The sequence below is a fragment of the Jeotgalibacillus sp. 10bf12 genome, from assembly GCF_055597105.1.
Map to the genome: position 1 here is coordinate 1,840,343 of NZ_CP200276.1, position 57,671 is coordinate 1,898,013.

Genomic DNA, 57,671 nt, shown 5'->3' on the forward strand with positions numbered 1-57,671 from the left:
GCACATGGAGATATTTTTCCTGTGATGGAAGAAGCCCGTGACAGGTTATTAAGTATGGGGATCGCACAGGAAAACTCGGATTTCATCGGTTTATCCTATCAGGACATGCCGGGGGGCTTTACGTATTATTTCGGCACAGAAGCATTTAGAAACACAGCATTTCCTTCTGATATGTACAGAATTATTGTGCCATCCCATGACTATGCTGTTACAGAGCATAAAGGACAGCATGCCTGGAAGAGCTACGAAAAATTAATGAAGTGGGCTGTTGAACAGGGGCTTCAGGTGCAGCAAAACGGGCTGGACCATATTGAAGTATACGGTGCAGATGATGTGCCTTATAAAATGTCACCCACTTTGAAAATCGGCATCCCTGTTAAAAAACGCTGACCTTGCTTTTGATAGAAGCAGTCAGTAAAATAATCATACAGGTTAAAAGCATCTGGGATGATGCTTTTTCTGCGTGTTTAAAAATAACGATGTTCAGAAAATGATCTGAACTTTTTATATGGAGGGAATACACATGTCAGGACGTAATGAGAAAGAGCTTGAAGGCGTAAATCTTCTAGGCGAAATGAATGTACCTTATTCATTCGATTATGCCCCGGAGGTACTTGAAGCGTTTGATAATAAGCATGTAAACAGAGATTACTTTGTAAAGTTTAATTGCCCGGAATTCACATCACTCTGTCCAAAAACGAATCAGCCGGATTTTGCTACAATTTACATCAGCTACATCCCTGATCAGAAAATGGTAGAGAGTAAATCATTGAAATTATATCTTTTCAGCTTTAGAAATCATGGTGACTTCCATGAAGACTGCATGAATATCATCATGAATGACCTGATTGAACTGATGGATCCGCGTTATATTGAAGTATGGGGTAAATTCACACCGCGCGGCGGGATTTCAATTGATCCATATACAAACTACGGTAAGCCTGGAACGAAATATGAAGAGATGGCTTATCACCGATTGATGAATCATGATATGTATCCTGAGAAAATTGATAATCGATAACATGTAAAACCGGCTGACACAGCCGGTTTTTTGTATGTCTGAAATCAGATTTGGAGAAGATAGTGCAAAAAGGATGTGAGCTGAGTGAAAAATCAAATCGTACAGCTTGAGCAGAAGCTTTCCGAGATACAAAAATGGATTGAAGATAAAGATAAAACGCTTGAGTATGCTGATATCTATGAAGAGATTTCAAGAATGGAAAAAGAGTTGAATGACTTAATGGAGAGAGATTCATGAGTGATTGGCTATTAGTGATTATCAGAGGTCTGCTGATGGTTCTTGTCCTTTTTGTCTGCACAAAGCTGCTTGGGAAAAAACAGATCTCACAGCTGTCTTTTTTTGAATATGTAACAGGGATTACGGTTGGCAGTATTGGTGCTGAGGTCATCACCGGCCTTGACCGTCAGTTTCTGCATGGCGTGCTCGGCATCGTATCATTTATCTCAATCCCGCTGTTAGTAGACTACTTATCATTAAAAAGTAAAAAGGTAAGAGATCTTGTTGAAGGTGAGGGGACCGTATTTATTCAACAGGGAAAAATAATAGAAAAAAATCTGAAAAAAGAAAGATATACAACCGATGAATTAATGGAACTGTTACGGAAAAAAGATGTATTTGCTTTGTCAGACGTTAATTTTGCCATACTTGAACCGTCAGGTGAGTTAAATGTCATGCTCAAAAAATCAAAAACACCTGTCGTTCAGGAGGATCTTAAAAAGAATATTCAGGATGGAAAGCCTCCAGAAGCCCTTATCATGGATGGAAAACCTGTTGAAAAGGCGCTTCAATCAATCGGTCGGGACGTTGACTGGCTTCGGGGAGAGATTGAAAAGAAAAATGTGAGTATTTCAGATATTTTTTTAGCGCAGATTCATGATGATGGAAGAATCTTTATGGACCTCTATGACAGGACAGAGGAAGAGCAGGAATTGATCTCTCTCATCAGACAATGCAAAAGAGATTTCCTGAAAATCGGTAAAAAAGCGGAAGATCGTGACAGTCTGATTTTTTATAAAAATGCTGAAATTCTAGAAGAATGTATGAGAATGGTGCGTCAGGGTGTATGAATATACAACGGGAAGAATCATTAAAAATATCTGAAAAAGTCAACGATTCTGTATGGAATTTTCCTTCTTTACATGCCGTCAGAGAGGGCGTATAATGCGTTTTTGTGAATGAAAAACGCTGATTTGGCGCATTAAAAAGGGGGAGACGTTTCGTATGACTAAAAAGCTTATCACATTTTTACTCATGAACCTGGGAGCATTTTTTGTTGCAGTAAATGTTCATTTTTTCTTATCACCGAATAGCCTTGCAACGGGTGGCGTCAGCGGAATGTCGATTGTGCTGAATTCATTATTCCCTGGCATTTCAATCGGACTATTTATGATTTTTGTTAATATCGTGTTATTTATATTAGGTGTTATTTTTCTGGGCTTTCAATTTGGTGCTAAGACGATCTATACGAGCTTCGCACTGTCTGGCTACGTATGGCTGCTTGAGCTTGTTGCACCGATTACAGCCCCGCTCAGCGATGATATTTTAATCCAGCTGATTATCGGTCAGTGTATTGCTGCAATCGGTATGGGAATTGTCTTTCATCAGCGGGCATCAACGGGCGGAACAGATATCATTGCGATGATTTTAAATAAGTATATTAAAGTTGAAATTGGCAGAGCTGTTCTGTTCTCTGACCTTGCAGTGGCACTTTCTTCCTCGCTGCTATTCGGCCCGCAGGCTGGTATGTATGCATTCTTTGGCGTGATCTTAAACGGCTTAATGATTGATTACACGCTTCAGCAGTTCAATGCCAATAAAGAAGTCGTGATTATCAGTCAAAAGAGTGCGCTGATCCGCGCGTTTATCGTTGGAGAGCTTGGCAGAGGCGCAACGATCCATACAGCTAAAGGTGCTTTCAATTACGAGCAGAAAGAAGTTATTACGACGATTTTAGGACGCAAGGATTTATCAAGACTGAAAAATTATGTGGGTAAACAGGATGAAAAAGCATTTATTACCGTGCACAATATGAATGAAATACTCGGTCAGAATTTTAAGAGACTCGCTTAATGAAGACAGCTTTCGGGCTGTCTTTTCTTATTGGAAAATCTATTGTGAGGGCGGGGGAATGAAGATTATATGAATCAGCGGACGGATTTATTGGCTTTGTAACCAGGATAATTGATTCATCAGCAAGACTTAATTGAACAGATCATCGTCACACAGTACAACTCCATAAAGTTCAATAAATAGTGCATATCCACACCACCTCAATAGGATTATTCTGTGATAAGATGAGCCATATATGACTACGGGGTTGTGAAAAATGATGGTTGAACATCCTATTTATCAAAAAGCAGAGGCATTTATCAGGCAATTTTATAGAGAACATAACTTAAATAGCTTGGACTGTGAAGCAAGATTAAGAGAGGTTTCACAGTCTATCAGCGAATATGGGACTTACAAGCATACAAGTGATGAGCTCGACTTTGGAGCCAGACTTGCCTGGCGAAACAGTAATCGCTGTATCGGCAGACTGTTTTGGAATAGTCTTAACGTGTTTGATAGGAGAGATGCGACCACAGAGGAAGAAATAAAAGAAGCATTGCTTCAGCATATTGCTTATGCCACAAACGGCGGAAAAATCCGTTCGACTGTGACAATTTTCAAACCTTCTGAACGCTCTTTTGATCCGGTTAGAATCTATAACCATCAGCTGATCAGATACGCTGGCTACAAACAGCAGGATGGGAGTATCATTGGTGATCCTCACTCTGTTGAGATGACTGACTTTTGCATGAATCTTGGATGGCAGGGGAAAGGGACCCCATTTGATATTTTACCAATCGTCATTCAGGCAGGTGACAATGATCCATACTTATTTGAAATACCGGACAGTTATATCCAGGAAGTTGAGATTACACATCCGGAAAATCAGTCATTTAATGAACTTGGCCTCAGATGGTATGCTGTACCGATTATTTCTGAAATGAAGCTGGAGATCGGGGGCCTTGAATATCCGGCCTCACCTTTCAATGGGTGGTATATGGAGACAGAGATTGCTGCGCGGAACTTCACGGATGAGAACCGGTATAATATGCTGCGTGCTACTGCAGAAGCTTTCAGCCTGGACACTAAACTGCAGGCTACAATGTGGAAGGACAGAGCTGTGATAGAACTGTGCACCGCAGTGATGCATTCATTTAAAAAAGCTGGAGTAAGTATTGTCGATCATCATACAGCGAGTCAGCAGTTTGAATTATTTGAGCAGCGCGAAATAGAGGAGAACAGAAATGTAACAGGTGACTGGACCTGGCTGATTCCTCCCGTATCTCCTGCATCCTCATATATATTTCATAAGCAGTTTGATAACACATGGAAATCACCAAACTTTTTTTACCAGCCATCTTTACTTCAGAAGAAGGATGTTAAGCAGATTAAGTCTTGTCCTTTTATGAACTGATTATCTATATAAAGAGGTGACCTGGTGGGATCAACAGAGCTGTTATTCGCAGGCATAATTGTGCTTGGTATGTTTTTATTTGGATGGATGTCACTCAGGGTCAAAATACCCGATGTCATTCCATTTATTTTATTCGGCCTGGCATTGAGCAGCCTTCTGGCAGATAATCATTTGCTGGAATTTGCAGGAGAAGTAGGGATTGTTTTATTATTTTTCGTTTTAGGAATGGAATTTCCTATTTCTGAACTGCTGAAAATCGCTCGCCGGATTTATAAAGCAGGCATACTGGATATTATTCTGAGTTTTGGTGTTTCAGCTGGTCTTGCTTTGCTGTTCCAATATGACTGGATTACAGCAATTCTTGTAGGGGGAATTACATATGCGACAAGTTCCTCTATCACAACCAAGCTGATGCAGAGCAATAAAAGAATGGACGCTGAAGAATCTAACTTTATTCTTGGGCTGTTGATTTTTGAAGATCTTGCTGCGCCTGTGTTAATTGCTATTTTAATCAGTGTGACATCAGGGGAAGACGTAACATTGGGGACAGTAGGAAGCAGTTTATTGCTGGTCGTAATGTTTACAGCGGCTGCTTTATTTATCAGTATATTTGTATTCAGAAGGCTCAAGCGTTTTATCTCGGGTTATGCGAATGAAGATTTTTTCTCGTATTTTATGCTTGGTCTGTCGCTGACGCTGGCAGGTCTGGCATTATATCTGAATTTATCAGAAGTGCTTGGTGCATTTCTCGCCGGTATCATGATTGCAGAGTCTGGAAAAGTAAAAAAAGTGGATGGTCTGATGATTCAGTACCGAAGCTTATTTTTGCCATTCTTTTTCTTTTATTTTGGAACGACAATTACGTTTGAGGACGGTTTTCCTGCGCCGGCTCTGATGATTACGTTATTAGTATGGTCTATCGCAGCCAAAATCCTTGTTGGATGGGCTGGCGGTATCATGTATGGAATTGATAAAGAAGCTGCGCTCAGAGCAGGGTTTTCTTTAACTCAAAGAGGAGAGTTCTCTATTATTATTGCGGCATTGACTACGGGACCTATCAAAACGTTCAGCAGTATTTTTATTCTGATATCAGCAACAATCGGTTTTATATTGTTTCAAAAAGCCCCAAAGATCAGTCGTACGATTTATCAGCATATAAAAAAAGAGTGAGGGAGCCCTCACTCTTTTTGTTATTTACCTGCTTTTTGAAGCTTATCAATGACTGCTAATGATTTGCCTGTTCCAATCGCTACAGACTCAAGCGGGTTCGGTGCGATATGAACCGGAACGACAATTTCTTCACTCAGCCACTGTTGGAGGCCGTTCAATAACGCACCGCCTCCAGTTAAGATGACACCGCGGTCAACGATATCGCCGCTCAATTCGGGAGGACAATTCTCAAGTGTTGAGCGGATCGCTTCAAGGACACTTAGAAGTGACTCCTGAATCGCAGACTGAACTTCAGTTGACTGAAGTGTAATGGTTTTTGGCAGACCAGTCACAAGGTCACGCCCGCGGATTTCCATTTCTCTTGTTTCATGCTCGATTGGTGCGTGTCCAACTTCCATTTTAATCTGTTCAGCTGTACGCTCTCCGATTAACAGGTTATAAGCTTTTCTGACGTGCTGGATAATATCTTCATCCATCTTATCACCGGCTACGCGGATCGTATTACATGACACAACGCCACCATATGAGATAATTGCCACTTCTGTTGTACCGCCTCCGATATCAACTACTACGTTCGCAACAGGCTCGCCAACCGGCAGATCTGCACCAATCGCAGCCGCAACAGGCTCTTCGATTAAGTGAACGTGCTTAGCGCCACTGAACTTAACAGCATCCTGAATCGCCCTTCTCTCAACTGATGTAGCGCCTGATGGTGTACATACCACTACGCTTGGCTTACGCAGTGAAAAGCCCATTTTTTTTCCGATTGAAGCCATAATATGCTTCAGCATTTCAGTCGTCACATCAAAGTCAGCAATCACGCCGTCTTTCAATGGACGGACAGCTACAATGTTACCTGGTGTTTTACCGATCATGCTTTTTGCGTCTGTTCCGACAGCTAACACTTTTTTCGTATTCACATCGATTGCAACAACCGATGGCTCATTCATGATAATTCCTTTACTTTTACTATACACAAGTATATTAGCAGTACCTAAGTCGATACCGATTTCTGCATTTGAAAGCATTATACATTCCTCCGTTATCATCATCATCGTCCGAATTTAACAGTGTTCTCCGAGTAGTATAGACTAATTTAGGGGAGGCGTAGAGGGACAAAGGTAGGTAGGCGCTAATGTTACATCAAAACAGGTTTGAAAAGAAGGTGTCAATGATACGCCACTCCCTTTATAACAGGGGTCATAAACATCAGCAAATCAGTAACAGCAGAGTTTGTAATAAAAGAATAATAAATTTGTAACGAAAAAACCCCTTTCATATACATATATGAAGGGGGTTTTCAATTACTTTTCTAACTTTCATCCCCGTTTGTGGGTAATTTGAATCTGCTCATCTGGTGCTCCATCGTGTGACTCATTTCCTGCAAGTGGAGAATAGATTCCCTCACTTTCCCAAATGAAATCTGTTGTTCTTCAGCAGATGCTGAGATTTCTTCAGTTCCTGCAGCGGTTTCTTCTGTAACAGCAGAAACATTTTCCATAGCCGCAGTGACTTCAGAAGTGTAGGCAGAGGATTGTTTCATGCTACCTGTAAGTGAATGTAGTTCATGGTCGATTTCCTGAACTTTTACTGCAATTTCTTCAAATGCAAGTTCAGTCAGGTTCATTGATTTCAGCTGTTCAGCAGATACCCGTTGTCCCGTTGAAGCAGCAGCTGTAATACCGGACATGCCATTTTGAATATTTCTTACCATAGCTGTAATTTTCTCAGTTGCTTCAGCTGATTGACCTGCAAGCTTCTTTACTTCATCTGCGACGACTGCAAAGCCTTTGCCTTGCTCACCGGCTCTAGCTGCTTCGATCGCAGCATTAAGTGCCAGGAGGTTTGTCTGATCTGCGATTTCTTTTACAAATGTGGCAGCATCCTGAATTTCTGTTGTAAATGCAGCAAACGATTCAAGCTCCTGTGAAATAAGAAAGGCTGCTTCGGTATTTTCAACTGTAAAAGCCTGTTGTCTTTCGAGTGAATCACGACCTGTTGTAACAGCAGATAAAGCCTGGCGACCTTTTTCTGCAGAGCGGACTGCCAGTGCTTCACTTTCAGTAAATGTCTGATTCAGTTCAATCATTTTTTCTGAGGTAGACTGTATATCCTCTGATATTGCCTGGCTTCCTCTGGCAAGATCATCTGTTGAAGCGGCGATCTGCTGGCCACTTTCCTCGAGCTCACTGATCTTACCGGATACATCCTTTGAGAAGTCTGCCACGCGTGAGCTGGTCTTTTCAACTGACATAACGGTATCCCTCAAACTGAGAATCATTTCCCTGAATGAGTGAGATAAAAGATCAATTTCAAATCTTGAATTGACTGACTGCTCAGGAATTTCAACAGTCAAATCTCCTTCTGCAACCATTGAGGCCTGCGTCAGCATGTGATGAAGAGGTTTTGTGATTCTTTTTGAAATCATTGTGGCAGCAGTCATTGAGATCACAATAATGACTGCGATGGCACTCAGTGAGATCACCACAATGATAGAGATCTGACGCGCTGTTTCAGCAAGCTTGTTTCCATACCAGTCATCTGCAAGAATCTGGAGGTAATAAATATCATTTGTAATCCCGCCTGTCCGCGCTGCCTGACGGCTTGCTTCTGCAATGTCACGCTGATCGAGTGCATCGTTTGCTTCTGACTCCAGCTGTTCATATTTATTTTGAATCGTCATTAACTGATTTTCCATAGCAGATTGGGGCATTTCGCTGCCTAGCTCTGTTATCAGTAATGCTGTTTGTTCTAATTGGTTTTGAGTAGTCAACCGATTATTTTCAGTTGGACTGAGGCTGAAATTTGATAAAGACTGCTGAATAATCAAAAGTTCACTATTTAATTTTTCAAGGTCTGTCAGAATTTCGACGTCTTCTTCGCCTGATGCATTCAGGCTGACCATCTGCGAAACAATGAGTAATATAATGGCAGAAGAGAGGACTAATGGAATTAATGATAATAAAAATAGTCTTTTACGCAGTGTCATAAATACTCCTTTATTGAACAGATTCAGGGACTTCAATCTCACCTGAAACAATTTTCTTTTGAGTTTCCAATATTAGATCCTGTGCTGATTGGTCCAGCTGTAAAAGTCTGATTTCAGCGAGCCCAACACCGTTTTCAGCAAGCCCAAGTTCATACTGCTCGGATGACAGTTGTTCTTCTGTTAATTGTTGTACAAGGTCAAATACAGTTGTATCAATATTTTTAACCATTGAAGTCACGACAGACTTTTCAGCAGTATAAAATTGATCTGTATCAACACCCGCAGTATAAATGCCCTGATCCTGTGCTTCAAGAATCGCTCCTGTTCCAGTAAAACCGGCAGCAGGGTAAATAAAGTCAGCACCCTGTTTGATTTGATTGTCTGCAATGGTCCGTCCAAGTTCAGCGTCTCCAAAATTCCCTGCATAATCACTAAGAATCTGAATGTCAGGGTCAACCATTTCAGCACCTGCCCTGAAGCCTGCTTCAAAACGGTTAATCACCGGTGCGTCAACGCCTCCGATAAAACCAATGACACCGGATTCTGAGGAAATTGCAGCAATGGTTCCAATTAGATAACTTCCTTCATGGTCTTTAAAAGTCATAGAGATGATATTCTCTGCTTCTGACACGCCATCAATCAATACATACTGCTGATCAGGGTAGTCAGCAGCCACATCTTCAAGTGCTTCCTGAACTGAAAATCCAAGTCCAATGATTAAGTCATAATCCTGTTCAGAAAGATCTTTCAGATGCTCTAGATAATTACCTTCAGGTGCTTCTCTGTAATCAAACAATATATTCAGTTCATCACGGGCACGGGTGAGCCCTTCAAATGCGCCGTCATTGAAAGAGCCGTCTCCTAAACCGGTATCAGATAGCATAATGCCAACTTTAGCTGAAAAAGCTGTCTGAGAATTTTGTTCTGCTGTGCATCCCGGGAGTATCAATGCCACTGCCAGGAAAATAAAACCTGTTATTCTTTTCATCCTAATATATCCTCCAATAACTATGCTGGCCGATCAATCTGATTGAATCAGCTGTAAAAAGTGAGCTGGATAGTGAAATCAGCTATTCACACACTTTAATACTATCGGCAAAAAAACCTCTCCTTTTAATGAAAAGGAGAGGTTTTTAATATGTCTAACAATTAAGTTTATTCATGTGGCTTTGGCGTGAAAAATGCAGCGAGCTCCTGGCTGTGAAGCTTTCTTGCTTTTCTGTGCCCGGCGCGGTTTTCAGCTGTTTCATTCAGCCATTTTTCTTCTTCAGTTTCAGGCACGACATCCGGTACCGGGATTGGCTTCCCTTCATTATCAATTGCTACAAAGGTTAAGAAGGAAATGGCTGCCACTGATTGATCACCGGAAAGCAGGTTTTCAGTGGTGACTCTGACAAATACCTCCATTGAACTTTTACCAGTATAGGAAACAAAAGATTCAAGTGTTACAGCATCTCCTACACGGATCGGCTTTAAGAAGTCGACAGAATCAGTTGAGGCTGTGACGACAAGTGAACGCGAATGTTTGGTTGCTGCAATCGAAGCAACGTTATCAATATAGGCCATCAGCTGACCGCCAAAAAGGGTGCCGTGATGATTTGTATCCGGTGGCAGTACGTGACTCGTCTGAATTGTTCTGCTTTCTTTCATTGTTTTCCCCATGTTGTCAGCTCCTCTAAAAAACCAGATCCCCCTGCTGCAGGGCGCAGCAAAAAGATCTGGCGATTTTTAATATTCGTTGTGTTCAGGTCTTGGGTCAATTTTTTCTGCATCCTTGGTGTTTAAAGGTATACGCAAGAAATACATTAGCGCACCGCCAACCAGTCCAAGTAATGCCATAAATCCAAGCAGGATTGAAGTCATATAAATCATAACAAGGAACCTCCTTTCACCGCACAAATAATTAGTATCAAACTCATTATATAGGATTACAGGTGATTAGGAAACGGTTTTTAAGATAACTTAAAATGCCCAGTCGCCATTTCTGAATACCGGTTCTGATGATCCGTCCTCTGAAATGCCGTCTATATCCATCTTGTCTGATCCGATCATGAAGTCAACGTGCGTGATACTTGAATTCAAACCCTTGTCAGCAAGCTCTTCCTGTGAAGCCGTTTTTCCGCCTTCCACACAAAATGCATAAGCACTTCCAATCGCAAGATGGTTTGAAGCATTTTCATCAAATAATGTATTAAAGAAAAGTACATTTGACTGAGAGATAGGGGACTGATGCGGTACAAGCGCCACTTCACCAAGACGGTGTGATCCTTCATCTGTCTCAATCAGCTTCTTCAGGATATCTTCGCCTTCCTCAGCCTGGACATCTGTAATACGGCCATTCTCAAAAGTGATCTTGAAGCCGTCGATGATATTGCCGCCATAGCTCAATGGCTTTGTATTTGTTACATACCCTGATACACCGTCTTTATGCGGTACGGTAAAGACTTCTTCAGTTGGCATATTTGCCATGAAAGTATGTCCTTTCTCATTCACACTTCCAGCTCCTGCCCAGATATGGCCTTCAGGAAGTTCAATTGTAAGATCAGTGCCTGGTGCAGTGTAATGCAGCTTTTTATAACTCTTATGATTCAGGTAGTCAGCTTTCTCATGCAGCGTTTCGTCATGTTTTTTCCATGCATCTACAGGATCTGCCTGATCGACTCTTACTGCTTTAAAAATGGCGTTCCAAAGCTTTTCGATTGCTTCGTTCTCATCAGCATCCGGGAATACTTTCTTTGCCCATCCTGCTGAAGGTGCAGCAATAACCGTCCAGCTTACTTTATCAGACTGGATATACTGGCGGTACTTTTCAAGTGCCTGTCCTGCAGCGCGCTGGAAGTCAGAAATGCGCTGAGGGTCAACGCCCTTCATCAGATCAGGGCTTGCTGAAACGATATTCATAAAAGCAGCACCTTTTTCTGCAAGTACTTCACGCTCAAGCTTTTTCCACTCAGGAAACTCACTGAATGAATCAGAAGGTGCCATTTCATAACGCATTTTTGATACTTCATCATCTGACCAGTCAACGAAGACCTGGCGCGCTCCAGCTTCATAAGCCTTCTTTGTCACAAGTCTGACAAATGGTGCATTATCAATTGATGCACCTATGTAAAGCAGCTGATCTTTTTGGATATTGACACCGACTCTGACAGCCAGGTCCGCATATTTTTCAAACATTTCTGTATGACTCATTTTGATTACCCCTTTTCGTGTGTTTAGTTCCACTAAACATTTTAACAGCCGATCGATAAAAATCAAAAAATAATGAACATTTCATATTCACAAAATGAAATGTGTGAGTAAAAAGGTCTAAAGTCATCAGTTTTTTAACCGATATATGAGATGTAGAGATAGAAATTTATTGATTGTGGGTGAATGTTTTGGATAAATCCTCGCTTATTGGAGTTATTTTAGGACTGATTGCTGTTGGAGTCGGTATGGTCCTGAAGGGGGTTTCAGCTACAGCTTTATTAAACGGTCCTGCATTTTTAATTATTATTGTAGGTACAATTGCAGCTGTTATGATTGCTTTCCCGATGTCTGAATTAAAAAGAGTCCCAAAATTGTTCGGTATTGTCTTTAAAGAAGCACAAGGAACGGAAGTTCGGGATGTCATTCGCATGTTTGGTGAATGGGCAGAACTTGCAAGAAAAGAAGGTTTACTTGCATTGGAATCAAAGACATCCGAAATTGAAGATTCCTTTTTAAGGAATGGGTTAGGTCTTGCGATTGATGGTCAGAATGCAGATTATATCAGAGATGTATTAACAGAAGAAATAGACGCAATGGAGGATCGGCATCTCTCAGGTGCTGCCATCTTTTCTCAGGCAGGTACATATGCCCCTACACTCGGTGTGCTTGGAGCTGTAGTAGGTCTGATTGCGGCTTTAGGTTATATGGATGATACACAAAAATTGGGCGAAGCCATCGCAGCAGCTTTTATTGCCACGCTGCTAGGAATTTTTACCGGTTATGTGCTGTGGCATCCATTTGCCAATAAATTAAAGCGTAAGTCAACGAAAGAAGTAATGGTTAAATATATGATGATTGAAGGGATTTTATCTGTTCTTGAAGGTGAGGCGCCACGTGTAATTGAACAAAAGCTTGCCTCTTATCTGCCTGCCAAAGAGCGTGAGCAGCTGATGGCTGAAGGCGGTGTTAAAACAGATGAAGAAGCGTAAAAGAAAAAAACATGATGAGCATATGGATGAGAGCTGGCTGATCCCATATGCGGATATTCTGACTTTACTGCTGGCGTTATTTATAGTCATGTTTGCGAGCAGTACAGTGGATCAAGCAAAGTTTAGTCAGATGTCACAGGTGTTTAATGAAATATTTGCCGGTGGGGAAAATGTGCTGGATTATGCAAGTCTTGTTGAAACAGATGACACAGAAGATGACATAGACAATGCTGAAGGTGCTGAAGCGGAAGAGATGACTGAAGAAGAGCAGCAAATGCAGGATCTGCTTGCAGAACAGACGGAGCGTGAAAGCGCAGCTGCAGCAGATCTTGAAGAACTTCAGGTGATCCAGGAGCAGATCAACGAATATATTGCTTCAAACAGCCTGGGGGAACTATTTGAAACTGAGCTGACTGATGAAGGGTTATTGTTGACAATCAGAGATAATGTTTTGTTTGCTTCAGGATCAGCAGATGTCAGATCAGAGTACCAGAGTATTGCGCAGGATGTAGCAAGCCTGCTGGAATTCGATCCACCAAGAAACGTGATTATTACAGGACATACAGATAATGTGCCAATCAGCACTGCAGCTTTCTCGTCGAACTGGGAGCTGAGTGTGATGCGTGCTGTGAATTTTATGAAGCTGGTAATTGAAAACCCAAATCTTGATCCGCGCTGGTTCAGCGCAAAAGGCTTCGGTGAATTTCAGCCGATCGCTTCAAATGACACAGAAGAAGGACGGGCGAAAAACCGTCGTGTAGAAGTATTGATTCTACCACGCGTTACGAGTAATGGAACAGTCACAAACACACCTTAACTGTCGCAGATCTGCGGCAGTTTTTTTGTGCATGTCGGGGAAGGAGGTGAGATTGAGATGTCGATGTAAGGGCCCGATCACCTCCGTCCCCAACAGTCACAAAAACCGCGGGGGAGTATAGTATTAATTTTAGCCAGTGCAGTTTATTTCATAAACCGTAGGGAAAAAGAGTAGCAGTTTCCGAAATATTCTATTTTTAGGAGGAGATCCTATTGGAGGGATTTATTGATGCGATCACAGTTTTTTCTGAATGGCTGTGGGGGGTTCCATTAATAGCCGTGTTATTATTTTCCGGACTTTTTATGACTTTTAAACTCGGCTTTTTTCAATTCAGACATCCGCTATACATATTTAAGCAGACTTTTGGGAGTGTCACGAAAAAACCAAAAGGGAAAGGAACGGTTACTCCTTTTCAGGCATTAACGTCAGCACTGTCTTCTACAATTGGTGCTGCTAATATCGTCGGTGTGCCGGCAGCGATCATGTTCGGTGGACCTGGCGCAGTTTTCTGGATGTGGGTCATTGCGCTTGTCGGCATGTCACTGAAGTTTTCAGAAAGTGCACTGGCTGTTCACTACCGCGAAAAAAATGAAAAAGGTGAATACGTCGGAGGCCCGATGTATTACATGACAAAGGGTCTCGGCATGAAGTGGCTTGGTATCTGGTTTTCATTTGCGCTAATGCTCGAGTTGATTCCAAGTGTGATGGTGCAGGGAAATTCAGTTGCGAACACTGTAAATGAATCATTTGGCGTTCCTGTACTCTGGACGGGACTTGCGATTGCCGGCCTGATTGCAATTATCGTTTTCGGTGGTATTAAGAGAATCGGTCAGGTAACGCAGGTTGTTGTACCATTTATGGCATTGATCTATATTGGTGGCGCGCTTGTTATTTTATTTATGAATCTGGGTGCACTGCCTGAATTTTTCAATTTAATCTTTTCTAATGCATTCTCACCTGCACCTGTGATCGGTGGTTTTGCGGGTGCTGCTCTAGTTGATGTCATCCGCTGGGGTTTTGCAAGAGGCCTTTATTCAAATGAGGCGGGACTTGGTACCGCACCAATGGCACACGCTGCTGCAACAACGGATCACCCTGTCAGACAGGCGTTCTGGGCTGTGTCAGGGATTGTTGTTGATACACTGATCATTTGTACTGCAACTGCGTTCGTTGTCCTATCTTCAGGTGTATGGACGGATGAAGGGGCAATGGATAACAGCAGTGCGCTGACAACAATTGCTTTTGCAGAATACTTTGGTGATTTCGGAAGCATCCTAGTAACTGTTTCACTCGTATTCTTTGTTTTCTCAACGATCCTTGTTGTTATTTTCTATGGCGCAAAGCAGGCTGAATTCTTATTTGGACTGAAGGCCTCTTATGCAATTCAGGTTGTGTATATTATTGCTATTGTATTTGGTGCAGTAGGCGCAGCAGAAATGATCTGGAACTTCCTTGATATTATGCTTGCCATGATCCTGCTCCCTAACATCTTTGCGATACTGATGCTGAGTAATAAAGTGAAAGAGCTTAAGAATGAATTTTTCACCTCGGATAAATACTACTTAAAAGATATCGGTAAAAACAAAAAATAACGATGAGTTTGTTTATCCAATCTATAAAATTTACTTGCGTTTTGTGCGGATGTTAGAGAATCGGGATTAAGTATCAAAAAAATTAAGTGCCGGATCATTCCGAAGTGAAAGACCCAGGCAGGCAGTGGTTTTCTGCCTGGCCTGAGCGTTCATCCGCGGAAAGTAAAGGAATGATCCGGCACGTTTTATAAGATTCACCACCCTTACACATTCGCAATTTATCTGTGAATGTGCATTTTTTTGTCAAACTGAGTTTCTAAATGATGAATTAAGGATACACATTAGAGTAAGACTCAATTTGACTTAATGAAATACTGAATATGTAACCGGTAGAGTGAAGAGGAGGGGTTCAGATGATCAAAGACTTAAATAACATGTGGAAAGCAAGAACGTGGATGAAGACAAATGTACCTTTTTTATATAGCTGGCATGCTTATGTCGGATATGAACTGGATTTGTTTGAAGCATTCAAAAAGCCTGTAAGAGTTGGAGACGTAGCAGATGCTTATAACCTGGAGGAAGAACTGTTAGAACAGTGGGTGGAAGTAGGAATAGCCCTGAAGCACCTGAAAAAAGACGAGAAAAACCGCGTGAAGATTGCTAAAGCGTGGAAGCTGCCAGGCTCTAAAAAAGACAGCCCCTCATCCGGTGATTTACTTAAGGAAATGATGGAACTTCATATCCCCTCACTTCTTCACTACCCGGAACTGATGAAAGAAAAGAAAAGGCAGCATTTTGATAATGAAAAGCACGGCTCTACAGTGGCTAAAACATCAACTTTACTGGAGATGCTTGCATTCAGATTGATTAATCAGAATGTGAAAAAGCACCAGGTGCAGTCAATTCTTGATATCGGCTGTGGTGAAGGCGGTTATTTGCTGAAGCTTGCAAAAAAACATCCGGATCTTCAGCTGACAGGTATTGAAATTAATAAAGAAGTAGCTGAGTCAGCAAAAAAATCGACTGCTGACTATGATGAGGTGGAAATTGTTCAAGCTGATATACATGAGTATGAGCCTGAAAAATCCTTTGATCACATTATGGTTAACAATCTTCTGCACTACATTAATCCAGAAGAACGCCAGGCGTTTTTCAATAAAATCACAAACATTACAGAAGAAAATGGCACGATCACAATCATCTCACCTCTTCAGAAAGCCAAACACGGAAAACAGTTTTCAAGCGCATTTAACAGTTTCTTTATGACGTTTGATAACCTTTATCCAATTCCTTCAGAACAGGAATTAAAGGATATTGCTGCTGAATGCGGCTTTGAGCAGCAAACGCCATTTCCAATTATACGCGAAGGTGGCTGGTTCTTTGTGAAGTGGGTAAAAAAAGATCAGGTTTAAAAAAGTAAAATTGTGGAATATATATCTTGTAGACTTAATTAAAGGGAGATGTTAGTAATGGCTAAAATCGCAACATTAATAACTGATCAATTTGAGGACGTAGAATATACAGATCCGGCAGAGGCATTCAAAAAAGAAGGCCATGATGTCGTAACGATTGAAAAAGAATCAGGAAATTCCGTCAAAGGAAAACAGGGAGAAGCTACAGTTTCAATTGATAAATCAATTGATGGCGTTAGTCCTTCAGATTTTGATGCATTATTCATTCCTGGTGGCTTTTCACCCGATCTGTTAAGAGGTGACGATCGTTTTGTTGCATTCGCGAAGGAATTTATGGACAGCGGCAAGCCGGTACTGACAATCTGTCATGGACCGCAGCTGCTGATTACAGCGAAAACGCTTGAGGGAAGAAAAGCGACAGGATTTAAATCGATTAAAGTGGATATGGAATACGCAGGGGCAGAGTATCACGATGAAGAAGTTGTCGTATGCGGAAACCAGCTGGTAACCAGCCGTGATCCGGATGATCTTCCTGCATTTATTAGAGAATCACTAAAACTATTATAATCAGCCACTTAAAACCGGACCTGAAACCAGGGTCCGGTTTTTTTCTTTCGCTGTTAAAGTCCTTATTGCTGTGTTTTCACAGCAGAAGATTTAAGCGTCCTCTTGCAGTGTAAATCATCAGCTACCTTTGACAATGTCATTTATTACTTATTTTTGAAAACGCACTCAAATATCTTTAAATTAGGTCGATATACATATGAAAAGGTATTCGTTCTATGAGATCAGGGGATAAGGGGGAGCATAGATGAAAAAACTGAAGTGGAAGCTGTTATCAGGATTTTTTGTACTGGTTGTTTTTATTGGAGGACTGGCAGCTTTTAATATTTATTCGATTACAAACATCAATCAGGAAACACAAAACCTGCTTGAAGAGGAACTTGTCCTGTTATCAATTGATCAGGAAATGAGATTTAATGTGTCTCAGCAGATTGCTTTGACACGGGGATACATATTATATGGCGAGCCTGATTACAGAGAGAAGTTTGATGAGCTTGCAGTGAAGAATGATGAATTTGCTGAAACATTGCAGTCATATAACGTCAGTAAGGAAATGCAGTCTGTCCTTACAATTACAAGAGTCTGGCAAGAAGGCGTCAATGAGCGGGTTTTCTCTATGTTCGATAACGGCAGGGAAGAAGATGCAAGAGTGTTATTCAGATCTAACTTTGAACCGACAGCCCGAGGTATTATGGATAGTCTTGAAAAAATATCAACTGCAAGAGAAGCTGAAGTTGATGCGGCAGGGGAAACCATTATTAATAATGGTGAACAAACCATCATCACAGTTTTAACAATCAGTGGAATTGTGATTGTTCTCGCAGTCTTAATCAGTATGGTGATTGCAGGTCAGATTACAAGACCGATTGCCATGGTTACGAATAGAATGAAAGCGATCTCCCGTGGTACGCTGCCGGCAGAGCAGTTGAAAACGAAGAGTAAGGATGAAGTCGGCCAGCTTGTTCATGCAGTTAATGAAATGAATGAGCAGCTGAGAGACCTGGTTGGCGAGGTTGCCGGAATCTCAGTGTCAGTGCTGGAAAAAGGAAGTCAGCTCACAGAGAGCGCTGAAGAAGTGAAGGAAGGCAGTCGCCAGATTGCAGTCACTATGAATGAGCTTGCTGATGGGGCAGGAGCTCAGGCAGAATCATCCTCTTCTTTAAGTGAAAAGATGAATCATTTTATCACAGTAATTAAAAGTTCTGCAGATCATGGAACATCTGCTCAGGAAAAAGCAGATCAGATGCTAATGCTTTCACGAGATGGCGGAGAAAAAATGAACGAAACCATTCAAACCGTTAATCAGATTAATACAAGTTTCAAACAGGCGATGGACCGTGTGAACGGACTTGATGATCAGGCTCAGAATATTTCAAAGCTTGTTCAGGTGATTCAGGAGATTGCGGATCAGACAAATCTGCTTGCTCTAAATGCCGCAATCGAAGCTGCAAGAGCAGGAGAGCACGGCAAAGGATTTGCAGTTGTAGCAGATGAAGTCAGAAAGCTTGCTGTACAGGTATCTGCATCCATTTCAGATATTACTGGTATTATTGGCTCAATCCAGAAAGAATCAAAAGAGACAGTGTCAGTGCTTCAGGAAGGGTATGGAATGGTAAACGACGGGGTCAGCCGGATGGAAGCGACTTCAAGCTCATTTGCAGAAATCGATCAGCAGGTAAATGCTGTATCAGATCAAATGAAAATGATTGCAGCTTCACTGTATGAGATCGTCAATGCAACTGAAGATATGCATCAGGATATTGAGCAGATTGCTTCTGTATCAGAAGAGTCAGCAGCCGGTATTGAACAGACAAGTGCAAGTGCCGAAGAATCAAGTTCAACAATGGAGAGTGTCTATGAGTCCTCCAGAGGGCTTATAAACGATGCCAGAGAGCTCAGGGACCGTATTGGGATGTTCAGTGTAGAGGAAGCGTCTGAAGCTGTAATAACAGCAAAAGAGGCGGAAGTAAACGAATCAAGTACAAATGATATTCAAGACAATGAAAAAGCTTCCTGATTAAATGAAAAAAGAGGAGATGGCCGCATTCGGTTCATCTCCTCTTTCTATTTGCCAGCCTATGCTTTACGCAGACTGCCAAGCTCTTCAGCAATTGCCTGCATTTCACTTGGGCTGAATGTCTCTCTTTTCATCACCATTGTATAAAGAGAGTGAAGCTCCTCATACTGTTCTTCATCAAAAGCAGATACCTTAAGGGCACCAGCGTTTACAATACGAAGTCGGTCTTTAATCTTTTCAACCATATATTCAGCATTTTCTGTGCTCTGTACTGTTAAATCCATATTGATCAGTCCTTTCATTCGCTAAATACCATCTTTCCATGCTTCAAAGGATCTGTCAATATGCATTAAGCGGCTTTATTTGCTGCTTTCTCTTCCTTGATCTTCGCGCGGATCCGCTTCGTCTCATAAGCAACTACGCCTGAAAGACCAAGTAATCCAATTAAGTTAGGGAAAGCCATTAAGCCGTTCATCACATCTGAGAAGGCCCATACAACATCAAGTGTCGCAACAGAACCAACCATTACCGCAACAACGAAAAGAGCGCGGTAAAAGACATTAAATTTCTTTGTTCCTACAAGGTACTGGAAACACTTCTCTCCATAATAAGACCAGCCGATAATTGTAGAAGAAGCAAAGAAAATTAATCCGACTGTTACAAGAATTGGACCAACAGGACCAAGGAAGTACTCAAATGATGCTGAAGTTAGCGCGCCACCCTGAAGGTCACCGCCTTCATAAAGCCCAGCCATAACGATCGTTACACCAGTGATCGAACAGATGATCAGTGTATCAATTAATACCTGTGTCATGGAAACTAATCCCTGACGTCCTGGCATATCCGTTTTTGCTGCAGCAGCAGCGATTGGTGCAGATCCAAGACCTGCTTCGTTAGAGAAGACCCCACGGGCAACACCATAACGGATAATCGCACCGATCACACCACCGGCGATTGCTTCGTTACCAAATGCCAGGGTGAAGATTGTAGCAAATGCACCAGGTACTAAATCAAAATTTAAAATCATAACAATAAGGCCTGCTAAAAGATAAAAAGCTGCCATAAAAGGAACGAAAATAGATGTCACTTTACCGATACTCTTAATTCCGCCCAGAATAACAAGCGCAGTAAAGACTGTCAGCGCAATTCCTGTTACCCATGTCGGTATAGCAAACGTATCATTTACAACATCTGAAACCGAGTTCGATTGAACCATATTTCCAATACCAAACGCGGCAATTGCACCAAACAGTGCAAATAGCACACCAAGCCATTTTTGCTTCAGTCCGCGTTCAAGGTAATACATCGGACCGCCGGACATTTCGCCGTCCTCATCCTGAACACGATACTTAACAGCAAGTACAGCTTCCGCATACTTGGTTGCCATTCCGAAGATAGCTGATAGCCACATCCAGAAAATCGCACCCGGCCCCCCAAGCACAACAGCTGTTGCAACACCGACAATATTACCGGTACCAACAGTTGCCGCCATTGCGGTCATTAAAGATTGGAAGTGAGAAATATCACCCTTTGACTTTTTGTCCTGGTTACGGGAAAAAGCCAGCTTGAGTGAATAGCCGGTTAAAGCGAACTGCACCATTCCGAGACGGAAGGTCAGGTAAATACCTGTTCCGACTAACAGAATAAGTAGCGGCGGTCCCCATACCAGCCCACTGATTTCATTCAGAAGATCTGTTAAGCCTTGCATCTGATTTCCCCCTTTTTCTTTTTTCTAGGTCATAAATATGAACAAAATATGTATGCCTTACATTAAATATTCCGAAAATTGACCCCTGATTGTCAAGGTTTTTTTAAATTCGGCAAGCTGAAAAGGTTTCAAACAAAAGACCTAAGGAAATAGTAAACCATATTCCGTATAAGGAGAGAGATGATGAAGACTGTATTATTCCTTGTACAGAACCACTTGTCAAGTTGTACAATACTTGCTGCTGAACTGACAGAAATTGCTCAGGATAACATAAACCTTCTAATAAGAGGCACCTTTACCTGGCAACACGGGGAAATGTCCGAAAATTCTTTTGAAGGAATAAAAGGGGCAGGCAGCGAAAAAGAAGAACTAAAGACCAGACAGCTGCAGCGGAGGGACCTTGAACAGGCTGATACCATTATCGTGATCAGTCAGGCAGCAGAAGAAGCTTTAAAACAACTTCTGAAGGCATCTGAAAAAGAACATGATATCATTAGAATCGAAGAATTCAGCGGAAGATCAATGGATGACCTTGAACACATGCTGCAGGGCGATCAGGCAGATGAAGTGATAAAAGACCTGAAGCAAAAAAGCGTCGAACTGGCTGCAAAATTGTAAAACAAATTGGAGGAAAAGAAATGGCGAAGAACAAATTATCAGCAGGTATTATCATTGGAGCAGTAGCAGGAGGAATACTCAGCATGCTTGATCCTTCCACAAGAAAAAGAACTGCCCAGTCGTTATCAAACACGAAGCAATCTATCTCCTACTATTCCAGAAATCCTCAGGAGTTCGCAGACAGAGCTTCTCAAAAAGCAGATCAGTGGAGAGAGATCGCAGAAAAAATTCAGGAGGACATTGCATTTCTTACTGAAAAATATGAAGAAGTGAAATTAATGGCACCTGAATTAAAAGAAACTGTTAAGGAAACAAAGGAAGCTTTTACAGAAGATCAGTCTGCACCTCAAAGTCCAGCGGCTTCAACCGGCGGACTTTCTGAAAAAAAGACCGTATAAAATCTGACACAAGGAGGAATGGAATGACTTCTCAAAAAGACAATCCTGCTCCTGAAAAGAAAGAAGACAGCGATTGGAAAGAAGGCAAAAAAAACAGACACCTTGAGGATATGTCAGATGCTGTACATAAAGCAGGGCGTGAGGGGCATTATGATACGTTCACGGGATTTATTAAAGCTGTTATGAGACGCTTTACTGATGCTGATACACCAGGACTTGGTGCGCAGCTGGCCTATTATTTTTTACTTTCATTGTTCCCGCTGCTGATTTTTGCACTGGCATTACTTCCTTATTTAGATATTACCCAGGCACAGCTCCTTGATATGTTCCGTGAATTTGCGCCTGGTGATGCGATGTCGTTAATTGAAACGACAGTATCTGAAGTGGCAACCGGAGAAAGTGCAGGCCTTTTATCGATTGGTATTCTGGGTACTTTATGGTCTGCTTCCAACGGCATGAATGCAATTATGAAGGCATTCAACAACGCCTATGAAGTGGAAGAAACAAGGTCATTTATCATTGCACGTGGTATGGCTGTTGTATGGACAATTGTCATGGTACTGATTTTTGTTGTTGCATTACTGCTGCCGATTTTTGGCCAGCAGATCGGGGAATTAATCTTTTCATGGTTCGGCTTGAGTGATACGTTCCTGACGATCTGGACCGTGCTCAGATTTGCGATTACACCATTTGTACTGTTTGTTGCTTTTGTCGGGCTATATGCATTTGTACCGAATGTGAAGATCCGATTTATTTCAGTTATTCCGGGAGCGGTTTTTGCAGCGCTCGGATGGTTATTAACTTCCTCGTTATTTTCGTTCTATGTAGGTAATTTCGGTAACTATTCTGCATCTTATGGCAGTATCGGTGGAATTATCGTACTGATGATCTGGCTGTACCTTTCAGGAATCATTATTCTTGTCGGTGCCCAGGTGAATGCGACGATGGCTGCTAAACGCCGTCATAGATCGTTTGTTCCGAAAGGATCATGATTCGAAAAGCGGAAGCAGGTGTTCAGTCCAGTCAAGCATGAGATTTGATAAGAGAAATTGGCGATTCACCTCATGTTTTTATCTGAGCTAATGACACGATGGGCTGCCAGCTGAAGCGGAATAAACAAAAAAGCCTTCCATTCCCTATGAATGGAAGGCTTTACTATGTTCAGCTCCAGGCGCTGGCTCTTCGGTTCATAAGCCGGACAAGCGCCTTCCGCATTTCTATTTAACCTCTTAAGAGTCTGAGGCCGTTCAGGATGACCAAAATGGTACTTCCTTCGTGACCGAGCACGCCAAGCGGGAGATCAAGCGCCTGAAAAAAGTTTGAAATGATCAGTACAAAGATTACTGCAATACTGAAAATGATATTTTGCTTTACAATCTTATTCATTCTTTTAGAAAGCTTAATCGCTTCAGCAATTTTCTGAAGGTCATTTTTTACTAATACAACGTCAGCGGTTTCAAGCGCAATGTCAGATCCTGCTCCCATGGCCACACCGACAGAGGCAGTGGCGAGTGCTGGCGCATCGTTAATGCCGTCCCCAATCATCGCTACCTGACCGTATGTCGTCTTCAGTTTTTTTATTTCTTCTACTTTTACCCCAGGCAGACACTCTGCTTTAAAGCTGTCTACTCCTGTTTCTCTCTGAATCGATTCAGCAGTTCCAAGGCTGTCACCAGTCAGCATGACAGTATGGATACCGACAGATTTTAGGTACTTCACTGCTTCGATCGTCTGCTGTCTGACCTGATCCTTTAAAGCAATCAGACCGATCACTTCTTTATTCTTTTCAATCAGTACAATTGTTTTACCTTCTTTGGATAAAGCAGCTGCCTGACTTGCAATATCAGTGCTAATCTGTGCCTGATCAAACCAGTCCGGCTTGCCGATTCTCCAGTGGTCCTGATCAATAGAAGCTTTCAATCCGTATCCGGTTACATCCTCCACTGTATCCATATAAATGTCAGCTTGGGGAACAGTGTCTTCTGCAAAAAGTACAATGGCCTGTGCGAGAGGGTGATTGGACTGCTTTTCAATTGCTGCTGTTGTCTGCAGTATCTCTGACTTTACAAGGTCCTGCCTGATAAACCAGTTTGTCACTTTAGGTTTCCCCTCAGTCAGTGTCCCGGTTTTATCAAATGCAATCGCTTTTATACTGTTCAGGTTCTCTAAATGAACGCCCCCCTTAAAAAGGATACCTTTTTTTGCACCATTTGAAATGGCACTGAGGGAAGCAGGCATAATAGAAGCAACAAGTGCACAGGGTGAAGCAACGACAAGCAGCACCATTGCCCGGTAGAAGGTTTCTTCCCAGCTCCAGCCAAATACATAATGCGGAAGGAACATCATCAAAAGAGTAACAACAAGAACGGCTTTCACATATTTCCCCTCAAACCTTTCAATAAATAACTGTGAAGGAGACTTTTCACTTTGCGCTGACTGAACAAGCTCGATAATCTTCTGGAACATGGTATCTGTATTTTTCTTTGTCACTTTAATCTGTACAGCCCCTGTAAGGTTCACCGTTCCTGCGAAAACCTCAGCGTCAATATCCTTTGTAACCGGCATGGATTCCCCCGTAAAGGCAGCTTCATCTATGGATGTTTGCCCTTTAAATAATTGACCGTCAGCAGGGATCCTTTCACCCGGCTTTACAGCAATCACGTCACCAGGCAAAAGCGAGGCAGCCTGTACTTTTACTTCTCTGCCATCTATAAGCTTCCAGGCTTCTTCAGGCTGGAGATCTAAAAGAGAAGAAATTTCATTTCTGCTTTTGTTCATCGTATAGGTTTCAAGGGCACCACTTAGTGCAAAAATAAAAATCAAAATGGCACCCTCAGTCCAGTAACCAATCCAAGCAGCACCTAATGCAGCTATGATCATTAACAATTCAACATTTAAATCCTTCGTTCTGATAGAGTTTTTAATTCCTTCCATCGCTTTAAAATAGCCGCCTATTACATAAGCAGACAGGTAAATACCTGCGGATACAGCATCAAACCCCTGATGCATCAGCCACCATGCAATCAGAATCAATACTCCGCTTAAAACAGCCATGATCAATTCCAAGTGTACTTTTATGAAGTGTGTACGGTCTTTTCTGATCGCTGAAGGTAAATTTAAAGCTTCACTATACTTGACCATGCTACTCACGCTCCTCTGCGCATTGAGAAAGATAATCGAAATCAATACCCTTAAAAAGCAGCGAATGCTGCTGTCACAGGACAGCAGCATTGTAAAAAATGTTGATATGAAATTGAGTTTGGTTTTCTTTTATTATACCATTTGAAATAAAAAACCGGTAGATACTAACTTACTGCAAGCCTCTTACGCAGCGAGAAAGCAACCAGGCACAAACCAATGGTAACAAGCAGTATAGAGATGAAATAAAAGAATCCTTCAGTGAAAAATTCAATGATCAGTCCGCCGATCGCAGGACCCCCAATACTGCCAAGACTGAATGCAACACCGCACATAATATTCCCCGCAGGAAGCAGATGTTTTGGCAAAAGATCAGTCATATAACTGATCCCGAGTGAAAATGTCGACCCTGTTGCCATACCGGCTGTGAAAAAGGCAAGCGTCAGCCATAATGGGGATGAACCGGCAAGTCCTGCCAGGATAAAGCAGAAAGCGCCTGCAAATAATACACTCATCAAAATACGGTGGCGCCCATATTTATCACTCAGCATACCAAGGGGCAGCTGGAATACAATCGCCCCAATTGAAAAAGCAGGAAGAATATAAGCAATGGCACCTGCTTCAATTCCGTTTCTCAAAGCATAAATCGGAAAGTTCCCGTGTAAACTCGCTTCCAGAAATCCATAGCTGAGCGGGGGAAGAAAAGCGACCCATGCATATTTCCAGACCTGACTGAACCGTTTCATCGTCCCTAAAAAAGAAGTAGATTCTCCTCCTCCATGATCCGGAAAATCATTTTTTAGTAAAAACACAAATCCCCATGTGATAAACGTCAAAATTCCGGAGAAAACAAATGGTAATGTCGGATTGATCTCAACAAGTGAACTCATTGCAGGTCCGATTGCAAAGCCAAATGAGAAAAACAACCCGTACACAGCAATGTTTCTGCCTCTGCGGTGAGCTTCAGAAAAAGAAGTAATCCACGTCTGTGTAGAAAAATGCAGCATGTTATCCCCGATTCCAATCAGCAGTCTGAGGACAAACCAAAACCAAAATGACTGCCATAAAGGAAATGCGAGCAGTGAAAGCCCGACGATCATTCCACCGACAACAATCATCGGTTTGTAACCAAATCGTCTGAGCGGAGCCTCCATCAATGGAGAGGCAATCAGAATCCCTATGTAAATCCCTGTGGCATGCAGACCGTTCATCGCAGACGAAACACCCTGTTGTTCAAAAATAATCGCAATCAATGGGAGCAGCATTCCCTGAGAAAATCCTGAGATCGCTACAATCCCAACTAAAATCCAAAAACGAGTTCGTGTAGAAACACCCATATAAAAACTCCTGACTGACATAAATTCATAAGCAGATTAATCGAGTTCCGTAAAAGACAACGCTATAATCTTACTATAATAATGAGATAGAAAGAAGGAGATCCTATGGAATTCAAAATGAAAGAAGGCGGATTTACAACTGACCTTGAATATGGAGAGCTTCATATTTCCGGAAACGAGGAGTACGGCTTCCGGCCATATCAGCTGCTCGTTTCTTCCGTAGCAGTCTGCAGTGGTGGCGTCTTACGTAAGGTGCTTGAGAGAATGCGTATGGAATTTACTGATATTAAAGTAAATACCGAGGTGGAGCGGAATGAAAAAGAAGCAAACCGCGTAGAGAAAATTCATATGCACTTTACCATTACCGGAGACCTGAAAGAAGAGAAGGTTAAAAAAGCGCTGGAAGTGACCCGGAGGAACTGTTCCATGGTTCAGTCGGTAAAAGACAGCATAGAGATTACAGAGAGTTTCGAAATAAAAGCATAATAAAACCCGGCTTATTCTTTGTTTAAAAGAGTAAGCCGGGTTTTATGGTATTCGAGTTTTTATCATACTTTCCATATATACGCACTTTTTATTTCACAAGCGCTTCTCATCACTCTCCTCTACGAAAAGGTTTTGTCAGAATGATCTGAAGCAGCCCCCCTCTTTCTTGAATGTAAATGTAGTATAGCACGATTATTGAATAGTGTAAATATTCAAAATAGATAATTAATAAAAAAGTACCGGGAAAATTTTTTATCCGGTACTTTGGTTATATTATTTAATTGGCTGAACGGGCAATAGCAGGTGATTGGAGCACAAGATGGACGCTTTCCGTCGCAGGAGCACCACCTTACGCTCCAATCATCTGCTGTGCACAACAACGAATCATTGGAATCCTGATATTCATATTATTTTGAAAGCAGGGCACTTCTCTGAGTAAAATCTGCACCTTTATAGTACATATCCTTTACCAGCAGGTTCGGGCCCAGACAGCTGACTGCCGGACAGTGGCAGTTAACGCTTTTGGCATCCTCTGTTGCCATCCACTTATTGAAGACTTCAGGCAGGCTGTCGTGCTGAATGTTGCCAAGTGGTGGTGTGTTATTAAAGTCAGTGACGATCACATCTCCAGTGAACACACTGACATTCAGACGGGAACGGCCATCAGGATCATTCCTGACAGTCACATTTTTTTCGCTGTAAAGACGCTTCAACATTTCACGGTCTTTTTCAGAAGTGCTGCACGCATAAAATGGCAGTGTGCCAAACAGCATCCACGTATCCTGATCACGAATTGAGAGCAGATGATCAATTGCTTCACGGGTTTCTTCAAGTGTCAGCGTCTCGAGGGACTCTGCGAAATTTGAAGGGTACATCGGATGAATCTCGTGGCGTGCGCATTTCATATCCTCTACAACTTCACGGTGAATTCTTTCAATATGCGGAAGTGTTTTCTTGTTCAGCATCGTTTCAGCAGACACCATCACACCAGCTTCACTTAACGCACGGCTGTTATCGATCATCTTTTTGAAAAGTGCTTCCCGCTGTGCTTCAGACGGCTTACGCTCCATTCTTGCAAAGCCGGTATGAATAAATTCATCAACCGTTCCCCAGTTATGTGAAATATGTAAAACATCGAGGTAGGGAACAATTGGCTCATAGCGCTTCAGATCAATGGTCAGATTTGAATTCATCTGTGTGCGTACGCCTCTTTCATGCGCATATCTCATAAGAGGAAGCACAGTGTTTTCAACGGACTTTTTTGACATCATCGGCTCGCCGCCTGTAATGCTGAGTGTTCTGAGGTGTTCAATTTCATCCAAACGCTTTAAAATTAAATTCATATCCAGTGTTTTTGGATCTTTGTTTGACAGGCTGTAACCAACTGCACAATGGGCACACCTCATATTGCAAAGAGTAGTGGTCGTAAATTCTATGTTAGATAGCGTCATTTTTCCGAATTGCTTCATATCTTCATAAGCTTCCCATGGATCATAGGATGTTGTAATCGGTTGTTTCATGATCGTCATTTTAAATTCTCCTTTTTCATTAACTCTGTCAGTATGAAAATAAAGTAGCAGGAAGTCAATGGCGATTCAGCGAAAGTTGCAGAAATGAGCGGAATCCGTTACGATAAGGACGGATTTGAAAGGAGTGAGAGGCATGGGTAATGCTATTCACGATAATGACTCACAGGTACTCTACCTGAAGCAGCGTTTATCAATGTTTTTAGAAGTGCTGGAATCCGTAGATGCAGAAAGTACTGATCTTGAAGATATCGATCGTATGATTCAGATGCTTGATGATTTGGAATTAAAGGTACAGCAGTTTAAAAAAGACGATAACGAATCATAAGCAGGCCTGCGGGTCTGTTTTTTTTATTCTGAGATATAAATTCTAAATCGCTGCAGGGAATTTTATTATCACGTCAGTCTCCGGGCAGTTTAACTACTTCAATAAGTCCGATAGATACTTCAAACAGCCAGATACATACTTCGCTGAGCACAATACAACACTCAACCCGGATGTATCGTACTTCAAATTAAATAATAGGACACTCAAAGTTTGAGAAGCTTAATTATGAAGCTGGTTGGAGTAGAAGGTGCGATACTTCTGAGGCAGTAAAGGCCTGGCGAGAACCTGCAGGCACGCAGCCATAGGGAGGCTCACCAGACCGGTCGCAAAAAGTGACGGTTCAATAAAAATATCACCATTCAGAAAACGTTTACAAACACCCTTTCCTTCAATAAAGCACCGGGTTATAATAAATTCGTTGAGTTTTGGGAGAGGGGAATACATAAAAATGAATATTGAAGCATTAGAAAATAGTTTATACGAACTGATTGTTGAGACATCAACAAACCTGCCAAAAGACGTGCGTCGTGCAATCCGCAAAGCAAAAGCACAGGAAAATGCAGGCACACGTGCAGCGATGAGTCTTGCAACGATTACACAAAATATCCAGATGGCTGACGAGAAAGTATCGCCAATCTGTCAGGACACCGGTCTTCCGACATTTAAAATCAAAACACCGGTTGGCGTGAATCAGCTTGAGATTTCTGCAGCGATTAAACGGGCAATGGTGCGCGCGACAAATGATGGAAAGATGCGTCCGAACTCAGTTGATTCAATTACCGGAGAAAATAGCGGTGATAACCTCGGTGAAGGACTGCCTGTTATTAAATATGAGCAGTGGGAAAACGATGAGATTGATATCCGTCTGATTTTAAAAGGTGGCGGCTGTGAAAATAAAAACATTCAGTACAGTCTGCCATGTGAACTTGATGGATTAGGCAGAGCAGGGCGCGACCTGGATGGCATCCGTAAATGTGTGATGCATTCTGTCTATCAGGCACAGGGACAGGGCTGCAGCGCAGGTTTTATCGGTGTAGGAATCGGGGGAGACCGTTCTTCAGGATATGACCTTGCAAAAGCGCAGCTGTTCCGTTCTTCTGAAGATGTAAATCCGAATGAAGATCTGAGAAAGCTTGAAGAGTATGTGATGGATCATGCAAATGAACTTGGTATTGGAACGATGGGCTTTGGCGGCGAAACGACTTTACTTGGCTGTAAGGTTGGCGTAATGCACCGTATTCCTGCAAGCTTCTTTGTATCCGTTGCGTATAATTGCTGGGCGTTCAGACGCCTGGGCATCACAGTGGGTGCTGACAGCGGTGAGATTCAGGAATGGCTTTATCAGGAAGGCGAGAAGATCTCTTTTGATGAGGATCAGGCAGAAACTCCTGATGAAAAGCCTGAGGTTGTCAGACTGACTGCACCAATTTCTGAAGAACAGATCCGTACGCTGAAAGTAGGAGATGTCGTTCAGATTGACGGCATGATGTATACAGGACGCGATGCCATCCACAAATACCTGAGCGACAATGACTCACCGGTTGATTTGAATGGCCAGGTGATCTATCACTGCGGTCCTGTTATGCTGAAGGATGAAGAAGGAAACTGGCATGTGAAAGCAGCAGGTCCGACTACTTCAATCCGTGAAGAGCCTTACCAGGGAGATATTATGAAGAGGTTCGGAATCCGTGCAGTGATCGGTAAAGGCGGTATGGGACCGAAAACGCTGAAAGCTCTTGAAGAACACGGCGGCGTTTATTTAAATGCCATCGGTGGTGCAGCACAGTACTACGCTGACTGTATCCAGGGTGTAGAAGGCGTCGATCTCATGCAGTTTGGTGTACCGGAAGCAATGTGGCATCTCCGCGTCAAAGGTTTTACTGCAGTTGTCACAATGGATTCACATGGAAACAGCCTGCATCAAGACGTTGACCAGTCGTCACTTGAGAAGCTGTCACGTTTTAAAGAAAAGGTATTCAGCTAATAACTGAAGCACTCACATCTATGTGGGTGCTTTTGCTATGTATGTCACTAACGTATCTGCACAATTTAATAAAAGAAAGGAGGCAGATATGAAAACATTTTATTCAATCACAGCAGCACTGTTTTTATTTCTTGGACTCACACTGTCAGCACATGCAGAAACCCATCACTGGGGATTTAAACGTTCAGTGGGTGGTGAGCAGCCTGATGCAGGTGCAATGTATAATGAGCTGTTAGAAAAGCACGGTGCTTACTATAAAGGGTCCCCGGATGAGAAAATTGTATACTTCACGTTTGATAATGGTTTTGAAAACGGGTATACAGAGAAAATTCTTGATGTGTTAAAAGAAGAGAAAGTGCCGGCAACCTTCTTTTTAACAGGACATTATCTGGAAAGCGCAGCACCTTTAGTGAAAAGAATGGTGGATGACGGGCATATCATCGGAAATCATTCATGGGGTCATCCGGATTTCTCCACTTTAACCGAAGCACAGATGAAAGAAGAGTGGGCGAAGGTTAAAAAGAAAACGGAAGAATTAACGGGGCAGAAGGAAATGAAATACGTCAGACCGCCAGAAGGTGTATTTAACGAGCTTTCAATGAAGGTTGCAAATGATGAAGGATATACGCATGTATTCTGGTCACTTGCATTTGTGGACTGGTATCATGAAAAGCCTCAGGGAGCGGATTATGCTTACAATGAAATCATGAAGCAGCTTCACCCCGGTGCTGTGATTCTTTTGCATACGGTATCATCTGACAATGCCGGTGCACTCCAGCGCGTGATTCAGGATATGAAAAAGCAGGGGTACAAATTTGAAACGCTTGACCACCTGACAAAGAACCAATCCTAAAGCGGGCAGCAGCCCGTTTTTTTCATACCCTCATGTTATAATCAGAAGAAAAAAGGCGTGAAACTGATGTGGCAGCATGAAATAAATGTAAAGGGCCCCTATGACTTTGAACGGGTACTGGACCGGATGAGTCTTGATCCCATTGTCGTAATGGATCAGAAGGAGCTGCGTCTGTCATTACCTTTTGAATATCAGGAGAAGCAGGCGTTACATATTACATTTACAGGCAGTAAGGCAGAGCCATCTTTTAAAATTGAAGGAAAAGCTGATCAATCAGAAGCGATTCAGTTTGTTCAGCGCGTTCTGCAGCTTGAGCGGGGACTTCATGACATTCATGAGCACTTTCAAGAATCGACTTTAAAAGCAATTTTTGAAGAGCATGCAGGAACACCGCTTGTACTTGAACCATCTCCATACAGCTGTCTATTGAAAAGTGTGATTCACCAGCAGCTGAATATGTCATTTGCAGCGACGCTGACTGAGCGGTTTGTAAAAACTTTCGGTGAACAGGTGGACCAAGTATGGTTTTATCCTGACCCGGAAACTGTCGCCGCAATTCCGATTGAACACTTGAGAGACATGCAGTTCAGTCAGCGGAAGGCCGAATATTTAATTGGGATCGGTGAGAAGGTGTCTTCAGGAGAATTGGATCTGGCTGAACTGAGTGAAAAAGATGATGAGGAAGTCATTAAAGAATTAGTCAAGATTAGAGGAATTGGCCCCTGGACGGCTCAGAGTGTGCTATTATTTGGGTTTGGCAGAATGGATATTTTCCTGCCTGCAGATATTGGTATTCAAAATGCATTAAAAAAGCATTTTCAATTAGATGAAAAGCCTGCTTTAGATGAAATGGAGAAATGGCAACAGGACTGGCGTCCGTATTCAAGCTATGCCTCCCTCTATTTATGGCGGAGCATTGAAACAGGGAAGTGACATGATGAATCAAATCGATATAGAAGTAAAACAGGAATTCCCATTAACGATTAAACGTCTAGGTATTAACGGGGAAGGCGTCGGTTATTTTAAAAAGCAGGTTGTCTTCGTGCCTGGTGCACTACCTGGGGAAGAAATCGTGGCAGAAGTAACAGATGTAAAACCCAAATTTGCGACAGCTAAAATTAAAACAATCAGAAAAGAATCACCTGAGCGGGTTCAACCGCCTTGTCCTGTCTATGAGGCGTGCGGAGGGTGTCAGCTTCAGCATGTGACTTATGCTGAACAGCTTAAGTTTAAAAAAGACCTGATCCATCAGGCGCTTGAAAGACATGCAAAAGATCTTGCCGGCAGCATTGAAGTGAAAGATACGATCGGCATGGAAGACCCTTGGCGCTACCGCAACAAGAGTCAGTTCCAGACAGCGAAGCAGGGCAAGAAAGTGATTGCAGGACTTTACAGTATGAACTCACATGAACTTGTCGATATCAAAGACTGTATTGTTCAGCGTAAAGAAACGAATAAAGCAACCCAGGTTGTCAGAAAGCAGCTGGAGAAGCTTGATATCCCGATTTATAATGAGCGCACAAAAAAAGGCTGTGTGAGAACCATTGTGACGCGTGTCGGCATTCACACAGGTGAAGTGCAGATTGTGATTGTCACAGCAGGTGAAGAATTACCGAATAAAGAAAAGCTGATCACCCAGCTTGAAAATAAAATGCCTGAAGTCAAATCTATTATGCAAAATATTAATCCGGCTTCAACTTCAATGATCTTTGGTAAGAAAACAGTGAAGCTCTCAGGAAAGCCGACAATTGAAGAGAAGCTTGAAGAGTACACTTATCATTTATCAGCAAAAGCATTTTTCCAGCTGAACCCTGTTCAGACGGTAAAATTATATGATGAAGTGAAAAAAGCAGCTGCACTGACAGGAAAAGAAAAAATCGTAGACGCATACTGCGGATCAGGTACGATTGGTCTGTGGCTCTCAGATGGTGCTTCAGAAATACGGGGTATGGACGTCATGAAGGAGTCCATTATTGATGCACGCCAGAATGCAAAGAATCATGGTGTGAAGAAGTTTGATTACCAGGTGGGGACGGCAGAAGAGTGGATGTTTAAATGGAAGAAGGAAGGCTTTAAACCGGATGTTGTAGTCGTGGATCCGCCAAGAACCGGATGCGATGAGAAACTGCTTGATACAATCCTTTCACTTAAGCCGAAAACGTTCATTTATACATCATGCAACCCATCGACACTTGCAAAAGATTTGAAGAGACTGTCAGGACAGTATAAAATTGAATCTATTCAGCCAGTCGATATGTTTCCTCAAACAAGCCAGGTTGAAAGTGTCACAAAGCTTGTATTGAAGTGAAACTGATTCCTGCTGGAAAAGGAGGAACGATAATGAATATACAATCAAAAGAAGATGTTCAGACAATCATTGATCGGCAGAAAACCTTTTTTCAAAGTGGTGTAACAAAGGATGTAAAGTTCCGCATCAGTCAGTTAAAAAGACTGCAGCGTGTGATTAAGGAACATGAACAGGACATTTTAAATGCTTTAAATAAAGACCTTGGCAAAAATGAATTTGAGGGGTATGTCACAGAAATCGGCTTTACCCTGAAAAGTATTAAAACAATGATTAAAAACGTCAAACAGTGGTCAGAAACTGAAAAAGTAAAAACCCCTGTTTTTCAAATGCCTTCTAAGAGCTTTATCATGAAGGAGCCTTATGGCAGTGTGTTGATTATCGGACCGTTTAACTATCCTTTTCAACTGCTCGTGGAACCGTTAATCGGTGCGATGGCTGCCGGTAACTGCGCTGTACTGAAGCCTTCAGAGAGCACGCCGGAAACAGCAAAAGTTGTGAAGAAAATGATTGAAGATAACTTTGATCCTGCCTACTTGTCAGTAGTGGAAGGTGAGAAGGAAGAAACATCATTATTAATCAATGCGCCATTTGATTATCTATTCTTCACAGGCAGCGTACCTGTCGGGAAAATTGTGATGGAGGCAGCATCAAAAAATCTGGTGCCTCACACACTTGAGCTTGGCGGCAAGAGTCCGACAATTGTAGATGAAACAGCTGACCTTGATAAAGCTGCACGCAGAATTATGTGGGGTAAGCTGATTAATTCAGGTCAGACCTGTATTGCTCCGGATTATCTTGTTGTGCATGAATCAGTGAAGGACCAGCTGGTTGATAAGCTGAAAGAAACCGTTCAGGAATTTTACGGGCAGGATATTCAGCAAAACGATGAATACGGCCGGATTGTAAATGAAAAGCATTTTGATCGTCTGCAGGATATCATCAAGCGTGACCAGGGTCTGATTGCGTACGGTGGGAAGACGGATCGTGATGATAAGTTTATTGAGCCAACGATTCTCGATAACGCAGACTGGTCGTCAGCTGCGATGGAGGATGAGATTTTCGGACCGGTGCTTCCTGTTTTGACTTATACAAACCTTGACGATGCGATAAATATGATTAATGAGCATCCGAAGCCGCTGGCGCTGTATGTGTTTACTGAAAACAGTCATACTGAAAACCAGGTGCTTGGCCGGATTTCGTTTGGCGGCGGTTGTGTGAATGATACGCTGAGTCATGTGTCGAATGAGAATCTGCCGTTTGGCGGGGTTGGGCATTCTGGTGTTAATGCGTATCACGGAAAGCACAGTTTTGATACGTTTACACACCGGAAGAGTATGATGAAGAAGAGTACGAAGGTGGATGTGAAGCTTGCATTCCCGCCTTATAAGACGAGTCTGGATACGATTAAGAAGCTGCTTGGATAATAAATATGTCTTTAAAAACCGCTGAGTGTTTCCGTGGAGGGCTTCGCTTTCCGCGGCCGGGCGGTGAGCCACCTCCATGCTTCGCATTACGGTGTCTCACCTGTCCCTTTCCGCCGCAGGAGTCTTCGCCCTCCACTCCAACACTCAGCTGAAATCGTTTCGATACACCTTTAACAGGTTATAAAAAATCCCTCTTCTTTAAAATGAAGAGGGATTTTTTATGCTTTATTTATTGTAAATCTCTTTCAACGCGTCATGCAGTAATGGATATTTAAAAGTAAAGCCATGCTCTTCAAGTACTTTTGGTAGGACTTTATTTCCTTCTAGTACTAGTGAACTTTTATCCCCAAGCGCAACCTTCAAAGCAAAGCCTGGTACCGGCATCCAGTGCGGACGGTTTAAGACGGTGCCGACTGTTTTGCCGAAGTCTTTCATTTTCATCGGATTAGGTGCTGTTACATTTACCGGACCTTCTAGCGTTTCGTCTTCAATTGCATGCCACACGGCTCTTGCCACGTCTTCATGGTGCACCCATGAGAGCCACTGTCTGCCTGAACCGACTGTGCCACCGGCCATCATTTTATAAGGGAGGACAATATTTGGTAGTGCTCCGTCGTCTTTTCCTAAAATGATCCCAAATCGTGCGCAGACTACCCGGACACCTTCATCTTCAGCAAGCTTTGCTTTATGTTCCCAGTCAACCACTGTTTCAGCAAGAAAATCATCTCCTCTTTCATTGGAGGCTTCAGTATAGATCTTTGTTTCTGAAGGTGGGTAAATGCCAATTGCACTTGCATTGACCAGCACAGAAGGCGTCTCCTCGAACGCTCGAATCAGTCTGAGTATCTCATCTGTCGTTTCCATGCGGCTGTCATAAATTTTCTTCTTTTGTTCATCGTTCCATCTGCCGTTGTTGATTGACTCTCCTGCCAGGTTAATAATCGCATCAATTTTAGGCAGTTCTTTTTCAGGTGCAGCACCATCTGACAGCCACTTGATATAAGTGACATGAGGCTGATTCTTCTTATCAGGGTTTCTGGTAAGAATAAATACGTCATGTCCTTTTTCAGTCAGCAGTTTTGTAATGGACTTACCTGCAAAGCCGGTTCCTCCGCTTAATAAAATATTCATCTAAATCCCTCCAGCACTGTTAATAAATACTCTTTCAACTTTCATACCCTGAATCCCTTCTTTACATGTGTCGTGGGGTGTAATAATGTGTTTTGATCTTTCTGAACCTGCACACAGCGTGTTTCAGAAAAATATGATATTGTTTGGTTGGAGGTGTTTCTCATGCCCGTAATTACAAAGATCACAAAGCAAAAGCGTAATGAAGAACGCTATAATATATTTCTTGATGGCAAGTATGCATTTAGTGTGGATGAAGCTATAATCGTGCAGTATCAGCTTCAGAAAAATAAAGAAATTGATGATTTTGATATAGGTGAGATTGAATATGAGGACCAGATTCGAAAAGGGTTCAATAAGGCACTTGTCTACTTGAGTTACCGGATGAGGTCTGAAAAAGAAATTGCTGACTATCTTCTCGAACACGAAATGGGAGAAGCAGCAATCGATGAGACACTCCATAAATTGAGACGGTATGGCTATGTGAATGATGAAGAATTTGCAAAAGCGTTTATTAATACAAAAGTGAACACGACTGATAAAGGCCCTCTTCAGATCAAAACAGGCTTAAAAGAAAAAGGCATTTCAAATGAAATCATTGAGGCACTGATGAGTGAGAGAAATGCAGAAGAATGGAAAGAGCGGGCGGCAGCAATTATGGATAAGGTTATTAAGAAAAACCCTAAACTCTCACCTCTTCAGATTAAAAAGAAGACGCAGGATACGCTTGCCAGAAAAGGCTACAGTGGCCAGACAGTCTCTGCAGTCCTTGCAGATTTGTCTGTTGAAAGAAGCGAAGATGAACAAAAAACGGCTGTTCTTTCACAGGCAACAAAAGCACATAACAAGTATGCCCGTAAGTTCGAAGGGTTCGAATATGAACAGAAGATGAAGCAGGCACTTTATCGTAAAGGTTTTACAATGGATGAAATTGATTGGGCAATTGAAGAACTGAAAGAAGAGGATTAAAAGCAGCTGACCCTCATAAAAGGGACCAGCCGCTTTTGATCAGGATGCCTGGATTTCATCCTGATCCATCTGATGATAAATTCTTTCAGCAATTTCTTTTGGCGCAGGAAGTCTGTCAGGGTCTGAAATATAGTGATTATGATCCCAAAATGGTGTATTCATTCCACCCATATAAGCTCTCACTACGCGGATGCCATCTTCTGCAACCTCTTTTGCCAGACTTTCTGAATAGCCTCTGAACGCATATTTTGAAGCGACATAGCCGGTTTCATTCACTTTTCCTTTTTGCGCAGCTGTAGAAAGAATATTTAAGATGATACCGCTTTGCTTCTTTTTCATATCCGGCAGCAGCGTATTCGTTAAAAGCATTGGTCCAATTGCATTGATATGCATCATTTCATTCAGCTGATCGTAGCTCAAGCCCTCAGCTTTGCCGAAATGACCCACGCCGGCATTGTTTATTAGCAGATCCGGCAGCAGATTCTTCTCTGACAGCTGTTCATAAAGCTTTTCAATGGAAGATGGGCTGGCTACATCAGTAGTCAAAACGGTGCTATCAGTGATTTGTGATGCCACGTCTTCAAGCTTATCAGCCGTTCTGCCAACGAGTACAATGTGATAATCCTGCCCGAACAACAGCGCAAGTTCTTTTCCAAGACCGGAGCCGGCTCCTGTAATTAAAGCAATTTTTTTAGACATATCAATTCTCCTTTTTACTGATTATATACAAAATCCTACCACAATCAGTGATTTTGTTCAGCGCGTCTATTATAATGCTCATGAGGTGTTAAACATGTCCACAGAAAAAAGATACAGTACATTGACTGAACACGAGCTGAAACAGGAAATTGCCCAGCTCAAAGAAAAAGCACGTAAAGCTGAAGCACTTGGAATCGTGAATGAATTTGCAGTATTGGAAAGAAAAGCGATTATGGCTGAAGCCTATTTGTTGAATCCAAAAGATTTTAAAAAGCAGGAAGTCTATGCGATTAAAAATGACCCGGGTAAATATTTCAAAATTGATTACCTGAACGGTGTGTTCGCATGGGGCTATAGACTTGGCGGGGAAAGACAGCTTGAAGCACTGCCAATCTCTCTGCTTGAAAACAAAAAAGGAGGTCAATCATGAGTGAGGAAAGACAGGCATTAATTGATAAACTCAGGTTGAAGGATCCGACACTGTCTGAAGAAAAAGCTGGTATGCTGATTGATCTTTTAAGAGAAGACTTTGAAGCAACCTATGCAAAAGCAGGTTATGAATATCAGGGAGAAGAAATGTCGAGAAGAATTGTGGAGCAGTGGATCGACAACTACGGTGGCAGAATCAAAGAAGTCGCAGCCATGAACGAAAAATATGCAGCGATTTTGAAGAATGATGATATTCATTAATTAATAAGTATGTTCAAAAAGATGGTTCATGGTAACTACATTCTTTATATTTATATACACTAAGTGGAACGAAGCGGAAGGGGGCGACTCCTGTGGCAGGAAGGGACGTGCGAGACCAGACATGGCGAAGCCTGCGGGCTCACCGCCCGGCCGCGAAGTCCCTCTGAAGCGCAGTGGAACGATTAAAAGAGCCTGAGACAATGTCCCAGGCTCTTACCTATTCATTCGGAAGTATATCCAGTTTCTTCTGCAGCTTCTCTTCACTGAAAATCCAGCCCGTATAAGAGCTCTGAATATCAAGGTCCTTATCCATCTGAACAACTGCCACAAACGGATAATGATCATTACTGCGGTATCTTAAATCGATAAACCTTACCTCATACTGATCATCACCTTCACTAAGCTCCCAGCGGTACAACGGTGAAAATGAAAGGAAGGCTGAGACGTTACGATCAGTTTTCGCTTTTTGGAAAATCTCATTATCAGGAATCGATTTTTTCTTGAATTTATCATAGATGGTAATGGATCTTCCGTAAGCACGTCCTACATAAAAGTGTTCTTTTGTTTCTGCAGCGATTCGCCATTGGTAAAAGCGGATCGTTGGTGCGATAATGACATTATCTGCTTTAGGGATTGTGTTTTTGATTGAATGCCGGACTGCGGACTGAAGCATGAACCGGACAATATAATATCCGACGATCACTGTATACATAATGAGAAAAGTCGGTACCGGATTTGCACCAAATCCCCATATAATAAGCCCTATAATGTGAATACCAAAAATAATCGGGTCAAATGTATTGATCACACCAAGTGCTACCCATCTTGATGAAAATGGTCGAAGTGCCTGTGTCCCGTAACTATTGAAAATATCAACAAATACATGCAGAAACACTGCTAGGAACGTCCATAGCCATAAATGAAGCAGGTTCGCTTCAGGGAAGAATGGATAGATCGCAGCTGTAATGGCAATTGGCCAGAGCATCACAGCAGGAACCGAATGTGTTATCCCCCGGTGGTGCCTGATATAAACAGCATTATTACGCAGCTTCAGTACAGTATCAGCATCAGGTGCCTGTGAACCGATGACAGCTGCTATTAATACACTTTGGGCAGTTGCAGGGTCGTTTGCAACGACCGGATCAATGGCAGCCAGACCGCCAATTGCAAAACCCATTACGATATGAGTACCAGTATCCAAATTGCAACCCCTCCTTTGCGTAGAGTTCGGTTTTTTATTATGTCTCAATTTAATTATATATTGCAAGAAACGATCTGCCTATCAATACACTATTCCCTTGATTTTAAGTGAGCTAACATAAAGGATGGATATTTATGAATGAAGAACTAGAAAAGCGAATAAAAAATGTAAATGCCAAAAAATTTGGTGATGATCTGGTTAGCTGGTTTGAGCAGGAAATGAGAGACCTGCCCTGGAGAGAGAATCAGGATCCCTACAGAGTTTGGGTATCTGAAATTATGCTTCAGCAGACAAGGGTGGATACTGTTATTCCTTACTATAATCGTTTTATGGAACAGTTTCCGACTGTTGAAGCCCTCGCTAATGCCCCTGAAGATCAGGTGTTAAAAGCCTGGGAAGGTCTTGGCTATTACTCACGGGCGAGAAATCTTCAGGCAGCTGTGAGGGAAGTCCATGAAACTTATCATGGAATTGTACCAGATAATCCTAAAGAAATTTCTGCTTTAAAAGGAGTAGGTCCTTATACGGCTGGCGCAATCTTAAGTATCGCTTATGATAAGCCAGAGCCGGCAGTTGATGGCAATGTGATGAGAGTCATGTCCAGGATTTTATCGATCTCGGATGATATTGCAAAGCCCGCATCAAGAAAGATTTTTGAAGCGGCAATCAGAGAACTGATTTATAAAGAGAACCCTTCATATTTTAACCAGGCATTAATGGAACTTGGTGCGATTGTCTGCACACCGACCTCACCATCATGTTTCCTTTGTCCGGTCCAGTCACATTGCACCGCATTTGAAGAGGGTACACAGCAGGAGCTTCCTGTTAAAAGTAAAAAGAAAGCTGCAAAAACGGTTGAACTGCTGACAGTTATCACAGAAAATAATAAAGGTGAGGTGCTCGTCACTCAAAGACCGGAGCAGGGGCTGCTTGCAAATATGTGGGAATTCCCAAGCTTTGAAAAAGAGGGATCAGACGTCCGCAGTCAAATGGCTGAACTTTTATTATCTGATTATCACGTTGAAGCTATAATTACAGATGAAGAATGGATGGTTCAGGATCATATCTTTACACATCTGATCTGGAAAATGCAGGTTGGAAAAGCAAGGGTGAATCAACCAGCTGAACTCCCTGAACAGACGAAATGGGTATCAAATGATGAAATTGAATTGCTTGCAATGCCTGTTTCACACAGGAAGATTGCAAACCGCTGGAAAGAGTTAACGTAAAAAGGAGACCATAACATGACAAACAAAGTAGCTTTAGTAACAGGAAGCAGCAGAGGTGTAGGCAAAGCAGCAGCAATCGCACTGGCTGCAAAAGGGTATGATATCGTCATCAACTATGCAAGAAGTAAAAAGGCAGCGCAGGAAACAGCAGCCCAGATTGAAGAGATGGGCCGGAAAGTATTAATTGTACGTGCAAATGTTGGAGATAATGAAAAAATTAAATATATGTTTGAGCAGGTAAAAGAGCACTTTGGCAGACTGGATGTTTTTATTAATAATGCAGCTTCAGGCGTTCTCAGACCTGCGATGGAACTTGAAGAATCACACTGGAACTGGACGATGAACATTAATAGTAAAGCACTGCTGTTCTGCGCGCAGGAAGCGGTAAAACTAATGCCTGAAGAAGGTGGAAGAATTGTCAGCATTTCATCACTCGGCTCAATCCGCTATCTGGACAACTACACGACAGTAGGCGTATCAAAAGCAGCGCTTGAAGCATTAACACGCTATCTTGCAGTAGAACTTGCGCCGAAAAAAATTGTTGTTAATGCAGTATCGGGCGGTGCAATTGATACTGAAGCGTTAACACACTTCCCGAACCGAGAAGAACTGCTCGAAGACGCAAGAAGTAAAACCCCTGCTGGCAGAATGGTTGAGATTGACGATATTGTAAAAACAATTCTCTTCCTTGTATCAGACGATTCTTCAATGATCTGCGGTCAGACAATCATTGTAGACGGCGGCCGATCACTTCTTGTGTAATCCATGAATAAGATCTCCCTCTCCGGAACATATTAAGTTTCACGGAGGTGAGATCTCAATGAAAAAACAGCCAAACAAAACACAAGCCGGCACAAACGTTGAAAAAGTAAAGCAGCAAAATGCAGGTGCATTTGCTGAAGAGTTCGCTTCAGAAACAAATGCTGCTGAAGTAAAACAGCAAAACAAGCAATCTGAAGCTAATAAAGGAAATCAAAACCAGCAAAACAAACGCTAATATTTGTCGGAAAAACCGCCTTAGGGCGGTTTTTTGTCGTGATTTTTCCGGACAGACGACAAAAGAAGTCAAAGGGAATTCAGCAGAAAAGTTGAATCTCTTCTTATCGGGAGGGATTTTAACTTATGAATGCATTCAAAGAAAAGGTTTATCAGCAAATGGAAACAGCGGAGGAGTTGCTTCACCTCTACGCAGAACTGGAAAAGAAAAAGAAGATGAGAGACTTTCTAATGAAGATGGAAATTCATGATTCTGCAGAACAGCTCAGCGCTCAGCTGCAGGAATTGGATTGCAAGCTTAAGCACGTCCAGGAAATGTTTGATCAGCAGATGACTGAAGTCATTAACACGCCATCAGAATAGAACTTTTAAGCGGCTGCCCGTCTGGGTGGCTCTTTTTTTATGAAAAGGTTATAATAGTGAAATACATACATGAGCGGACCTGAATATTATCAGGAAAATGTAAATTTCTTATTCAAAGGCAGGAGATGGAGGATGACGCTACCAGTAGAAGGGCAGAGTATACAAATACACAGCTACAAACATGATGGGCTCATTCACCGGGTCTGGCAGGAAACGACTGTCCTTAAAGGGACAAGAAACATTGTCATCGGAGGCAATGACCGTACAATTGTCACTGAGTCTGACGGGCGTACATGGCTGACAAGAGAGCCTGCGATCTGTTACTTTCATGCAGAGCACTGGTTTAACATCATTTGTATGCTTCGGGATGACGGAGTTTATTACTATTGTAATTTAAGCTCACCTTTTGTATATGAGGATAAAGCAGTGAAATATATCGATTATGATCTTGATATTAAAGTATATCCTGATATGTCTTACACATTGCTTGATGAGGATGAGTATGAAGAACACAGGAAGCTGATGGGGTATCCACCGGTCATCGACAGAATTCTTCAGCGTAATGTTGATAAGCTGATTCGCTGGATTAAGCAGAGAAGAGGCCCGTTTGCTCCGGATTTTATCGATGTCTGGTACAGCCGATATCAATTTCAAAAAAGATACCGCTTAAAAGAATGAACACGACCATTCCTGTTGGCCAGTTTCAACAGGTTTTTTTATGTTTTTATCCATATGAATGTGTCTCTTAATTAAAACTAGAGAAATTCACTTTGGGTGATTTTACTAATATTTATTAGCGTTAACTGAATGATTTTTAAAGACATCGTTTTAAAAATCCATCTACTTTTATGCACAGCTGATGATTGAAGCGTAAGGGGGCGACTCCTGCGGCGGAAAGGGACAGGTGAGACCATACGGCGAAGCCGGAGGGGCTCACCGCCCGGCCGCGGAAAGCGTCCCCCTGAAGCGGACATCAACAGCCAATTTTAACAAAGACCATATAAATAAGGAGGGGAATCCGAATGGACAGTATTAAAAGATATATGAAATTTGTTGCGCCATATAAATGGCAGATTATCTTTACGCTGATTATCGGTGTAATAAAATTTGCCATTCCCCTGTTAATACCGGTACTGATTCAATATGTGATTGATGATATTGTTAACGGGGATATGAGTACAGACGAAAAGCTGAACCAGCTTTACTGGATTATAGGCGGGGCAATGATTCTTTTTGTAGTCATGAGGCCGCCGGTTGAGTATTACAGACAATATTTTGCACAGTGGACAAGCAATAAAATTTTGTTTGATATTAGAGATCAGCTGTTTTCCCACCTGCAGAAGCTGAGCTTTAAATATTATTCCAATACGAGGGCAGGAGAAGTTATTTCCCGGGTAATTAATGATGTCGAGCAGACAAAAAACTTTGTCATGACAGGGCTGATGAACCTTTGGCTTGATGTGGCAACTATTTTGATCGCAGTAGCCATTATGCTGAGCTATGATGTGAAGCTGACATTGGTCTCATTAATTGTTTTCCCGCTCTATGCATTTTCAGTTCAGTATTTCTTTGGCAGACTCCGTTCATTAACGCGCTATCGTTCACAGGCGCTCGCTGAGGTGCAGGGGTATTTACATGAACGTGTTCAAGGCATGAGTGTCATTAAGAGTTTTGCGGTAGAACCTTATGAACAAAATCAGTTTGATCAGCGTAATAGTAACTTCCTTGATAAAGCAATTGATCAGACTAAGTGGAATGCAAAAGCATTCGCTGTTGTGAATACAATTACAGACATTGCACCACTGATTGTGATTGGTTATGCAGGATACAGTGTAATCAATGGTGATCTGACACTGGGTGTAATGGTGGCATTTATTGCTTACGTCGAGCGTTTATATAATCCGCTCAGAAGACTTGTTAATAGCTCAACCACGCTCGTTCAGTCAATTGCATCGATGGACCGCGTATTTGAACTTGTTGATGAAAAGTACGATGTCGATGATAAACCAGATGCAAAAGAAGTGACAAATGTTAGGGGAGAAGTCGTTTTTGACCATGTATCCTTTACTTATGATGAAAAAGAAGAAGATGTATTAAAAGATGTTCATCTTCATGTTCGTGCCGGTGAAACAGTTGCTTTTGTCGGGATGAGTGGAGGTGGTAAATCCACCATTGTCAGTCTGATCCCGCGCTTTTATGATGTAACAAAAGGCAGAGTCCTGCTTGATGGCACAGATATCCGCGATGTTCAGGCGCGCAGCCTGAGAAACCAGATTGGGATGGTGCTGCAGGATAACATTCTATTCAGTGAATCTGTATTGATGAATATCAAAATGGGGAACCCTGAAGCAACCGAGGAGGAAGTAATCGCAGCGGCCAAGGCAGCTAACGCGCATCACTTTATCATGGAACTGCCGGAAGGATATAACACGAAGGTGGGAGAGAGAGGCGTTAAGCTCTCAGGCGGTCAGAAGCAGCGGGTCGCGATTGCACGGGTCTTCCTTAAAAACCCGCCGATCCTGATCATGGATGAGGCAACTTCAGCACTCGATCTTGAAAGTGAACAGCTGATTCAGGATTCAATCGAAAAGCTAGCAAAGGACCGTACGACTTTTATTGTGGCACACAGATTATCCACGATCACACATGCTGACCGTATTATTTTAATTAATCACGGCCAGATTGCAGAAAGCGGATCACATCACCAGTTGATGGAGAAAAAGGGTCTTTACTATAACCTGTTTCAGGTACAGCAGCTAGGTGAATAATAAAAAATGCGATTGGGAAGCCTCCCAATCGCATTTTTCTATATATCGCGTTCCTGTAATTTTACTTCCTGATCCTCCTGATGATAGCACTGCATAGATGCAATCAGTGTATCAAGATGGGACAAGTGCTCTTCGTATTCAAGCATAGCAGACAGGACATGCAGCAGGTGGTACCCGCTATTTTCCTCTTCATCACGTGCTTGATTGACTTCTTTCATAAAGATATCTGTCAGCTCTTTATGATTCATACACGTATGATTAATCTGCTCGTTATCAATAGAAGGTTTAATTTTACCGGCAAATCTCATCAGCAGCTGTTCATGATAGCTCATCAGACAGTCGAGCTGCTCCTGGATTATCAGCTGCAGTGATTCCGGCACATGATGAATATCATTTTCAAAACGGTGAAGACGCTTCAGTATTTCAAAGCTTCTTCTTTCAGTTGAAATCATCTGCCGGTATACAACCAGCTTTCTGGTTTTTGCAACGGAGTTCTTTTTAATAATCCCGCGCTCTTCTTTATATAAAAGATAAATCTGATCAATTTTCATTAACCGTTCTTTAAACTTTTCAATATCTTTTTTAAGCAGCTGGTGCTCAGTCGCATGACGTGTACTCAGTCTGATCCATTTGATCATATCATCAGTCGTTGTAGAGATATGATGGAACAGTCTGTTTTCATACTTCGGCGGTAAAAAGATAAGATTAACAATGAATGATGACAATACGCCAAGTATAATTGCTGCAAACCTCAGTAATGCAAACGTGATAAACTCTTCATTCTGTACTTCCATAATCGCAATCAGTGTAACAAGCGCCAGACCAATCGTTGATTCAATGCGTAACTTCAAAATGATTGTAATTGCAATAACAGCGGCAAAACCTATGACAACAACGTCATTACCAAATAGTAATACAAAAACAATCGCTACAGCTGCACCGATGACATTTGCCTGAATATGCTCAAGAATCGAGACAAATGAACGGTAGATGGTTGGCTGAACGACAAATGCTGCTGCAATTCCGGCAAAAATCGGAGTCGGCAGATTCAGCTGTTCAGCTAAAAAGAGAGCAAGGACAATTGCAATTCCCGTTTTTAATACGCGGGCTCCAAGCTTCATGGATAAAATAAGTCCTTTCTTAACGTAACTCACGTTTATTATTGCCTTTGGCAATAGTAGTAATATACATGGGATTAGTGCTTACTGCAAGAGAATTAAACAAGAAATAGCTATAGAGAAAAAGGAGGCGTTTTCACATGGAAATCGCCTCCTTTAAATGCCTCATCCTTATAATCTTGCAAATGCAGTATCCACTGCTTCAAGCGTTTGGCGTATATCTTCTTCAGTATGCTCGGTTGTAAGGAACCAAGCCTCATATTTAGAAGGCGCAAGGTTAATTCCCTGCTCGAGCATCAGCTTGAAGAAGCGGGCGAAAATCTCGCCGTCTGTTGCTTCGGCCTGCTCATAATTCACAACTTTTTGATCAGTAAAGTAGATCGTCAGTGCACCTTTCAGCCGGTTGATAGTGATTGTGACATCATGTTTTTCGGCTGAAGCCATGATCCCCTCTTCTAAAATAGCTCCAAGACGATCCATTTCTTCGTAGACACCAGGCTGCTTCAGGACTTCAAGGCATGCAATACCAGCCTGAATCGAAGCAGGGTTGCCGGCCATTGTTCCGGCCTGATATGCAGGTCCAAGCGGAGCGATCTGTTCCATGATATCCACACGGCCGCCATAAGCACCGATTGGCAGTCCGCCGCCAATGATTTTACCCATCGCTGTCAGGTCAGGCTTAATATCAAGCAGATCCTGTGCACCGCCATACATGAAACGGAATGCAGTAATCACTTCATCATAAATCACAAGCGCTCCTGCTTTATGTGTCAATTCATTAACCTGTTGTAAGAAACCTTCTTCAGGTTCAACAATACCGAAATTCCCTACAATCGGTTCGACGAGGACGCCTGCGATCTCATCTCCCCAGCGCTCAAGCGCTTCTTTAAACGGTCCGATTTCATTAAATGGAACGGTTATTACTTCACTAGCTATGTTTTTTGTTACACCAGCTGAGTCAGGTGTGCCGAGTGTAGCAGGGCCTGAACCGGCTGCAACCAGTACAAGGTCAGAATGCCCATGGTAGCATCCTGCAAATTTAATGATTTTATCTCTGCCTGTATAAGCTCGTGCCACACGAATTGTTGTCATGACTGCTTCTGTTCCTGAGTTAACAAATCGGACTTTTTCCATTGCCGGCATGGCTTCTTTCAACATTTTTGCAAAAGTGACTTCATATTTCGTCGGTGTTCCATATAGTACACCAGTTTCAGCAGCATGTGTGATGGCTTTTGTAATGTGCGGGTGTGCATGACCTGTGATGATCGGTCCATATGCTGCAAGGTAGTCGATGTACTTGTTGCCATCGATATCCCAAAAATATGCGCCTTTTCCTCTTTCCATTGCAACAGGCGACCCGCCACCCACTGCTTTATAAGATCTAGACGGGCTATTCACTCCGCCGACAATATGTTCAAGTGCTTCACTATGTAACGCTTCAGAATTCGTATGTTTCATTTTAGTTCCTCCTGTCATTGACTCTTCCGTATTGTAATATGATCAAATTAGATCTGCAAACGAAAGGAGTGGCTGGATCATGGGGTGGCTGCTGGTTATTGCAACGACTTGTATCATGATATTCTCAGTAAAATCTTTATTGAAGCTACCGTGGGAAGGCTATATCTTTTCGCTGAGAAACTTCATTTACTTAAGCTTAACATATACTGTTTTATTAATAGGCTTTGCGATCATTTATACCGTCATGCTGATCGAAGGTATCAAAGCCGTTGAACCGGTTGAATCTTATTCTTTTGTAGAGCTATTCTTATCTATGGTTTACTTCAGTGCAATGATGCTCTTCTCAGTTGGAAATGGAGAGATGATTCCTGAAGGCATAGGACGTGCTGTTGCCGTCTCAGCAGCATTTATCGGACAGGTCCTGCCTGTAACGGTTATCTGGACACTGATCGCAAAGGCTGACAGCCAAATTTTTGATAAATAAAGGTCAGTTGGTTATGCTGTAGTTATGAAACTCAAGGAGGGAATATGATGACTGCAGAAAAAGGTCAGAAAGCACCTGATTTTAATTTGAAAACACAGGATGGATCTGAAGTGTCATTATCTGATTTTAAAGGGAAGAAACAGGTTGTCCTTTATTTTTACCCGAAAGATATGACGCCGGGTTGTACAACGCAGGCCTGTGATTTCAGAGATCACCATGAATCATTCGAAGAGCTGGATGCTGTCATTTTAGGCATCAGCCCGGACCCTGAGGAAAAGCACAAAAAGTTTGCTGACAAACATGACCTGCCATTTACACTGCTTGTAGATGAAGACCATAAAGTCGCTGAAGACTATGGTGTGTGGCAGCTGAAAAAAACATTCGGTAAAGAATACATGGGCATCGTGCGCTCTACATTTGCAATAGATAAGGACGGTACCATTTTAAATGAGTGGCGCGGTGTGAGAGTGAAAGGGCATGTGGAAGAGACGCTTCAATATTTGAGAGACCAAAGTGAATAAGAATGAAAGTGCGATAAAAAGTTCTATGATTATTTTAGTGAAGCAAAGCGATTCCCGGGCTGAGACATGATGATGTCTCAGTCTCATTTTTTTAATCATGTGAATATTGTTTTTATTTTGGATATTCCTGTAAGGGTTTAAAATTTTGAAAGCAATCTTTATAATAGCTTTACCTGTCGTCAGGTAAGTTTTTAGAAAATTGATTCTTGTGAAAAAGTGGGGGATTTGATGGACGCTACAAAAAAGCGAGGTTTTTTTACCAAAGGGCTTGATGGAATCGAGCGCGTTGGTAACAAGCTTCCTCATCCAGTAACGCTGTTCTTTCTTTTTGCAGCGATGGTCGTATTAGCTTCAGCACTCGGTTCAGCACTTGGCTGGTCGGTAAATAATGCTGAAGGTGAAGAGATTACAGTTTTTAATCTCTTAAGCTCTGAAGGTATTCTGTATATGTTTGAGTCAGCTGTCACAAACTTTACAGGATTCGCGCCACTCGGAACTGTACTTGTGACAATGCTTGGTATTGGGATTGCTGAACGTTCAGGACTGATCTCAGCAGCACTGAAAGCACTTGTTACATCAGTACCGAAACAGCTTTTAACAGCTGCACTTGTATTCGGTGGTATTATGTCATCGATGGCTGCTGATGCAGGTTACGTCGTACTTACACCGCTTGGAGCGGTATTATTCGCCGGTCTTGGCCGTCATCCTCTTGCTGGTCTTGCAGCGGCATTCGCCGGTGTATCAGCAGGTTTCTCAGCAAACCTTCTTGTTACATCACTTGATCCGCTTTTAGGTGATCTGACAATTGCAGCAGCAGCTACAGTTGATGCAGGTTACGCTGAAGGCATGAACATACTGATGAACTACTACTTTATGATCGCTTCAGTTGTTCTGCTGACAATTGCAGGTACATTTGTAACTGAAAAAATCGTAGAGCCGCGTCTCGGAACGTACAAAGGTTCATATACAGGTGAAGAAGGCGAAGATATGACAACGGTTCGCCCTGAAGAGAAAAAAGGTCTTTGGGGAGCGCTTATCTCAATCATCGTTACTTCAGCACTGATTGCATTACTTGTCGTTCCGTCATGGGGGCCGCTGCGCGCAGGACTTCCAAATGATGATATCCTGAATGCGCCTTTCTTCCAGACGCTTGTACCAATTCTATTTATCTTCTTCCTGATCCCGGGTCTTGTATTTGGTCTGGTAACGAAGAAGATTAAGAGCGACACGGATGTTGCTGAGCAGATGGGTGACACAATGGCGACAATGGGCATGTACATTGTACTTGCCTTTGCAGCAGGTCAGTTCGTTGCTTACTTTAACACGAGTAATCTCGGTCAAATCTTTGCCTACAATGCAGCGGGCTGGTTAAGTGATGCAGGCCTTGATGGCATGTTACTTGTACTTGCCTTTATGTTCGTTGTGGGTGTAATTAATATCTTTATCGGATCATCATCTGCTAAATGGGCATTTATGGCACCGGTATTTGTTCCAATTATGATGCAGCTTGGATATGCGCCTGAATTCACTCAGGTACTTTACCGTATTGCTGATTCAACAACAAACATCATTTCTCCACTGATGCCATACTTTGCAATTGTCATCGCATTTGCACAGAAGTATGACAAGAAGGTTGGGATTGGTACACTGATTGCAACAATGATCCCTTACACGATTGTATTCTCGATCGTATGGATGATTATGCTGCTTGTGTTTATGTATACACCTATCGATCTCGGACCAGGTGCCAACATTTTTTATAATAACTAAACGATTTAAAAGGACTCCTTTTCCAGGAGTCCTTTCTTTATATTTAAATTCATCGCTTTTTAAAAGACTATCAGTGTTTTAGCACAGCTGGTGATTGAAGGTTAAGGGGGCGACTCTTGTGGCAGGAAGTGACAGGTGAGACCGGGCGTGGCAAAACCTGCGGGCTCAACGCCCGGTCACGGAAAGCGTCCCCCGGGAGCGGAAAACAGAAGTCAAATAACTGATAGATATTTGACAAATATAATAAATGACAGTTACACTATTTATAAAGATTATAAAGAAAGACTTTATATAGAAAGAAGGTGCATGGCGGTGTCAGAAGTGCAATTAAGAGACGCATTAGATTCACTGAAAGGGACTGGAGTACGTATTACTCCTCAGCGTCATGCGATTTTGGAGTATCTGGTAGGCGCTATGTCACACCCGACCGCTGATGAGATTTATAAAGCACTAGAAGGTAAGTTTCCAAACATGAGTGTGGCTACTGTTTATAACAATCTGCGCGTATTTCGTGAAGTAGGACTTGTTAAAGAGCTTACTTACGGAGATTCTTCAAGTCGTTTCGATTTTGTTACAACCGATCATTATCATGCAATTTGTGAAGAATGCGGAAAGATTGTGGATTTTCATTATCCGGGTCTCGATGAGGTTGAACACTTAGCTTCTCACGTAACAGGTTTTAAAGTAAGTAACCACCGTATGGAAGTATACGGTACATGTAAAGATTGCGAAGCCAAATCTGCTGCGCATTAAAAAAAGCAGTTCCTTTTAAAAAGGAACTGCTTTTTTAATTAGCTTTGAGTCGATTGTTTCTTCTTTTTATTATAACCCTCATTGAACTCTTTGCCCTCAAGGTCCGGATCAAGTGTAAGAGGTTCACGGCAGTACATACACATGTCCACCCGGCCAAGTACCTTTGTCTGTTTTTCGCAGTTTGGACAGGTAACGACCACTGCTTTAGTAGAAAGCATGCCGATCCAGAAATATACGACCATACTGAATAAAATGGATAACATTCCGAGTACAATAAAAATCAGCATGATAATCGGATTGTCTCTAAAGAAAATTCCTCCATACATGATGATTACGCCGATAAAAACAAGCGCAAGCGCAAATGAACGGATTTTGTTAATTTTATTTGAATAAGCTTTTGCCATAATTGTCCCTCCTGAACTTTTACTATATCATAGAAACCTGATAACAAAATAATGAAATCGTGACGGATTATTTAAGAAATCAAATGAAGGAAATCAAAAGCTTTTGTCGAATAGATGTAGGGGAGCAACTTAAAAGCGAAGGAGCCATTACATATGGAAGATATTCTACGTCCAATCTATCAGGAGCGGGCCAGCCAGACCAACACTTTAGGTATTGTCATTATGGAAAAACGAGATAAAAAAAGTCCAATCACTGATACATTCGATACCATTCTGCTGATCATTGTAAAAGAAGCAGATCGTCCAATCTTTATTAAGCATTACACCTATGAAGATAAAAAAGCGGCGATGCATATCGTAACAGAATCCCGTCTGAGAGAATGGTTGCTGCTCGGATCAAACCGGAAAGTAGTGGACTGGCTTTTAAATGGCAGAGCTGTATTTGACCGCAATGAATTTATTGATCAGCTGCGCCAGGAATTAAAAGACTTTCCTTTCTATGGACGCAAAATCAAAATGGGCATTGAATATGCGAAGTTAATCAGAAGATATATGGATGGAAAAGCTTTTTTTGAATCCAGACACTTTCTCGATGCCTACAATCATGTAGTTCACTCACTGCATCATTTAGCAAGACTTGCTGTAATCGAAAATGGATTTCATCCTGAAGTAACTGTATGGAATCAGGTCAGACAAATCGAACCTGAAATCTATAAGCTTTATGAAGAGCTGGTCAACAGTGAGGAAAGTCTCGAAAAAAGACTTGAGCTATTATTCCTCGCAAGTGAATTTCTGATTCATTCAAGAATGGAAGTCGGATCAAGTCACTTAGTCAGTATAATGGAAGAAGAGGATAGCTGGAGTTTTCAGGACTTACATCTCCACGAAGAACTAAGCTATTATTCTGTAGATCTTGCAGTTATGATTGAATTCCTTCTTGAAAAAGGAGTCATATATACGCAGCCGGTTGAAACCAAAGGTAAAGGGATTTATCACAGACATTATTATGTGTGACTGTAAAAGAGCGGGTCAGATCCTGCTCTTTTCTCTTTGATCACAAGCTTTCAATTTTCCGGGAATAATCTGAAAACATGTTTTTTGAAAAACTTTTTAAAAATCTATTGATCTTTGATGAAACCCTTGTTAAGATAGTAAATGTCGCTGATGAGGCGGCATTAACGCGACAAAATAAAATTTAAAAAACTTATTGACGCAGTGAAATAAATTATGCTAATATAAGAAAGTCGCTTGAGAGAGCAACGCCGCATTCCTTCCTTATAAAGAAGGATGCTGAGAAGAAACATTTGAACCTTGAAAACTAAACAACCAAACGTCAACGTTTTAAGATTTTAAGTCTTTTTCGAACAAAAAAGACAATGAGCTTTTCAAACACTTTACGGAGAGTTTGATCCTGGCTCAGGACGAACGCTGGCGGCGTGCCTAATACATGCAAGTCGAGCGGACAGATGAGGAGCTTGCTCCTCAGATGTTAGCGGCGGACGGGTGAGTAACACGTGGGCAACCTGCCCTTAAGACTGGGATAACTCCGGGAAACCGGGGCTAATACCGGATAATTGAAAGAACCTCCTGGTTCTTTTATGAAAGGCGGCTTCGGCTGTCACTTAAGGATGGGCCCGCGGCGCATTAGCTAGTTGGTGAGGTAACGGCTCACCAAGGCAACGATGCGTAGCCGACCTGAGAGGGTGATCGGCCACACTGGGACTGAGACACGGCCCAGACTCCTACGGAGGCAGCAGTAGGGAATCTTCCGCAATGGACGAAAGTCTGACGGAGCAACGCCGCGTGAGTGAAGAAGGTTTTCGGATCGTAAAGCTCTGTTGTCAGGGAAGAACAAGTACCATAGTAACTGATGGTACCTTGACGGTACCTGACCAGAAAGCCACGGCTAACTACGTGCCAGCAGCCGCGGTAATACGTAGGTGGCAAGCGTTGTCCGGAATTATTGGGCGTAAAGCGCGCGCAGGTGGTTCCAAAAGTCTGATGTGAAAGCCCCCGGCTCAACCGGGGAGGGTCATTGGAAACTGGGGAACTTGAGTGCAGGAGAGGAAAGTGGAATTCCACGTGTAGCGGTGAAATGCGTAGATATGTGGAGGAACACCAGTGGCGAAGGCGACTTTCTGGCCTGTAACTGACACTGAGGCGCGAAAGCGTGGGGAGCAAACAGGATTAGATACCCTGGTAGTCCACGCCGTAAACGATGAGTGCTAAGTGTTGGGGGGTTTCCGCCCCTCAGTGCTGCAGCTAACGCATTAAGCACTCCGCCTGGGGAGTACGGCCGCAAGGCTGAAACTCAAAGGAATTGACGGGGCCCCACAAGCGGTGGAGCATGTGGTTTAATTCGAAGCAACGCGAAGAACCTTACCAGGTCTTGACATCCCGGTGACCGCACTGGAGACAGTGTTTTCCCTTCGGGGACAACGGTGACAGGTGGTGCATGGTTGTCGTCAGCTCGTGTCGTGAGATGTTGGGTTAAGTCCCGCAACGAGCGCAACCCTTGATCTTAGTTGCCAGCATTCAGTTGGGCACTCTAAGGTGACTGCCGGTGACAAACCGGAGGAAGGTGGGGATGACGTCAAATCATCATGCCCCTTATGACCTGGGCTACACACGTGCTACAATGGACGATACAAAGGGCTGCGAGACCGCGAGGTTTAGCCAATCCCATAAAATCGTTCTCAGTTCGGATTGTAGGCTGCAACTCGCCTACATGAAGCTGGAATCGCTAGTAATCGCGGATCAGCATGCCGCGGTGAATACGTTCCCGGGCCTTGTACACACCGCCCGTCACACCACGAGAGTTTGTAACACCCGAAGTCGGTGAGGTAACCTTTTGGAGCCAGCCGCCTAAGGTGGGACAGATGATTGGGGTGAAGTCGTAACAAGGTAGCCGTATCGGAAGGTGCGGCTGGATCACCTCCTTTCTAAGGAAATATGACTGGCTCTTTGGGTCAGATCATAAACGATTGTTGACTGTTTGGTTGTTTAGTTTTGAAGGGTCAAACCTTCAAAACACTGACTTTTTTCTCGTCTCTTCTATTGTAAGAGCGTTATGAGAAAAAAGCAGCTCGTTCCTTGAAAACTGGATAACGACATCAAAGTAAGAAAGATAACCGAGAATCGCCATCTTAGGGTTTTCTATAAGAAAACTAATTAAGAAGTACCTTTTTAACTAGGTTAAGTTAATAAGGGCGCACGGTGGATGCCTTGGCACTAGGAGCCGATGAAGGACGGTACGAACACCGATATGCTTCGGGGAGCTGTAAGTAAGCTGTGATCCGGAGATTTCCGAATGGGGGAACCCCTTATCCGTAATGGGATATGATCTTCCGCTGAATACATAGGCGGTTGAAGGCAGACCCAGGGAACTGAAACATCTAAGTACCTGGAGGAAGAGAAAGCAAATGCGATTCCCTGAGTAGCGGCGAGCGAAACGGATCAGCCCAAACCGAAAGGCTTGCCTTTCGGGGTTGTAGGACACTCTATACGGAGTTACAAAGGAAGCAGTTAGACGAAGCGGTCTGGAAAGGCCCATCACAGAAGGTAACAATCCTGTAGTCGAAAGCTGTTTCTCTCAGAGTGGATCCTGGTACGGCGGAACACGTGAAATTCCGTCGGAATCCGGGAGGACCATCTCCCAAGGCTAAATACTCCCTAGTGACCGATAGTGAACCAGTACCGTGAGGGAAAGGTGAAAAGCACCCCGGAAGGGGAGTGAAATAGATCCTGAAACCGTGTGCCTACAAGTAGTCAGAGCCCGTTAACGGGTGATGGCGTGCCTTTTGTAGAATGAACCGGCGAGTTACGATTTGATGCAAGGTTAAGCGAAAGCGGAGCCGCAGCGAAAGCGAGTCTGAATAGGGCGACATAGTATCAGGTTGTAGACCCGAAACCAGGTGATCTACCCATGTCCAGGGTGAAGATGAGGTAACACTCATTGGAGGCCCGAACCCACGCACGTTGAAAAGTGCGGGGATGAGGTGTGGGTAGCGGAGAAATTCCAATCGAACCTGGAGATAGCTGGTTCTCTCCGAAATAGCTTTAGGGCTAGCCTCATGTAGTAAGAGTCTTGGAGGTAGAGCACTGTTTGGACTAGGGGCCCCCAACGGGTTACCGAATTCAGACAAACTCCGAATGCCAAAGACTTATCCATGGGAGTCAGACTGCGAGTGATAAGATCCGTAGTCGAAAGGGAAACAGCCCAGACCACCAGCTAAGGTCCCCAAGTAATCGTTAAGTGGAAAAGGATGTGGGGTTGCTTAGACAACCAGGATGTTGGCTTAGAAGCAGCCATCATTTAAAGAGTGCGTAATAGCTCACTGGTCGAGTGACCCTGCGCCGAAAATGTACCGGGGCTAAACGATTCACCGAAGCTGTGGATGAATCTCTATGAGATTCGTGGTAGGAGAGCGTTCTAAGCGCTGTGAAGTCAGACCGGAAGGACTGGTGGAGTACTTAGAAGTGAGAATGCCGGTATGAGTAGCGAAAGAAGAGTGAGAATCTCTTCCACCGAATGCCTAAGGTTTCCTGAGGAAGGCTCGTCCGCTCAGGGTTAGTCGGGACCTAAGCCGAGGCCGATAGGCGTGGGCGAGGGACAGCTGGGGGGTATTCCTGTACCACCAACACATCGTTTGAGTAATGGGGGGACGCAGGAGGATAGGAGAGCACGCCGTTGGTTGCGCGTGTTTAAGCAGTTAGGCAGGAAATGAGGTAAATCCCGTTTCCGCGTAAGCTGAGCTGTGATGACGAGGGAAATTAGTACCGAAGTCTTTGATTCCACACTGCCAAGAAAAGCCTCTAGCGAGATGCAAGGTGCCCGTACCGCAAACCGACACAGGTAGGCGAGGAGAGAATCCTAAGGTGAGCGAGTGAACTCTCGTTAAGGAACTCGGCAAAATGACCCCGTAACTTCGGGAGAAGGGGTGCTCTATTAGGGTGCAAGCCCGAGAGAGCCGCAGTGAATAGGCCCAGGCGACTGTTTAGCAAAAACACAGGTCTCTGCGAAACCGTAAGGTGAAGTATAGGGGCTGACACCTGCCCGGTGCTGGAAGGTTAAGAGGAGTGCTTAGCGCAAGCGAAGGTGTGCGATTGAAGCCCCAGTAAACGGCGGCCGTAACTATAACGGTCCTAAGGTAGCGAAATTCCTTGTCGGGTAAGTTCCGACCCGCACGAAAGGTGCAACGATCTGGGCACTGTCTCAACGAGAGACTCGGTGAAATTATAGTACCTGTGAAGATGCAGGTTACCCGCGACAGGACGGAAAGACCCCGTGGAGCTTTACTGCAGCCTGATATTGAATTTTGGCACAGCTTGTACAGGATAGGTAGGAGCCTTAGAAACCGGAGCGCCAGCTTCGGTGGAGGCATTGGTGGGATACTACCCCGCTGTGTTGAACTTCTAACCCGGGCCCTTATCGGGCCGGGAGACAGTGTCAGGCAGGCAGTTTGACTGGGGCGGTCGCCTCCTAAAGAGTAACGGAGGCGCCCAAAGGTTCCCTCAGAATGGTTGGAAATCATTCGAAGAGTGTAAAGGCATAAGGGAGCTTGACTGCGAGACCTACAAGTCGAGCAGGGTCGAAAGACGGGCTTAGTGATCCGGTGGTTCCGCATGGAAGGGCCATCGCTCAACGGATAAAAGCTACCCCGGGGATAACAGGCTTATCTCCCCCAAGAGTCCACATCGACGGGGAGGTTTGGCACCTCGATGTCGGCTCATCGCATCCTGGGGCTGTAGTCGGTCCCAAGGGTTGGGCTGTTCGCCCATTAAAGCGGTACGCGAGCTGGGTTCAGAACGTCGTGAGACAGTTCGGTCCCTATCCGTCGTGGGCG

The 57,671-nt window shown here is 42.9% G+C and carries 54 protein-coding genes and 2 rRNA genes (2 of these 56 running past the window's edge); 39 read left to right on the forward strand and 17 right to left on the reverse strand.

The features are described 5' to 3' along the window. The 7 genes from DH10bf12_RS09575 to DH10bf12_RS09605 form a co-directional block, all read left to right on the forward strand. Positions 1-390 carry the 3' portion of a GyrI-like domain-containing protein gene (locus tag DH10bf12_RS09575; protein ID WP_471735102.1) on the forward strand. 78 nt of this gene lie to the left of the window's left edge, so only the last 390 of its 468 coding nucleotides appear in the window; the start codon falls outside the window, past its left edge; it ends in the stop codon at positions 388-390. Positions 391-523: 133 nt separating this feature from the next. Beyond that, a complete protein-coding gene (queF, locus tag DH10bf12_RS09580; protein ID WP_039808032.1) occupies positions 524-1,021 on the forward strand; it encodes a preQ(1) synthase in 498 nt (165 codons plus the stop codon). 84 nt (positions 1,022-1,105) lie between these two features. Beyond that, positions 1,106-1,258 carry a hypothetical protein gene (locus DH10bf12_RS09585; RefSeq protein ID WP_471735103.1) on the forward strand — a complete coding sequence of 51 codons (153 nt, stop codon included), beginning with the start codon at positions 1,106-1,108 and terminating at the stop codon, positions 1,256-1,258. Continuing rightward, positions 1,255-2,088, forward strand: coding sequence for a DUF421 domain-containing protein (locus tag DH10bf12_RS09590; protein WP_471735104.1), 834 nt, complete (start codon positions 1,255-1,257; stop codon positions 2,086-2,088). The genes DH10bf12_RS09585 and DH10bf12_RS09590 overlap by 4 nt, the downstream gene beginning before the upstream one ends. Positions 2,089-2,242: 154 nt before the next feature. Further along, entirely contained in the window at positions 2,243-3,091 is an 849-nt protein-coding gene (locus DH10bf12_RS09595) for a YitT family protein (RefSeq protein WP_471735105.1), read from the forward strand. 256 nt (positions 3,092-3,347) lie between these two features. Further along, positions 3,348-4,484, forward strand: coding sequence for a nitric oxide synthase oxygenase (locus DH10bf12_RS09600; RefSeq protein ID WP_471735106.1), 1,137 nt, complete (start codon positions 3,348-3,350; stop codon positions 4,482-4,484). A 24-nt stretch (positions 4,485-4,508) separates the two neighbouring features. Continuing rightward, entirely contained in the window at positions 4,509-5,654 is a 1,146-nt protein-coding gene (locus tag DH10bf12_RS09605; protein ID WP_471735107.1) for a cation:proton antiporter, read from the forward strand. A gap of 20 nt (positions 5,655-5,674) precedes the next feature. Here the strand turns inward: DH10bf12_RS09605 and mreBH are convergent, their stop codons facing one another. The 6 genes from mreBH to DH10bf12_RS09635 all read right to left on the reverse strand — a co-directional run bounded on the left by mreBH (position 5,675) and on the right by DH10bf12_RS09635 (position 11,835). Further along, positions 5,675-6,682 (reverse strand): rod-share determining protein MreBH, encoded by a 1,008-nt coding sequence (gene mreBH, locus DH10bf12_RS09610; protein WP_471735108.1) that lies wholly within the window; start codon positions 6,680-6,682, stop codon positions 5,675-5,677. 284 nt (positions 6,683-6,966) lie between these two features. Continuing rightward, entirely contained in the window at positions 6,967-8,643 is a 1,677-nt protein-coding gene (locus tag DH10bf12_RS09615; protein WP_471735109.1) for a methyl-accepting chemotaxis protein, read from the reverse strand. A gap of 10 nt (positions 8,644-8,653) precedes the next feature. Then, positions 8,654-9,631, reverse strand: a complete 978-nt coding sequence (locus DH10bf12_RS09620; protein WP_471735110.1) for a BMP family lipoprotein — start codon at positions 9,629-9,631, stop codon at positions 8,654-8,656. A gap of 167 nt (positions 9,632-9,798) precedes the next feature. Continuing rightward, positions 9,799-10,305, reverse strand: coding sequence for an acyl-CoA thioesterase (locus DH10bf12_RS09625; protein ID WP_471735111.1), 507 nt, complete (start codon positions 10,303-10,305; stop codon positions 9,799-9,801). 66 nt (positions 10,306-10,371) lie between these two features. Then, complete coding sequence (locus DH10bf12_RS09630) at positions 10,372-10,515, reverse strand: hypothetical protein (protein WP_471735112.1); 144 nt, start codon at positions 10,513-10,515, stop codon at positions 10,372-10,374. A gap of 90 nt (positions 10,516-10,605) precedes the next feature. Next, the gene (locus DH10bf12_RS09635; RefSeq protein ID WP_471735113.1) at positions 10,606-11,835 is read right to left on the reverse strand and encodes an aminopeptidase; all 1,230 of its coding nucleotides are present in this window, start codon (positions 11,833-11,835) and stop codon (positions 10,606-10,608) included. Positions 11,836-12,023: 188 nt separating this feature from the next. Between DH10bf12_RS09635 and motA the strand changes: the two genes are divergently transcribed. The 6 genes from motA (at position 12,024) to DH10bf12_RS09665 (ending at position 19,166) form a co-directional block, all read left to right on the forward strand. Then, the gene (gene motA / locus DH10bf12_RS09640; protein WP_471735114.1) at positions 12,024-12,824 is read left to right on the forward strand and encodes a flagellar motor stator protein MotA; all 801 of its coding nucleotides are present in this window, start codon (positions 12,024-12,026) and stop codon (positions 12,822-12,824) included. Then, positions 12,811-13,641, forward strand: coding sequence for a flagellar motor protein MotB (motB, locus tag DH10bf12_RS09645; RefSeq protein ID WP_471735115.1), 831 nt, complete (start codon positions 12,811-12,813; stop codon positions 13,639-13,641). The genes motA and motB overlap by 14 nt, the downstream gene beginning before the upstream one ends. Before the next feature lie 212 nt (positions 13,642-13,853). Then, positions 13,854-15,233: an alanine/glycine:cation symporter family protein gene (locus DH10bf12_RS09650; RefSeq protein ID WP_471735116.1), complete on the forward strand. Its 1,380-nt coding sequence runs from the start codon at positions 13,854-13,856 to the stop codon at positions 15,231-15,233. 353 nt (positions 15,234-15,586) lie between these two features. Further along, positions 15,587-16,585 carry a class I SAM-dependent methyltransferase gene (locus tag DH10bf12_RS09655; RefSeq protein WP_471735117.1) on the forward strand — a complete coding sequence of 333 codons (999 nt, stop codon included), beginning with the start codon at positions 15,587-15,589 and terminating at the stop codon, positions 16,583-16,585. A 57-nt stretch (positions 16,586-16,642) separates the two neighbouring features. Next, on the forward strand, positions 16,643-17,152 hold the full coding sequence (locus DH10bf12_RS09660; protein ID WP_471735118.1) for a type 1 glutamine amidotransferase domain-containing protein: 510 nt from the start codon (positions 16,643-16,645) through the stop codon (positions 17,150-17,152). A 244-nt stretch (positions 17,153-17,396) separates the two neighbouring features. Continuing rightward, complete coding sequence (locus DH10bf12_RS09665) at positions 17,397-19,166, forward strand: methyl-accepting chemotaxis protein (RefSeq protein ID WP_471735119.1); 1,770 nt, start codon at positions 17,397-17,399, stop codon at positions 19,164-19,166. 59 nt (positions 19,167-19,225) lie between these two features. Here the strand turns inward: DH10bf12_RS09665 and DH10bf12_RS09670 are convergent, their stop codons facing one another. Beyond that, positions 19,226-19,450, reverse strand: a complete 225-nt coding sequence (locus DH10bf12_RS09670; RefSeq protein ID WP_471735120.1) for a DUF1128 domain-containing protein — start codon at positions 19,448-19,450, stop codon at positions 19,226-19,228. A 65-nt stretch (positions 19,451-19,515) separates the two neighbouring features. Then, positions 19,516-20,874 (reverse strand): alanine/glycine:cation symporter family protein, encoded by a 1,359-nt coding sequence (locus DH10bf12_RS09675; RefSeq protein ID WP_471735121.1) that lies wholly within the window; start codon positions 20,872-20,874, stop codon positions 19,516-19,518. Positions 20,875-21,057: 183 nt separating this feature from the next. Here DH10bf12_RS09675 and DH10bf12_RS09680 point away from each other — a divergent pair, with 183 nt between their 5' ends. The 3 genes from DH10bf12_RS09680 to DH10bf12_RS09690 are packed head-to-tail and all read left to right on the forward strand — an operon-like array spanning position 21,058 to position 22,882. Then, on the forward strand, positions 21,058-21,492 hold the full coding sequence (locus DH10bf12_RS09680) for an arsenate reductase/protein-tyrosine-phosphatase family protein (RefSeq protein ID WP_471735122.1): 435 nt from the start codon (positions 21,058-21,060) through the stop codon (positions 21,490-21,492). A 20-nt stretch (positions 21,493-21,512) separates the two neighbouring features. Continuing rightward, positions 21,513-21,890: a hypothetical protein gene (locus tag DH10bf12_RS09685; protein WP_471735123.1), complete on the forward strand. Its 378-nt coding sequence runs from the start codon at positions 21,513-21,515 to the stop codon at positions 21,888-21,890. Positions 21,891-21,913: 23 nt separating this feature from the next. After that, on the forward strand, positions 21,914-22,882 hold the full coding sequence (locus DH10bf12_RS09690) for a YihY/virulence factor BrkB family protein (protein WP_471735124.1): 969 nt from the start codon (positions 21,914-21,916) through the stop codon (positions 22,880-22,882). A gap of 229 nt (positions 22,883-23,111) precedes the next feature. On the opposite strand, the gene DH10bf12_RS09695 is transcribed toward DH10bf12_RS09690, so the two are convergent. Together DH10bf12_RS09695 and DH10bf12_RS09700 are read right to left on the reverse strand one after the other, a co-directional pair. Beyond that, positions 23,112-25,031: a heavy metal translocating P-type ATPase gene (locus DH10bf12_RS09695; protein ID WP_471735125.1), complete on the reverse strand. Its 1,920-nt coding sequence runs from the start codon at positions 25,029-25,031 to the stop codon at positions 23,112-23,114. A 164-nt stretch (positions 25,032-25,195) separates the two neighbouring features. Further along, positions 25,196-26,365, reverse strand: coding sequence for an MFS transporter (locus DH10bf12_RS09700; protein ID WP_471735126.1), 1,170 nt, complete (start codon positions 26,363-26,365; stop codon positions 25,196-25,198). Positions 26,366-26,470: 105 nt separating this feature from the next. Between DH10bf12_RS09700 and DH10bf12_RS09705 the strand changes: the two genes are divergently transcribed. Further along, complete coding sequence (locus DH10bf12_RS09705; protein WP_471735127.1) at positions 26,471-26,851, forward strand: OsmC family protein; 381 nt, start codon at positions 26,471-26,473, stop codon at positions 26,849-26,851. A 407-nt stretch (positions 26,852-27,258) separates the two neighbouring features. On the opposite strand, the gene yfkAB is transcribed toward DH10bf12_RS09705, so the two are convergent. Next, positions 27,259-28,380: a radical SAM/CxCxxxxC motif protein YfkAB gene (yfkAB, locus tag DH10bf12_RS09710; RefSeq protein WP_471735128.1), complete on the reverse strand. Its 1,122-nt coding sequence runs from the start codon at positions 28,378-28,380 to the stop codon at positions 27,259-27,261. Positions 28,381-28,513: 133 nt separating this feature from the next. Here yfkAB and DH10bf12_RS09715 point away from each other — a divergent pair, with 133 nt between their 5' ends. The 6 genes from DH10bf12_RS09715 to DH10bf12_RS09740 all read left to right on the forward strand — a co-directional run bounded on the left by DH10bf12_RS09715 (position 28,514) and on the right by DH10bf12_RS09740 (position 35,274). Then, the gene (locus DH10bf12_RS09715; RefSeq protein ID WP_471735129.1) at positions 28,514-28,705 is read left to right on the forward strand and encodes an SE1561 family protein; all 192 of its coding nucleotides are present in this window, start codon (positions 28,514-28,516) and stop codon (positions 28,703-28,705) included. Positions 28,706-29,153: 448 nt separating this feature from the next. Then, positions 29,154-30,689 (forward strand): fumarate hydratase, encoded by a 1,536-nt coding sequence (locus DH10bf12_RS09720; protein WP_471735130.1) that lies wholly within the window; start codon positions 29,154-29,156, stop codon positions 30,687-30,689. A gap of 88 nt (positions 30,690-30,777) precedes the next feature. Beyond that, positions 30,778-31,542 (forward strand): delta-lactam-biosynthetic de-N-acetylase, encoded by a 765-nt coding sequence (gene pdaA / locus DH10bf12_RS09725; RefSeq protein WP_471735131.1) that lies wholly within the window; start codon positions 30,778-30,780, stop codon positions 31,540-31,542. A 66-nt stretch (positions 31,543-31,608) separates the two neighbouring features. Continuing rightward, entirely contained in the window at positions 31,609-32,475 is an 867-nt protein-coding gene (locus DH10bf12_RS09730; RefSeq protein WP_471738218.1) for a DNA-3-methyladenine glycosylase family protein, read from the forward strand. Between the two features lies 1 nt (position 32,476). Next, positions 32,477-33,850, forward strand: a complete 1,374-nt coding sequence (gene rlmD / locus DH10bf12_RS09735; protein WP_471735132.1) for a 23S rRNA (uracil(1939)-C(5))-methyltransferase RlmD — start codon at positions 32,477-32,479, stop codon at positions 33,848-33,850. A gap of 32 nt (positions 33,851-33,882) precedes the next feature. Then, the gene (locus DH10bf12_RS09740) at positions 33,883-35,274 is read left to right on the forward strand and encodes an aldehyde dehydrogenase (protein WP_471735133.1); all 1,392 of its coding nucleotides are present in this window, start codon (positions 33,883-33,885) and stop codon (positions 35,272-35,274) included. Between the two features lie 225 nt (positions 35,275-35,499). Here DH10bf12_RS09740 and DH10bf12_RS09745 read toward each other — a convergent pair whose 3' ends face one another. After that, a complete protein-coding gene (locus DH10bf12_RS09745) occupies positions 35,500-36,405 on the reverse strand; it encodes a TIGR01777 family oxidoreductase (protein ID WP_471735134.1) in 906 nt (301 codons plus the stop codon). A gap of 162 nt (positions 36,406-36,567) precedes the next feature. On the opposite strand from DH10bf12_RS09745, the gene recX reads away from it, so the two are divergent. Beyond that, a complete protein-coding gene (gene recX / locus DH10bf12_RS09750; protein ID WP_471735135.1) occupies positions 36,568-37,371 on the forward strand; it encodes a recombination regulator RecX in 804 nt (267 codons plus the stop codon). A gap of 39 nt (positions 37,372-37,410) precedes the next feature. Here recX and DH10bf12_RS09755 read toward each other — a convergent pair whose 3' ends face one another. Beyond that, on the reverse strand, positions 37,411-38,070 hold the full coding sequence (locus DH10bf12_RS09755; protein ID WP_471735136.1) for an SDR family NAD(P)-dependent oxidoreductase: 660 nt from the start codon (positions 38,068-38,070) through the stop codon (positions 37,411-37,413). A 94-nt stretch (positions 38,071-38,164) separates the two neighbouring features. Between DH10bf12_RS09755 and DH10bf12_RS09760 the strand changes: the two genes are divergently transcribed. Beyond that, positions 38,165-38,500 carry a YfhH family protein gene (locus DH10bf12_RS09760; protein ID WP_404408426.1) on the forward strand — a complete coding sequence of 112 codons (336 nt, stop codon included), beginning with the start codon at positions 38,165-38,167 and terminating at the stop codon, positions 38,498-38,500. Further along, positions 38,497-38,760: a YfhJ family protein gene (locus DH10bf12_RS09765; RefSeq protein ID WP_471735137.1), complete on the forward strand. Its 264-nt coding sequence runs from the start codon at positions 38,497-38,499 to the stop codon at positions 38,758-38,760. The genes DH10bf12_RS09760 and DH10bf12_RS09765 overlap by 4 nt, the downstream gene beginning before the upstream one ends. Positions 38,761-38,977: 217 nt before the next feature. On the opposite strand, the gene DH10bf12_RS09770 is transcribed toward DH10bf12_RS09765, so the two are convergent. Beyond that, the gene (locus tag DH10bf12_RS09770) at positions 38,978-39,961 is read right to left on the reverse strand and encodes a metal-dependent hydrolase (protein ID WP_404408430.1); all 984 of its coding nucleotides are present in this window, start codon (positions 39,959-39,961) and stop codon (positions 38,978-38,980) included. Between the two features lie 134 nt (positions 39,962-40,095). Here DH10bf12_RS09770 and mutY point away from each other — a divergent pair, with 134 nt between their 5' ends. From mutY to DH10bf12_RS09800, 6 genes are all read left to right on the forward strand, one after another. Next, on the forward strand, positions 40,096-41,190 hold the full coding sequence (gene mutY / locus DH10bf12_RS09775) for an A/G-specific adenine glycosylase (RefSeq protein WP_471735138.1): 1,095 nt from the start codon (positions 40,096-40,098) through the stop codon (positions 41,188-41,190). Between the two features lie 15 nt (positions 41,191-41,205). Beyond that, positions 41,206-41,952 (forward strand): enoyl-[acyl-carrier-protein] reductase FabL, encoded by a 747-nt coding sequence (gene fabL, locus DH10bf12_RS09780; protein WP_471735139.1) that lies wholly within the window; start codon positions 41,206-41,208, stop codon positions 41,950-41,952. Positions 41,953-42,010: 58 nt separating this feature from the next. Next, positions 42,011-42,187 (forward strand): gamma-type small acid-soluble spore protein, encoded by a 177-nt coding sequence (locus DH10bf12_RS09785; RefSeq protein ID WP_039808123.1) that lies wholly within the window; start codon positions 42,011-42,013, stop codon positions 42,185-42,187. 125 nt (positions 42,188-42,312) lie between these two features. Continuing rightward, positions 42,313-42,549 (forward strand): YgaB family protein, encoded by a 237-nt coding sequence (locus DH10bf12_RS09790; RefSeq protein ID WP_471735140.1) that lies wholly within the window; start codon positions 42,313-42,315, stop codon positions 42,547-42,549. Positions 42,550-42,681: 132 nt separating this feature from the next. After that, positions 42,682-43,227, forward strand: a complete 546-nt coding sequence (gene ntdP, locus DH10bf12_RS09795; protein ID WP_039808126.1) for a nucleoside tri-diphosphate phosphatase — start codon at positions 42,682-42,684, stop codon at positions 43,225-43,227. Between the two features lie 344 nt (positions 43,228-43,571). After that, on the forward strand, positions 43,572-45,317 hold the full coding sequence (locus DH10bf12_RS09800; RefSeq protein ID WP_471735141.1) for an ABC transporter ATP-binding protein: 1,746 nt from the start codon (positions 43,572-43,574) through the stop codon (positions 45,315-45,317). A gap of 38 nt (positions 45,318-45,355) precedes the next feature. Here DH10bf12_RS09800 and DH10bf12_RS09805 read toward each other — a convergent pair whose 3' ends face one another. Both DH10bf12_RS09805 and DH10bf12_RS09810 read right to left on the reverse strand, forming a co-directional pair. Continuing rightward, positions 45,356-46,471: an FUSC family protein gene (locus DH10bf12_RS09805; RefSeq protein WP_471735142.1), complete on the reverse strand. Its 1,116-nt coding sequence runs from the start codon at positions 46,469-46,471 to the stop codon at positions 45,356-45,358. A gap of 135 nt (positions 46,472-46,606) precedes the next feature. Further along, positions 46,607-47,893 (reverse strand): glutamate-1-semialdehyde 2,1-aminomutase, encoded by a 1,287-nt coding sequence (locus DH10bf12_RS09810; protein WP_471735143.1) that lies wholly within the window; start codon positions 47,891-47,893, stop codon positions 46,607-46,609. A 79-nt stretch (positions 47,894-47,972) separates the two neighbouring features. Here DH10bf12_RS09810 and DH10bf12_RS09815 point away from each other — a divergent pair, with 79 nt between their 5' ends. From DH10bf12_RS09815 to perR, 4 genes are all read left to right on the forward strand, one after another. After that, positions 47,973-48,377 carry an ion channel gene (locus DH10bf12_RS09815; RefSeq protein WP_471735144.1) on the forward strand — a complete coding sequence of 135 codons (405 nt, stop codon included), beginning with the start codon at positions 47,973-47,975 and terminating at the stop codon, positions 48,375-48,377. A gap of 47 nt (positions 48,378-48,424) precedes the next feature. Beyond that, positions 48,425-48,898, forward strand: a complete 474-nt coding sequence (bcp, locus tag DH10bf12_RS09820; RefSeq protein ID WP_471735145.1) for a thioredoxin-dependent thiol peroxidase — start codon at positions 48,425-48,427, stop codon at positions 48,896-48,898. Between the two features lie 228 nt (positions 48,899-49,126). Beyond that, positions 49,127-50,668, forward strand: coding sequence for an AbgT family transporter (locus DH10bf12_RS09825; protein ID WP_471735146.1), 1,542 nt, complete (start codon positions 49,127-49,129; stop codon positions 50,666-50,668). 306 nt (positions 50,669-50,974) lie between these two features. Further along, positions 50,975-51,421 carry a peroxide-responsive transcriptional repressor PerR gene (perR, locus tag DH10bf12_RS09830; RefSeq protein ID WP_471735147.1) on the forward strand — a complete coding sequence of 149 codons (447 nt, stop codon included), beginning with the start codon at positions 50,975-50,977 and terminating at the stop codon, positions 51,419-51,421. Positions 51,422-51,459: 38 nt separating this feature from the next. Here perR and DH10bf12_RS09835 read toward each other — a convergent pair whose 3' ends face one another. Further along, positions 51,460-51,825, reverse strand: coding sequence for a YgzB family protein (locus tag DH10bf12_RS09835; protein ID WP_471735148.1), 366 nt, complete (start codon positions 51,823-51,825; stop codon positions 51,460-51,462). Positions 51,826-51,978: 153 nt separating this feature from the next. On the opposite strand from DH10bf12_RS09835, the gene DH10bf12_RS09840 reads away from it, so the two are divergent. The 3 genes from DH10bf12_RS09840 to DH10bf12_RS09850 form a co-directional block, all read left to right on the forward strand. Beyond that, the gene (locus DH10bf12_RS09840; RefSeq protein WP_471735149.1) at positions 51,979-52,839 is read left to right on the forward strand and encodes a nucleotidyltransferase-like protein; all 861 of its coding nucleotides are present in this window, start codon (positions 51,979-51,981) and stop codon (positions 52,837-52,839) included. 379 nt (positions 52,840-53,218) lie between these two features. After that, positions 53,219-54,767, forward strand: a 16S ribosomal RNA gene (locus tag DH10bf12_RS09845). A gap of 251 nt (positions 54,768-55,018) precedes the next feature. Beyond that, positions 55,019-57,671, forward strand: a 23S ribosomal RNA gene (locus DH10bf12_RS09850) (it continues 270 nt past the right edge of the window). The 16S and 23S rRNA genes sit together here, the layout of an rRNA operon.

Excerpts from the sequence above, each read along its gene's own strand:
- DH10bf12_RS09700 (WP_471735126.1), bottom strand. The coding sequence starts at position 26,365 with ATGGGTGTTTCTACACGAACTCGTTTTTGGATTTTAGTTGGGATTGTA.
- DH10bf12_RS09785 (WP_039808123.1), top strand. The coding sequence starts at position 42,011 with ATGAAAAAACAGCCAAACAAAACACAAGCCGGCACAAACGTTGAAAAA.
- perR (WP_471735147.1), top strand. The coding sequence starts at position 50,975 with ATGGCGGTGTCAGAAGTGCAATTAAGAGACGCATTAGATTCACTGAAA.
- DH10bf12_RS09625 (WP_471735111.1), bottom strand. The coding sequence starts at position 10,305 with ATGGGGAAAACAATGAAAGAAAGCAGAACAATTCAGACGAGTCACGTA.
- yfkAB (WP_471735128.1), bottom strand. The coding sequence starts at position 28,380 with ATGACGATCATGAAACAACCGATTACAACATCCTATGATCCATGGGAA.
- DH10bf12_RS09615 (WP_471735109.1), bottom strand. The coding sequence starts at position 8,643 with ATGACACTGCGTAAAAGACTATTTTTATTATCATTAATTCCATTAGTC.
- DH10bf12_RS09815 (WP_471735144.1), top strand. The coding sequence starts at position 47,973 with ATGGGGTGGCTGCTGGTTATTGCAACGACTTGTATCATGATATTCTCA.
- DH10bf12_RS09630 (WP_471735112.1), bottom strand. The coding sequence starts at position 10,515 with ATGATTTATATGACTTCAATCCTGCTTGGATTTATGGCATTACTTGGA.
- DH10bf12_RS09835 (WP_471735148.1), bottom strand. The coding sequence starts at position 51,825 with ATGGCAAAAGCTTATTCAAATAAAATTAACAAAATCCGTTCATTTGCG.
- DH10bf12_RS09705 (WP_471735127.1), top strand. The coding sequence starts at position 26,471 with ATGGAATTCAAAATGAAAGAAGGCGGATTTACAACTGACCTTGAATAT.
- DH10bf12_RS09715 (WP_471735129.1), top strand. The coding sequence starts at position 28,514 with ATGGGTAATGCTATTCACGATAATGACTCACAGGTACTCTACCTGAAG.
- DH10bf12_RS09665 (WP_471735119.1), top strand. The coding sequence starts at position 17,397 with ATGAAAAAACTGAAGTGGAAGCTGTTATCAGGATTTTTTGTACTGGTT.
- DH10bf12_RS09695 (WP_471735125.1), bottom strand. The coding sequence starts at position 25,031 with ATGGTCAAGTATAGTGAAGCTTTAAATTTACCTTCAGCGATCAGAAAA.
- fabL (WP_471735139.1), top strand. The coding sequence starts at position 41,206 with ATGACAAACAAAGTAGCTTTAGTAACAGGAAGCAGCAGAGGTGTAGGC.
- motB (WP_471735115.1), top strand. The coding sequence starts at position 12,811 with ATGAAGAAGCGTAAAAGAAAAAAACATGATGAGCATATGGATGAGAGC.
- DH10bf12_RS09685 (WP_471735123.1), top strand. The coding sequence starts at position 21,513 with ATGGCGAAGAACAAATTATCAGCAGGTATTATCATTGGAGCAGTAGCA.
- DH10bf12_RS09790 (WP_471735140.1), top strand. The coding sequence starts at position 42,313 with ATGAATGCATTCAAAGAAAAGGTTTATCAGCAAATGGAAACAGCGGAG.
- DH10bf12_RS09800 (WP_471735141.1), top strand. The coding sequence starts at position 43,572 with ATGGACAGTATTAAAAGATATATGAAATTTGTTGCGCCATATAAATGG.
- bcp (WP_471735145.1), top strand. The coding sequence starts at position 48,425 with ATGACTGCAGAAAAAGGTCAGAAAGCACCTGATTTTAATTTGAAAACA.
- DH10bf12_RS09810 (WP_471735143.1), bottom strand. The coding sequence starts at position 47,893 with ATGAAACATACGAATTCTGAAGCGTTACATAGTGAAGCACTTGAACAT.
- DH10bf12_RS09675 (WP_471735121.1), bottom strand. The coding sequence starts at position 20,874 with ATGCAAGGCTTAACAGATCTTCTGAATGAAATCAGTGGGCTGGTATGG.
- DH10bf12_RS09760 (WP_404408426.1), top strand. The coding sequence starts at position 38,165 with ATGTCCACAGAAAAAAGATACAGTACATTGACTGAACACGAGCTGAAA.
- DH10bf12_RS09655 (WP_471735117.1), top strand. The coding sequence starts at position 15,587 with ATGATCAAAGACTTAAATAACATGTGGAAAGCAAGAACGTGGATGAAG.
- DH10bf12_RS09730 (WP_471738218.1), top strand. The coding sequence starts at position 31,609 with ATGTGGCAGCATGAAATAAATGTAAAGGGCCCCTATGACTTTGAACGG.
- mutY (WP_471735138.1), top strand. The coding sequence starts at position 40,096 with ATGAATGAAGAACTAGAAAAGCGAATAAAAAATGTAAATGCCAAAAAA.
- pdaA (WP_471735131.1), top strand. The coding sequence starts at position 30,778 with ATGAAAACATTTTATTCAATCACAGCAGCACTGTTTTTATTTCTTGGA.
- DH10bf12_RS09740 (WP_471735133.1), top strand. The coding sequence starts at position 33,883 with ATGAATATACAATCAAAAGAAGATGTTCAGACAATCATTGATCGGCAG.
- DH10bf12_RS09590 (WP_471735104.1), top strand. The coding sequence starts at position 1,255 with ATGAGTGATTGGCTATTAGTGATTATCAGAGGTCTGCTGATGGTTCTT.
- DH10bf12_RS09635 (WP_471735113.1), bottom strand. The coding sequence starts at position 11,835 with ATGAGTCATACAGAAATGTTTGAAAAATATGCGGACCTGGCTGTCAGA.
- queF (WP_039808032.1), top strand. The coding sequence starts at position 524 with ATGTCAGGACGTAATGAGAAAGAGCTTGAAGGCGTAAATCTTCTAGGC.
- rlmD (WP_471735132.1), top strand. The coding sequence starts at position 32,477 with ATGATGAATCAAATCGATATAGAAGTAAAACAGGAATTCCCATTAACG.
- DH10bf12_RS09765 (WP_471735137.1), top strand. The coding sequence starts at position 38,497 with ATGAGTGAGGAAAGACAGGCATTAATTGATAAACTCAGGTTGAAGGAT.
- DH10bf12_RS09670 (WP_471735120.1), bottom strand. The coding sequence starts at position 19,450 with ATGGATTTAACAGTACAGAGCACAGAAAATGCTGAATATATGGTTGAA.
- DH10bf12_RS09825 (WP_471735146.1), top strand. The coding sequence starts at position 49,127 with ATGGACGCTACAAAAAAGCGAGGTTTTTTTACCAAAGGGCTTGATGGA.
- DH10bf12_RS09595 (WP_471735105.1), top strand. The coding sequence starts at position 2,243 with ATGACTAAAAAGCTTATCACATTTTTACTCATGAACCTGGGAGCATTT.
- recX (WP_471735135.1), top strand. The coding sequence starts at position 36,568 with ATGCCCGTAATTACAAAGATCACAAAGCAAAAGCGTAATGAAGAACGC.
- DH10bf12_RS09620 (WP_471735110.1), bottom strand. The coding sequence starts at position 9,631 with ATGAAAAGAATAACAGGTTTTATTTTCCTGGCAGTGGCATTGATACTC.
- ntdP (WP_039808126.1), top strand. The coding sequence starts at position 42,682 with ATGACGCTACCAGTAGAAGGGCAGAGTATACAAATACACAGCTACAAA.
- DH10bf12_RS09840 (WP_471735149.1), top strand. The coding sequence starts at position 51,979 with ATGGAAGATATTCTACGTCCAATCTATCAGGAGCGGGCCAGCCAGACC.
- DH10bf12_RS09680 (WP_471735122.1), top strand. The coding sequence starts at position 21,058 with ATGAAGACTGTATTATTCCTTGTACAGAACCACTTGTCAAGTTGTACA.
- DH10bf12_RS09720 (WP_471735130.1), top strand. The coding sequence starts at position 29,154 with ATGAATATTGAAGCATTAGAAAATAGTTTATACGAACTGATTGTTGAG.
- DH10bf12_RS09745 (WP_471735134.1), bottom strand. The coding sequence starts at position 36,405 with ATGAATATTTTATTAAGCGGAGGAACCGGCTTTGCAGGTAAGTCCATT.
- DH10bf12_RS09755 (WP_471735136.1), bottom strand. The coding sequence starts at position 38,070 with ATGTCTAAAAAAATTGCTTTAATTACAGGAGCCGGCTCCGGTCTTGGA.
- DH10bf12_RS09690 (WP_471735124.1), top strand. The coding sequence starts at position 21,914 with ATGACTTCTCAAAAAGACAATCCTGCTCCTGAAAAGAAAGAAGACAGC.
- mreBH (WP_471735108.1), bottom strand. The coding sequence starts at position 6,682 with ATGCTTTCAAATGCAGAAATCGGTATCGACTTAGGTACTGCTAATATA.
- DH10bf12_RS09660 (WP_471735118.1), top strand. The coding sequence starts at position 16,643 with ATGGCTAAAATCGCAACATTAATAACTGATCAATTTGAGGACGTAGAA.
- DH10bf12_RS09600 (WP_471735106.1), top strand. The coding sequence starts at position 3,348 with ATGATGGTTGAACATCCTATTTATCAAAAAGCAGAGGCATTTATCAGG.